This is a genomic window from Bradyrhizobium sp. CCBAU 11361, from assembly GCF_028128935.1.
In the GTDB taxonomy this organism is placed as follows: Bacteria; Pseudomonadota; Alphaproteobacteria; order Rhizobiales; family Xanthobacteraceae; genus Bradyrhizobium; species Bradyrhizobium niftali.
This window is the reverse complement of record NZ_LBJZ01000198.1, coordinates 1-57,047: the sequence shown is the minus strand read 5'-3', so window position 1 is coordinate 57,047 and position 57,047 is coordinate 1. Positions and strand designations below refer to the sequence as shown.

Sequence of the window (57,047 nt, the reverse complement as noted above, 5' to 3'; positions counted from 1 at the left end):
GACCATTGCACCAGCGCCGGAAATTCGATCGACCCGGCTCGGCCGAGGAAGCGATAACTGCTCTCGCCGCTGAACGGGAATTCGGGGGCCTCGCCGAGCCCCTGCTCGGACGTCCAGGGCGAGACGGCGCTGTCGCTGATGAAAAAGGTGCCGAGTGCGCCGCTGTCGAATTCGATCAGCGCCGCGGCGGTGTCCTCGACCGCAAAGCTGCGCTGGCGGTTCGACGCAATCGCTTCCACGGCGACGATCTCGCCCACGGTGAAGCGCAGGAAATCGATCTCGTGGATGAGGTTGATCAGGATCGGTCCGCCGCCAGCCTGCGAGCGCCATGGCGCGATCTCGAAATAGGCGGCCGGCTTGTGAGTGGCCCAGATCGCCGACACCCCGACAACATCGCCGATCCGCCGTTCCCCCAATGCTGCTTTCAGCGTCCTGACCTGCTGATGGTGGCGACGGTGATGCCCGACCAGCGACTGGATGCCGGCCTTGCGCACCTCGGCGATCAGGCTTGCCGCGGTCTCCACCGTATCCGTGACCGGCTTCTCGATCAGGATGTGAATGCCGCGCCTGGCGCATTCGATGCCCTGCTCGGCATGAAGCTGGTTGGGCGAGGCGATGATCACGGCCTCCGGCCGCGCCTCGTCGAGCAGTTTCCGGTAGTCGGCGAAGACAGGGGTCCCGGGATAATCGGCTGCGACCCGATCGGCGTTCACGTCGGCGATGCCGACGAGGTCATAGTCGTCTCGCTCGGCAAGCTTCGTGAGATGCTTCCGCCCGATCAGTCCCGCGCCGATGACACCTATCGTGATATTCTTCATCTCACGTCGTCCATATCTAGATTGGGCCGCCGGCTTCGCGGCGATGGTCTGGCCGCAACGCTCCGCGCGACTGACGTTCGAGCAGGCGCCTCGTGGCGTTGAACGCCGTGGCGAGCCGGGCCCGCACCGCCAAGGCCGGCAGCGGCATCTCGACGCTGAGGCTGGCGTCCGCGGGAAGCGCTTCGAGGAGCTCGCCGAGCGGCAAGGCGCCCTCGCCCGGCGGCAACCGGCCTTCGCGCGCTTCAGCGATGATGGCGGCATCGCCCACAGGCATAACCGCGACGGCGTCGCAGATCTGCACGGCCCGCAAATGGTGCGCGGGTATCGAGATCAAATCGCCCGGCTTGCCGCCGGAGCGATGGAGATGCAGCGCATCGACGAGAATGGTGCCGTTGGCCTTGCCGGCGCCACGCACGATCGCCTCGGCCTGCGGCAGCGAGCCAATCGCACGCCAGCGCATGAACTCCAGATCGACACGCAGGCCGAATTGCTGCGCGAGGTCGCAGAGATCAGCAAAATGCGCAGTGAGGCGGACCGGATCGTCGTCATCCCCCGATGCAATGACCGCCACCGCGCCAAGGTCGGCTGCGGCTTCGAACAGGCCCGCGAGCGCCGGAATGTCGACGCGAGGTGTGAGCTGAACGAACTCGATCTCGTTCAGGCGCACCCCCTCGCCGGCGAGAGACCGTTTGAGCTCACGGTGCGCGTCCGTTCCCACCCGCGTCGGATAGGCAGGTCCGCCGGCAGTCACGGGGATCACGCGCAGGCCGATGAAGCCGAAGCCGGCACGCGCGGCCTCGGCCACAAGCGCGACAGGCGCAAGGTCCAGTGCCGTCAGATGAGCAAGGCCGATATCCGTCATGGCTAATTAATCCGTAGGTTAATTACAATTAACCCACGGGATAATTGCTGTCAAGGACCGCCGATTGCGCTATGGATGGAGGGGCAAGCAGGCCTGGCCGGATGCAAAGGACCGAACCGCCGGATGAGACCCAAGGAAAAGCCCGTCGCGGACGACGCGAAGCAGCCGCCGGTGCGGCGGCGCGACCGGGAGCGCACCAAGCGCGAGATCCTGGAGATCGCATTCGCGGAATTCGCCGAGAACGGCCTCGCCGGCGGCAATACCGATGCCATCGCCGCGCGCGCCAACATCACCAAGCGGCTGATCTTCTACTACTTCAACTCCAAGGAGGAGCTGTTCACGGCCGTGCTCGAGATGGCCTACGCCAAGATGCGCACTGCCGAGCAGGACCTTCACCTCGAAGCGCTCGAGCCGGAGGCCGCGATTCGCAGGCTGGCCGAGTTCACCTTCGATTTCGACCAGGCCAACCCGGAATATGTCCGGCTGGTCACGATCGAGAACATCCATCGCGGCCGGCATATCCGCGGCAGCAAGAAGCTCAAGGAGATGACGCGGCCGATCGTCAGCCAGATCGCCGCGGTGCTGGACCGGGGCATTCGCGCCGGCGCGATCCGGCCCGGCATCGATCCGATCGAACTGCACATGTCGCTGAACGCGCTCTGCTTCTTCTCGGTTGCGAACCGGCATACGTTCGAGGCGCAATTCGCCACCGACATGTCCTCGCAGAAGGCGAAGGCACAGCGGCGGCTCGAAATCGCCGACCTGCTCTGGCGCTACGTGCGGAGCGACTAGCGAAGGCGAATTGACGATGCCCCGCCGGGCTGGGCTCGATGCATCGTCGCTGCGGCACGACCGCGCCATACGCACCTTCGTCATTTCGTCGCAGGCGTTCCCCGCCTTGTCGGCATTGCCGCCTTGTCCATGATGAAACATGATGGGTTGCCGGGGACGACTTTTCTTTGCGAAGGTGGAGCTCATCCGATGAACGAGAACGAAATCCGCAGGGCCATCGCGGAGGTGAAGGACGGCACGCTGTCGCGGCGCTCGTTCATCCGCACACTGGCCGCGGTCGGGATCGCGGCGCCCGTTGCGAGCCAGATCCTGCTCTGGAACGACGTGGCGATGGCGGACGCCACCTTGCCATACAAGCCGACCAAGGCCGGCGGCGGCGGCCCGCTCAAGATCCTGATCTGGCAAGCCCCCACCCTGCTCAATCCGCATTTCGCGCTCGGCACCAAGGATCAGGTCGCCTCGCGCATCTTCTTCGAGCCGCTTGCCGGCTGGGACAAGGAGGGCAACCTCATCCCCTGCCTCGCCGCCGAGGTTCCGACCAAGGCGAACGGCGGCCTCTCTCCGGATGGCACGAGCGTGACCTGGAAGCTGAAGCAGGGCGTGAGGTGGCATGATGGCAAGCCCTTCACCGCCGACGACGTCGTCTTTACCTGGCAATATGCCGCGGATCTGGCGACCGCGGCCTACACCACGGGGTCCTACCAGAACATCAAGGTCGAGAAGATCGACGACCACACCGTCAAGGTAATCTTCAAGGCTCCGACCCCGTTCTGGGCCGACCCCTTCGTCGGCTCGGTCGGCCAGATCCTGCCAAAGCATCATTTCGGCGACTATGCCGGCGCCAAGTCGCGCGATGCGCCGGGCAATCTGAAGCCGGTCGGCACCGGCCCGTACAAATTCGTCGAGTTCAAGCCGGGCGATCTGATCCTGGCCGAACGCAATCCCGATTATCACGTCAAGAACCAGCCGCATTTCGACACGCTCGAGGTCAAGGGCGGCGGCGATGCGGTCTCCGCGGCGCGCGCCGTGCTGCAGACCGGCGAATACGACTACGCCTGGAACCTGCTGGTGGAGGACGAAGTCCTCAAGCGCATGGAGGCCAGCGGGAAAGGCAAGGTGGAGTTCACGCTCTCCGGCGGCGTCGAGTTCGTCATCCTCAACACGACGGACCCGTGGACCGAGGTCGACGGCGAGCGTTCGAACGCCAAGACCAAGCATCCGACGCTGTCCGATCCGGCCGTTCGCCGGGCGTTCAACCTGCTGGTCGATCGCGAGGCCGTCCAGAAATTCATCTACGGCCGCGCCGCCGTCGCGACGGCAAGCTTCGTCAACCAGCCCAGCCAGTTCAAGTCGAGCAAGCTGAAATACGAATTCAGCATCGACAAGGCGAACAAGATCCTCGACGAGGCCGGCTGGAAGATGGGCGCTGACGGCATTCGCGAGAAGGACGGCAAGAAGCTCAAATACGTCTTCCAGACCTCGATCAACGCCCCGCGGCAAAAGACGCAGGCCATCATCAAGCAGGCCTGCCAGAAGGCCGGGATCGACATCGAGATCAAGTCGGTCACCGGATCGGTGTTCTTCTCGTCCGACGTCGGCAACCCCGACACCTACTCGAAACTGTATTGCGACATGGAGATGTACAACACGACGCAGCCGCAGCCCGATCCCGAGCGCTTCCTGAACCAGTGCGTCTCCTGGGAGATTTCGTCCAAGGAGAACAAGTGGCTGGGCCGCAACGTCTCGCGCTGGTCCGATCCCGAGGCCGACAAGGCCTACAAGGCCGCGCAAAGCGAGCTCGATCCGGTCAAGCGCGCCGCGCTGCTGATCAAGGTCAACGAGATCTTCTGCGAAGCCAACGTGCTCGTGCCGCTGCTCTCGCGCAACATCGTCGGCGGCTCCGTCAACAGCCTCATGAGCGACATCTCGGGCTGGGACGTCACGACGTGGAATTTGGCGAGCTGGTATCGGAGTTGAGGGGGGACGCTTCTCGCCGTCGTCTTTGCGACACTTTCAGCTCCGTCATCCCAGCGACAACGGCTTCGTCGTTGCGCGGGGGTGACGGTGATGGAGTTGCGCGAGCAGCCTCCTCATCACCGCCGGGGTCTGAGCACGGCGGTCATCAACGGCTCTCCAGCAATTCAAGGCCGGCAGATCGTGGCGCCTTCCATCTACTGCCTGGGATTGAGAGCATCATTCAGGCCGTCACCCATCAGGTTGAAGCCGATGACGAGCGCAATGATCGCGAGCCCGGGCCAGAATGCCATCCACGGCGCCTCGCCGAGAAATTGCCTGGCAACGTCGAGCATGGCGCCCCATGACGGGGCCGGAGGAAGCTGGCCAAGCCCCAGAAAGGCCAGGCTCGCCTCGGCGAGAACCGCAATCGCCATGGTCAGTGTCGCCTGCACGATCGTCGGCGCAAGCACGTTCGGCAGCACCTGTCCGGTCAGGATGGCGAGATGGCCGAGGCCCTGGGACCGGGCCGCCGCGATGTAATCCTCGGTGCAGACAACCAGCGTCTCGGCACGCGCAACACGAACGAAGACCGGCACGGCGGAAATGCCGATGGCAATCATCGCGTTTTGCAGGCTGGGGCCCAGGAACGCGGCGAGCGCAATCGCCAGCACCAGAAAGGGGCACGCGAGCAGCGCATCGGCGAGGCGCGAGATCACCATGTCGGTGAGGCCGCCGAAATAGCCGGCGATGAGACCAAACGGGAGGCCGATCAGCACCGCGACCGTCACGGATATCATGCCGGCGGCAAGCGAGGCCTGCGTGCCGAAGATCACGCGCGACAGCACGTCCCGGCCGAGATCGTCGGTGCCGAACCAGTGTGCCGCGCCGGGTGCCGCGCGAATCGCCATCCAGTCCGGCGCGTTTGGATCGTACGGCGCAATCCACGAGGCAAACATCGCCAGCACGACGAAGAACAGAACGATCGTGGCCCCGATGACGGCGGATGGTTCGCGCAACAGGCGACGAACTTCCGAAGGAGCGGCGGCGCGCGCCTGACTTGCGACCGGTGCCGTCTCAATCGAGCTCATGGCCTGAGCCTCGGATTGAGCAGCACATAGGCGACGTCGGCAATCAGGCTCATCAGGAGGAACAAGGCGGCCGTACAGAGCACCACCGCCTGAACCACGGCATAATCGCGGCTGAACACGCCGTCGACGACCATCTTGCCGAAACCCGGGATGGAGAACACCTGCTCCGTCAACACCGCGCCGGCCAGCAATTCGCCAAATTGCAGCGTGCCCAACGTGACCACCGGGGTCAGTGCGTTCGGCAACGCATGACGCAGCACGATGGTGCTTTCGCGGACGCCCTTCGCGCGGGCAGTGCGCACGTAGTCCTGCTTCATCGCCTCGATCATCGCGCTGCGGACATGGCGCATCATGATCGCAGCGGTGCCCGTGCCGAGCACGAGAGCGGGCATCAGCATCGAAAGCAGGTTGCCTCCCACGCTTTCAGACGGCGGAACAAAACCTCCGGCCGGAAGCCAGCCGAGATTCACCGAGAACAGAAGGATCAGCATGATCCCCAGCCAGAAATGCGGGATCGACAGTCCGGCAAGCCCGAACAGACTGGCGCCGTAGTCGAAGGGCGTCCCGCGCCCCAGCGCCGCGAAGATCCCGATCGGCAACCCGACGAGCAGCGCGACCAGCATCGAGAGTATCGCGAGCTCAATGGTCACCGGCAATTTTTCCACCAGCATGGTGCCGATCGGCAATCGGGTGCGTACCGACGTGCCGAAGTCGCCGTGCACCAGGGCCTTCAGCCAGACGGCATACTGCACCGGGATCGGATCGTTGAAGCGATACTTGTGCCGAAGATACTCAACCACTTCGGGATTACGCTCTTCTCCGGCGAGCGCCAGCGCGGGATCGCCGGGCAGCAGTTTCTGCAGACCGAACACCATCATCGACACCAGCAACAGGGTCGGCAGCAGAACGGCAAGCCGGCGCAGAAGCAGGGTCTTCATCGGGGCAGACTGGTCCTCATCAGGGCAAGCGCGCCGGCGGGCGCGAGGCGTTGCGCATCAATTCACCGGCCTGACACCGACCAGACGCAAGAGACCGTCCGGCACCATGACGATACCGCCGACCGATTTGCGGGCCGCAAAGAACCAGTTCGGGTGATGAAGGGGAATCGACGAGAGCGCCGTCAGGTAAATGTCCGTCGCTTTGGCGTAGAGCGCCTTGCGCTTGGCTTCGTCGGCCTCGCCCCGGGCCTGGTTCAGGATCGCATCGAGTTCCTTGTTGCAATACTTGTTGACGTTCTGGGAGCCCGTGCAGCTGAAAAAGGCGACCAGCGTCGGGTCCGGGTCAGCGCGGCCGCTCCAGTTGCCGATATAGGCTTCGAAATTGCCGTTCAGGTAGCGCTCGATGGCCGTGGTCGTTTCCATGGGCAGCAGCTTGACGTCGAAACCGGCCTCGCCCGCCATCGACTGTATGATCTGTGCGACCCGGGAATCGCCGGCCGTATTCTCGTACTGGAGCTCGACCGGCACGCGAGTCATTCCGGCGGCGGCAATCATTGCCTTGGCCTTGGCAACGTCGCGAGCCGGCGCCTTGTGCGCGCCATCGTAGAACGGAGATGACGGCGGGATCATCTGGTTATCCGCCAGGAACTCGCCGTTGAAGGCAACGCGATTGATGACATTGCGATCGATCGCCAGCTCGAAGGCCTGACGCAGCGTCGCGTTCTTGCCGAGTGGCGTATCGGCCTTCGCGCCGGCGCCGACATTGAACATCAGATGCGAGACGGCAAGTCCCTGGCCGGAATGCAGGGCGAGGTTGGGATCGTCGCGCACGGTCTTGAGATCGGTCGGCGCGATACGCTCCGCGAGATCGAGATCGCCCGCCCGTACACGCGACAACCGCACGGTCGAGTCGGGAACGTAGTAGTAGACGACCTCGTCATAGCCGACCTTTGCGGCGTTCCAGTAGCCGGGATATTTCTTGACGCGAATGAGGTCGCGCGACTTGCGCTCGACAAATTGATACGGACCGGCACAGACCGGCGCGGCGGCAAATTCCCCGGCTTTCTCCGTGGCGGCCTTGGGCGAGACCATCATGCCGGCACGATCGCTGAGATTGGCCAGCAGCGGAACGAACGGCTCCGACAGGTTGAACTTCACCTTGTCCGCGGCAAGCGCTTCGACGCTCGCGATCGGCGCCAGCTCGGCCTTGCGCTTGGAATCCGGCATCGTCTTCATGCGCTCGATATTGAACTTGACTGCCGCCGCATCGAACGCGGTGCCATCGTGGAACGTGACGTTCTTGCGCAGCGTAAAGGTGATCGACTTGCCGTCCGCGGCCCATTCCCATGCCTCTGCCAGCTGCGGCACGATCTTGAGGTCGGCGGAGATATCGACGAGCTTGTCGCACAGCGCCGCAAACACGAAGCGGCCTGCGTAAGTGCCGCTGAGCGCCGGGTCGAGCGCATCGGGATCGTCCTGAACACCGACCCGCAATGTCACGGCACTCGCCGAGACAACACCCGATGCGATCATCAGAATGGCCGCCAACGCCGTGCCGATCCGCTTCATACGGAATTCCTTTCGTCCCAAGGCTTCGTCCAAAGCTTCGTCCAAAGCTTCGTCCAAGGCTCTGCTGTGGAAGGGCAAGACAAGCACGCCCAATCGAATTTGTAAATATCCCGAACAAATCACCCTACGATGTGGAATTAAGTTACGATATCTCGCCTCATTAACAGGCAAAATCCGCAAACCGCGCCCCTTGACTGCAAGCTCAGCGATGTATTAGTTCGACATATTGACTAATTGGATCGAGGCTCATGCAAGACGCCCCCTCATCGCCCGTTGCGCGACAGCAATCCGTTCGCCTCGTGGTTGAGCGCCTGCTGCGTGACCGCTCGGTATCGCGCGCCGAAATCGCCCGCAGCACGGGCCTGTCCAAGCAGACCATCTCTGAAGTGATGCGTGATCTCGAACGCGACGGTTGGGTCCATGAGGACGGCCAAATTCAGGGCAGCGTGGGGAGAAGCGCCGTCACCTATGCGCTCCGGCCGGACGCCGCCTTCGTGCTGGGCATCGACCTTGGCGGCACGAAACTGCACATCGCACTTGCCGATCTGCACGGAGAGATCGTCGCCGAGAGCATCGAGCCGACATCGAGCGACGGCGGCGCTGCCGTGGTCGCACAGATCGAGCGCATGAAGGATGCCCTGCTTCAGCAGGCGTCGGTCTCGGCGCAACGTTTGCGCGGCGGCGTGATGGGAAGTCCGGGGATGGTCGACCCGGCGTCGGGCAGCATCGTCATCGCGCCCAATATCCCCGGACTGGATAGCCTGGACGTGAGGGCCGCGCTGCGCGAACGGCTCGGCATCGACATCACCATCGAGAATGACGTCAATCTCGCGGCAATCGGGGAGCATTGGCGCGGCAACAGCCGCAGGGCGCGCAGTTTCGCCTTCATCGCAGTCGGCACCGGCATCGGCATGGGCATCTTTTCGGACGGCTATCTCGTGCGCGGTGCACGCGGGGCGGCCGGCGAGATCGCTTACCTGCCGCTTGGGGGCGATCCCTACGATGCGCGCGGCCTTCGCTTCGGTACCCTGGAAACCGCCATCGGCAGTGCCGGCATCATCGAACGCTATCTCGGGCTCGGCGGCAGCCCCGGCAGCACGGTGCGCGATGTCTTCGATCGGCTCGAAATCGAGGAGGCGGCACGGATCACGATCGACGAGGTCAGCCGAATTCTCACGACCGCGATCCTGGCCGTACACAGCATCCTCGATTCGGAGATCATCATCCTGGGGGGCAGCATCGGCGCACGGCCCGAATTGAAGCTCCGGATCGACGAACATCTGGGACGCTGCATGCGCGAGCCCGTTCGTATCGAGCTGAGCGCGCTCGGCAATCGTGCCACACTGATCGGCGCGATCGGCAGCGCGATCGACCTCGTGCATCGCTCGCAGTTCGGCATCGGCAGGGATGCCGGCCCATTGGCGCTTCCCGCCGCGGCAGCAGATGTCGCGGCATGACAGAGCACGCGCCGAGAATTGAGGTTGCAGGCAATGTGAGTGCCCTCGCCGAGCGCGCAGCCGCACATGTCATCGCCCGGCTGCACGATCGGCGGCCGATTACCCTCGGTCTTGCGACCGGAGCGACAATGACGCCGCTCTATGCCCGCCTTGTCGCCGCGATCCGCGCCGGCCTCATCTCGTTCCGAACGGTGTCGAGTTTCAACCTCGATGAATATGTGGGCCTCGCCCCCCAATCGCCCGGAAGCTTCCATGCCTATATGCAGCAACATCTGTTCAGGCATGTGGACATGGAAGCCGGTCGGGCACAGATCCCCGATGGCACGGCCGACGACGTCGCCGCCGAGGCCGCGCGCTATGAGGCGCAGATTGCGGCGGCCGGTGGCATCGACCTGCTGCTCCTCGGCATCGGCGCCAACGGCCATATCGGCTTCAATGAGCCAGGCTCGGACTTCGCCTCACGTACCCGCGAGGTCAGACTCGACGAGGCAACCCGCATCGCGAATGCCGTCAATTTTCCCGATCCGGCGTCGGTTCCCGAACGTGCGATCACAATGGGCATCGCGACAATCCTGGAGGCTCGGCGCATCCTCCTTGTCGCCAGGGGAGCGGAGAAAGCAGCCGCGATCGCAGCCGCGATCGAGGGTCCGATCACGGCAGCTTGTCCTGCCTCGGCACTCCGCCTGCACGGCAACGTCGATATCCTTTGCGATGAACCGGCCGCCGCAGCCCTCACCTCGCGGCCCCACAACAACAATCGGAGAAGGGCATGAACTGGGGACAGCGCGATTTCATGGTGCCGGGACGCTCGCTGGCGGTGGGCGACCGGGGCATGGCCGCGACCTCTCATCCGGCCGTCACGCTCGCCGCGGTCGAGATCCTGCGCGGTGGCGGCAATGCAGTCGATGCCGCCATTGCCGCGATCGCCCTCCAGGGTGTCATCGATCCGCATATGACCGGCATCGGCGGCGACTGTTTTGCGATCTATGCTCCGGCCTCCGGCAAACCTGTCGCCGTCAACGGCTCGGGCCGAGCACCGGCGAAGGCCGAACTCGGCTGGTTCAGGCAACGGGGGCTGGCGTCGATCCCTGACTACTCACCCCATGCAGTCACGGTTCCGGGAGCGGTCGATGCCTGGTGCCGCCTCTCTGCCGACCATGGTTCAAAAGGCCTCGACGAGGTTCTGGCGCCCGCGATCCGCGCGGCCGAGACCGGCTTTGTGGTCACGCCCCGCGCCGCACTGGATTGGGCCCGTTACGGCGATCGCATCGAACGACATCAGGTCGGCGTACCGGTCTATCTGCCCGGTGGCACTGCGCCCGCCGTCGGCAGCAGGCTCGGTCATCCCGCACTCGGCGCAACGCTGCGCCGGATTGCACGCGAGGGACGCGCCGCTTTCTACGAAGGTGCCGTCGCCGAGGAAATCGTCGCAACACTCAAGACGCTGGGCGGGGTGATGCAGCTTGAAGATCTGGCAACTGCCCGATCGGAGTACGTCGAGCCGATCAGCGCCGACTACCGCGATCATCAAATCCTGCAATGCCCGCCCAACGGACAGGGCGTCGCGGCGCTGCTGATCGCCCGCATCCTTGCCGGCTTCGACATGGCCAATCCGGCGCTCGGCGAGGCCGATCGCGTACACCTCCTTGCCGAGGCAACCAAGACGGCCTACCGGCAGCGTGACGCGCTGGTCGCCGATCCGGCATTCCGTCCGCTCGATGTCAACGCGCTGCTCTCGGAGGCGTCGGTCGCGGCAATGCGCGCCGCCATCGACCGGAAGCGCGCCAGCGCAGCAGCCGAGTTCGACATGCCTGTTCATCGTGACACGGCTTATGTTGCCGTCGCCGACCGCGACGGCAACATGGTGTCTTTCATCAATTCGCTGTTCTCCGCCTTCGGCAGCGGCATCTACGCCCCTCGCTCGGGCGTGCTGCTGCACAACCGAGGTTCGGGATTCTCCCTCCTCGAAGGACATCCCAATGCCATTGCGCCGCGAAAGCGTCCCTTTCACACCATCATTCCGGGTCTGCTGGCGCAGCGTGGCAAGCCGATCATGGCCTTTGGCGTGATGGGTGGACAATACCAGGCGGCGGGACATATGCAGATCCTGGGCGGCGTGCTCGATCGTGGGCTCGACATTCAGCAGTCCTCGGACGTGCCGCGCAGCTTTGCGTTCGATGGTACCCTGACGCTCGAACCCACGATCCCCGGGGCTGTCGCCGACGACTTGATTGCGCGCGGTCATCGCGTGGTCCGGGCGGACGAACCGCTTGGAGGTTGTCAAGCCGTGCACGTCGATCCTTCCCGGGGCGTCATCTTCGGCGCGTCGGACCATCGCAAGGACGGCATTGCACTGGCGGCGTGACCGGGATGAGAGAGACGTGATGTCGGATCGGACAGCATGAGCGAGATGGCAGAGGCGATCCTGACGATCGAGCGGCTGACGCTGGCGCTGCCCGCCGGCGCGGATCGCGCCTCTGCCGTCGAGGACGTTTCACTTGCCCTGTATCCGCGGCAGATCCTCTGCGTCGTCGGTGAATCCGGCTCCGGCAAATCGGTCTGCGCCTCCGCCGTGATGGGCCTGCTGCCCCAGGCCATTCGCCCGGTTGCAGGGGCCATTCACTTTGAGGGACGCGATCTGCTGAACCTCGCGGCAGCAGAATGGCGGGCGCTGCGCGGGCGACGTATCGCGATGATCTTTCAGGAACCGATGACGGCGCTCAATCCCGTGATCAGGATCGGCGACCAGATCATGGAAGCGTTCGAGGCGCACGGCCAGCTCACGCCAACCGAGCGGCACGCCCACTTGCGCGCCCTCCTCGAAGAGGTCGGCATGCGCGATCTGGAGCGGATCATCCGCAGCTACCCGCATCAATTGTCGGGTGGCCAGCGTCAGCGCGCCATGATCGCGATGGCACTCGCGCTCGAACCATCGATCCTGGTCGCGGACGAACCGACCACGGCACTCGACGTCACGACACAGGCGCAGATCCTTCGGTTGATCCGGGACATTCAGCGGCGGCGCGGCATGGCAGTGCTGTTCATCACGCATGATTTCGGCGTCGTCGCCGACATCGCCGACCGCGTCGCGGTCATGGAGAAGGGCCGCGTCGTCGAACAGGGGCCAATGGAGGACGTGCTCGAACGCCCACAGCATCCCTATACGCGTCGGCTGCTCGCCGCGGTGCCCGGCGGGACCCCGCCGGTCCGGGCCGGGATCGCGGACGAACCGATCGCCTGCGCGGCGAGCGGACTTGCGAAGACCTATCGTGGCAACGACTGGTTCAGCTCGCAGACCGAGGTCGCGGCCGTGAGGAACGTGCACTTCGAAATCAGGCGCGGCGAGACGCTTGGCCTGGTTGGGGAGTCCGGCTCGGGCAAGAGCACGATCGGCCGGCTGGTGATGCGTCTGACCGACGCTGACGCGGGCGTGGTCCGCATCGGCGATCTGGATTTCTCCGAGGCCCGCGGGGCCCGCCTGCGGGCCGCTCGCAAGCACGTCCAGATGGTGTTCCAGGATCCCTTCGCCTCGCTCAATCCGCGTCGCCGCGTCGGGCGGATCATCGCCGACGGACCCATCGCGCATGGCGTCCCGAAGGCGCAGGCCTACGCGCGGGCCGAGGAACTGCTCGTGCTCGTGGGTCTCGACCCAAGTGCCGCGCGTCGCTTTCCGCATGAATTCTCGGGAGGGCAACGCCAGCGGATCGGAATTGCGCGCGCGCTGGCGCTCGACCCGGAAGTGCTGGTGGCCGACGAACCGGTGTCGGCGCTCGACGTCTCGGTCCAGGCGCAGGTGCTCGCCTTGCTCGAGTCATTGAAAGCGCGGCTGCGGCTGGCGGTGCTGTTCATCACCCACGATCTCAACGTCGCCGCCCAGGTCTGCGATCGGATCGCAGTGATGCGCCTCGGCGAGATCGTCGAGATCAAGCCAACCGCGGATCTGCTGAAACGACCGGAGCATCCCTATACCCAGGCCCTGCTGGCCGCGATCCCGGGCAGGCAACGCAGAACGCCCACGCCCCTCTGAACCGCCGCATCTTCATTGAAAGAGGTCTCTGACATGCAGAAGCTCACGGAACTTCCACAGCTGCGCATCGGCCTTGTCGGCAGCGGCTTCATCGCCGCGTTCCATCTGCAATCCATGCTCGGCGTGCGCAACGTCAGCGTCGGCGGCGTCTACAGCCGTTCTGCCGAGCGGCGCACGCGCATCGCCGACAAGGCGCGCAGCCTCGGCCTCGGGCCGGCGCGCGTATTCGACAGTATCGAAGCGATGGCGATGTCCGGCGAGGTCGATGCGCTTTGGCTGCTGACGCCGAACGACAGCCGTCTCGACATCATGCGCGAGATCCACCGCGTGACCAAGGCCGGGGCTCCCCTGCGCGCCATCGCCTGCGAAAAGCCACTCGCCCGCACGCTGGCCGAAGCACGGGAAATGCGTAGGCTCGTCGAAGACGCGGGCTTGCTTCACGGTTATCTGGAGAACCAGCTGTTCTCGACCGCGGTGATGCGCGGCAAGGACATCATCTGGCGGCGAGCCGTACCCGGAAGCGGGCGCCCCTATCTCGCGCGTGCCGCCGAGGAGCATTCAGGACCGCACGAGCCATGGTTCTGGCAGGGCGACAAACAGGGAGGGGGCGTACTCTCCGACATGATGTGCCATTCGGTCGAGGTCGCACGCTTCATGCTGACCGCGCCCGGCGCAAAGCGCGACTCCTTGCGGCTGCTCAGCGCCAGCGCCACGACGGCCAATCTCAAATGGACGCGCCCCCGCTACGCTGCCGATCTCAAGACGCGAATGGGGGTCGATTTCACCAAACGTCCGGTCGAAGATTTCGCGCGCGGGATGCTCACGCTGGAGGATGCCGACGGCCATCAATTGATGATCGAGGCGACGACCTCATGGGCGTATGTCGGCGCCGGCTTGCGCATCCAGCTTGAATTGCTTGGTCCCGAATATTCGATGGAGTTCTCCTCGCTCTCGACCGGCCTCAAGGTCTTTCTCTCCCGCGCAATCCGCGGATCGGAGGGCGAGGACCTCGTCGAGAAGCAGAATTCCGAGCAAGGTCTGATGCCGGTCGTCGAGGACGAGGCCGGCATCTACGGCTACACCGACGAGAACCGCCATATGGTGGAGGCATTCAGGCGGGGCCTGAGCCCGGCGGAAACCTTCGATGACGGGGTCGGCGTCATGGAAATGCTCATGGGACTGTATCGCTCGGCAGAACTCGGCCGGACCATCCATTTCCCGGATCCCGAACTCGAACATTATGTGCCTCTTGTCGCGCGCTGACGGCGTGAAGCCCTGTCCGCGCCTTTTCCGTCCATCAGATGCCACTCTGCGGACGGATTTCGCACGACGGATGGCTTCCGAAACTGGATCACTCGCTTCCTGTTACGACGGTCCGCAAGCGGCGCGGAGCATCGACCCGTCAAACCGCGGACACGCCCTTCCGCTCTCGCGGCGCATTTCGTCCGAGCTTTGCTTCGTCGCTCCACCCTCTCAAAGCCAAGAGGGCGCCGAAGCCGACCTCCAGCTTCAGCGCCCGATGACCACGCTTGAGCACGGCTCCCGCTGTCTGCACAAAAGGCCTAGCGCTCCAAGATTGACCGTAGTGTCGATGAGGGGTCAGCGGGCTAGACCTCGCCCGCTGCCCTCGCAGCATCGGTTACTTCGCAATGCAGGTATCGACGTTCTTGGTTGTGCAAACGTCAAGGCCCGTATAGGTCGGATCTTTAGGCGGAGCTTTGCCTTCCTTGACGTCCTTCAATGCGAACATGGTCTTGTAGCCCATTTCGAACGGACGCTGGCCCACTTGACCGAGCGAAAATCCTTCCTTCATCTGGTCGATCTGAACCGGCAGCGTGTCGGCAACCACCAGCGCAAGATCCTTCTTGGCGATCTTGTCCTTGTAAGGCGCGACCGCAGCACGGTTAGCGTCCGGCACGAATTGCGGGAAACCGCCCGTCGGCGTGAACGCGTCCAGGCTCGGGTTCTTTGCCATGGTGTCCTGGAATTGCTGCACTGACAGCGGGAAATCGTCGTTCGTGTAGAGCGGGCAGCCGTCGATTTCCTTCCAGCCATTCTGTCCAGTCAACCGTTCGCCCGGCGATTGGGCAGACTCCTTGCCCGCCAACGTGTCACGGATACCCTTCATGCGCTCGTTATGATTGGCTGCTGCTGCGCCGCCGGACTGAATGCAGATCGCGCCGCCCTTCGGCTTGATGGTCTGCACAATCTTGGCAATGTTGACGCCAATCTCGTAGTTATGCGTGCCGATATAGGCGAGACGCAGGTCCTTGTTCTCGGGCAGCAAGTCCGAGTCCCAGGTCAGAACGGGAATGCCAGCACTTTTGGCGGCCTGCAACGCAACCGCCATCGCAGCCGCATTAGACGGTGACACGGCAATGCCGTCCACCTTCTTTGCGACGAGGTCCTGCACGATCTGGACCTGCTCCTCGCCACCACCGTGTTCGCCGGGGCCGATATACATACATTGGAATGCCCCCTTGGACTCAGCTTCCGCCTTCTTGCAGCCGTCGCGCGCCTGGTCGAAGAACGGGTTATTCATGTTCTTGGGAACGAGCGCAAAAGTGAACTTCTGCTGCGCGTAGGCCTGTCCTCCCATCAGCGCCGAAAACGCGACGGCGGCCATCAGTAGATGCTTGTTCACGTGTCTCCTCCATGTTTGTTGACGCCAACCTCCGACCCTGTTGTGATCGGATTTCTAGCCCCGCTTCCAGGCAACCCACTCGCGGACCGTAGCAACAAGCGACGTTCCGCTCGTCTGCATGCCGAGAAGCACGGCAATAACAATGAACATGCCGACGAATGCGCCCTGCCAGTTCGAGTCGATGCCGGCCATCAGAAGCGCGTTGCGGATCACTTCGAGAAAGGCAGAGCCTATTACGGCCCCGAATGCGGTTCCGTAACCGCCCATCAGGTTGGCACCGCCAATGACGGTGCCGGCGATAACGCGAAGCTCGTAGCCGGTGCCCATCGCGTTGATGGCTGAGCCGCTGTAGCCGAGGAGCAGCAGCGAAGCGACGGAGGCGGTGAAAGACGAAAACACATACGCTTGGAACTTGATCCAGTCGACCGACACGCCGGTCAGGCGCGCAGCGTTCTCGTTGGAGCCAATCGCATAGAGGTGACGCGCCCACGCTGTAAAGATGAAGATGGCACCGACGATGAGGGCGAGGATCACCATGACCCAAAAATGGGAGGAGAACTCCGGTATCCAGCGCGGTGCCCAGCCGGCCGGCGCATGCAGCGGCCATTTCGCCTGGCCGATTGCCCTGACGATCGGCGCGTCTGGGCCAAACTGGTAGAGCATCTGATTCCCGGAGATCACGACGGCGAGCGAGCGCGCGATCGACAGCATACCAAGCGTTACGACGAAGGACGGCATACCAATATAGGCAACGAAGAAGCCATTGAAGGCTCCACATGCCAATCCCGCCAAGAGCCCGGCCGCGAAGGCGACGTACCAGGAATAGTGCCAGGTCAGCAGCAACCCGGTGACGATGGCCACGAGCCCCATCACCGAGCCGACGGACAGATCGATACCTCCCGTGATGATGACCACAGTCATGCCGAGGCTCATGATCGCAAGCGGTGCGAAGTTGCGCGTGACGTTCGTCGCGTTGTCGGCCGTGCCGAAGGTCGGTTCCAACCAGGTCATGAAGACCACCAGAGCCGAAAGTGCGACCGCCACCCAGAATGCCTGACTTGTCATCAGGCGCTGGAGGGTGGTCTGCTCACGAACTCCGACGACGTCACTGATTGCGGCGTGCGTTTCTTCTATTGCTTTGGCGACACTAGGCTTCACGGATCGCTCCCGTAATCAGGCCGGTGATCTGCTCTGGTGAGGTCGCCGCGGTCTCCTTGTCGGCAACCTTCGAGCCGCGCCGAAGGACAATGATGCGGTCGCAGACCGTAAACACATCGGGCATGCGGTGGCTGATCAGCATCACCGATACTCCCCGAGATTTCAGCCGGCGGATGAGTTCGAGCACTTCGGCGACCTGTCGTACAGAAATGGCCGCGGTTGGCTCGTCCATCAGGACAAGCTTGGCATTGGACAGCCGGGCCCGGGCGATCGCAACGGCCTGACGCTGTCCCCCTGACATCTTCTTTACGAGGTCGCGGGGGCGCGTTTCCGATTTGAGTTCCGCGAAGAGTTCGCCGGCGCGCCTGATCATCGCCTGTTTGTCGAGGATGCGGAACGGCCAGACCCCCTTCTTGATCTCGCGTCCGAGAAAGACGTTCTCCGCTGCGGTCAGATTGTCGGCAAGCGCAAGCTCTTGATAGACAACTTCGATCCCCTCGGCCCGGGCCTCTATCGGCCTGTGGAAATGGCATGCCTTGCCATCAACAACAACGGCCCCTTCGGTGGGCGGAAAGTTTCCGGCAATCAGTTTTACCATGGTCGATTTGCCGGCGCCGTTGTCGCCCATCAACCCGACCACCTCCCCCGCATCGATCGAGAAGCTGACGTCATGGAGTGCCCGAATGGCACCAAAGCTCTTCGAGATGCTCCGCACATCAAGCAACGCCACGCGTTCCCTCCATCGTACGGTGGCAGCTCTGTCCGGCCGCCTTACCTCATCGATCCGCGCAATTAATATTGCACAACTCACAATCTCGCAACGTCTATTTCATGCACCTTGCATGAACGCTCGTTGCGGCTTGGGCGGAACGTATGGAAATCAGAAGTGCTGGAGACCACATAGCGCTTGCCTGGCGCGATGCCACGACCGCGCCCGCACGTTATAGAAAAAGCCTCTGGCTCCCGAATTTATCAGAGCGGCATTTCAGGCTGCGGCGACGTATCGTACGCGCCCCAGATACTTTGGTCGAAGTTAATAGTGGCTCCCGTCATCATGCCTGACTCATCACACGACAAGAACGCGACGGCGCGCGCCACCTCGATGGGATCGAGCAAACGACCAAAGGGTTGTCGCGCGGCGGCTTCCTCGAGCCAGTTCGCAGTCCGGCCGTGAAAGACCTGCTGCGTGTTGAATTCGCCTTCCGAGGCCATCCATCCAATATTGAGACCATTCACGCGGATACGATTGCGTAGCAGCGCGTGGGCCGCATTTCTCGTCAGAGTGTCAAGGGCCCCTTTCGATGCACAATATGCAGCTATGAAGGATTGGCCCCCCATCGCCGACATCGAGGAGATGTTGACGATCGTGCCCTCCACCCTGTCGCGGCGCATGAGTTTGATCGCGTCCTGCATGAGGAAGAAGGGCGCGCGCGTGTTGATAGCGAAAATCTTGTCGAACAATTCGGGGGGCGTATCGATAATCGTGCCGCGGCTCGTGTCACCCGCGGCGTTTACCAGGGCGTCGACGCGCCCGAAGGCCCTGTCCGCCGCGGCCACGACTCTGGCGCAATCCTCGATCTTTGCGAGGTCCGCGCGCACAAATTCGACTGCTGCACCTGTTGCCGCGGCGATCGCGTCGGCCTTCGCCCGGCCCTTCGCCTCGTCGCGACCACACGTTACGATGCCTTTGGCACCACGCTCGGCGAACAGTTTTGCGATAGCGGCGCCGAGCCCCTGCGTACCGCCCGTCACGATCGCGACCTTTCCGCGCATCGACGTCATTCAAGTTCCCCAACGGTTGGCAGGAGCTCCCTACTGCTCGGCACCCGCAGGCAAGCAGGTCTCATTCAAAGTCATCCGATATCGCGGACCTCAACCTTCTTGCCGGTCCTGGCAGATTCGACGGCAGCCTCGGCGAGCACAAGCGCGCGGTAACCGTCGTCGAAAGTCGCTTGGGTCGGCCGACCATCGCGAACAGCCGCAATAAATGCCGCGATCTCTGCTCGATAAGCCTCTGCGTAGCGCTCGATAAAGAAGTTGAGGTAGGGCTCGGCCGCATCAGTCATGGTCGATCCGTAAAACTTCAGCTCGTGCGCCTTCTTGTTGTCAGAGATGATCATCCCCTCGCTGCCAAACAGCTCGATCCGCTGATCGTAGCCGAAGGTTGCACGTCGAGAGTTGTTGATATGGCACAGCTTTCCATCGGCACTGCGCATAATCACCATGATCGAATCGAAGTCGCCGAAATCGGATCCGATGGTGGGATCAACGAGCGCGCTGCCGGTCGCAAAGACCTCGGTCGGCTCATCGTTCAACATAAAACGCGCCACATCAAAATCGTGAATCGTCATGTCACGGAAGATACCGCCCGAGACTGCAGTGTAACCTCGCGGTGGCATCCCTGGATCGCGTGACGTGATGACGACTTGCTCAAGTTTCCCGATCTTGCCGGCTGCACAGGCGTCGCGCGCGGCGCGGTGCCCGGGGTCGAAGCGGCGATTGAAGCCAATCTGAATTGGCACCTTGCAACCTTCAATGGCCTTGCGACATGCTCGTACCCGATCGAGACTGAGATCAATCGGCTTCTCGCACAAAATCGCCTTGCCGGCCTTTGCAGCGAGCTCTATCAGATCGGCATGCGTGGCAGTCGACGTCGCGATCAGAACCGCGTCGGCCTTGCCAATCGCATCTTCCGCACTTGTCGCTACCGTGCAGCCATTTGCTCTGGCAACCTCCTCGGCAGCAGCGCCGTTTGGGTCGAATACCGTCTCCAGGCGCGCGCCGTCCGCCTGCGCTAGATTCCGAGCATGCATGACGCCGATGCGCCCGCATCCGAGCAACGCAAATTTGATCGCCACCGTTCCTCCCGCCAACAAACGTTCGATTTTGTTGCAAGAGTTATTGCAAATATGCAAATATGTCAATAATTGTTCTTTGGCGCCGCCAATGATTCTGCGCCACCAGAATGTTGATGCGAGGGCGCGTGAATTCCTTGGGTCTCAGCGATCAGGCCGTCCTGCTGGATACCTGACTTACGCAGATGCCCCGGCACTGCTGACCTGGGGAGGATGCCCTCCGAACGAGAACGAAGTTGTTGGCATTCACGATGAAACCAATAGTGAGAGCATATTAGATGCAGGGCGTGAAGACACCGGAAGACTATGAGGAATTGATCCGTGTCATCCACGATCGCCATGATGACATGAGCAAGTCTTATCAAAAGATTGCCGTCTATCTGACCCAGAACCCGAATGATGTCGCGGTCCTATCGGTAAACGCTATCGCCGATCGCTGCGGCATCCATGCCTCAAGCTTCGTGCGCTTTGCCCAGTCGCTTGGCTATGAAGGTTTCAAGGAGCTCCAGGCCTTATTTCAACGGCGCTTGTCAACCGCCGCCCCGGGTTTCGAGGCACGCATCAAAGCTCTGGACATCGAGTTGGGTGCTCGCGCCGATCGCAGCGAAGTTGGTTTCCTGCGCGACCTCGTGGTCCGTGACATTGCCTCCCTTCAGGACATGCTCGCGGACATTTCGGCTAAGGCTCTCTCGGAGGCGGTGACCCTCCTTGAGAAGGCCGATTCCGTTTTTCTGATTGGGCAATTGCGTTCGGCGCCCGTCGTCGAATTCCTTCGTTACATATTGACCATGCTGGGCAAACGTTGCGTTTTGCTCGACGCAGGCGGCGGACTTGCGACACACATCGCGCGCACGATCCGCAAGAAAGACGTGCTCCTGGCGGTATCGTTCCGGTTCTACGCAAACGAGGTTGTCAATGTCGTGGACGAAGCCGGACGCAATGGGATTCCCATCATCGCGATATCCGACAGCACCTTGTCTCCGCTGGCAAAGAGCGCCCGCGTTCTGTTCGCCGTCCCGGAGCACGAGTACACATTCTCGCGTTCCCTTGCCGCTCCGATGTGCCTTGCTCAGGCCTTGACGGTGGCGCTGGCAGCAAGACTACAGAAGAACGACATCAATCCGCGGATTCCAACAGTTACTAGTCAATAGAACAACTCGATCTGGCTTGCGGTGGCTCGTCACGTTCTCGACTTTCGTCATCCGGCAAGCCACGCAGCGCCTCATAAAACAAGTCGTCGATTGGTTGCAGAGATCATTCGCACCATGTCGGGCGTTGGATGGCGGCCACGTGGAGGAGATGCAATGGATTGTGGCTGTCCAGTCAGAGCGGCCTTTTCAATTGCGACCAGTGCGCGCAAGTCCGCCAAGCCCTCCTCGCCATCAGCCTCGGGCGGCGTTCCAGTCGCGATGCAGTCTGAAAAGTATTCTACCTGCGCACCGAAGTGGTCGATCTGCGGAAAGTTTGTTTCTCGGACATCGCCGTCGCGACGCAGGGTTAGTTTTGTTGCAGTCTCGAACCTGAAGCCGGGGTCGAGTTCGAGATCACCCGACGTTCCGACGACCCGATAAGTGTCGACGGCAGCGGCTCCGAAGCTGGCGACGAATTGCGCTAAACCGCCTGAAGGAAAACGCAGCAAGGCTGCGACAGACGCTTCCACTTCGCGAAAGCGCGGGTCATCGCTCGGTCGGTTCACCATCGCCATTGCCTCGATCGGCTCTTCAGCAAAGATGTGACGAGCCGCATTGACGCAATAGACGCCGACATCCTGGAGCGGCCCACCCCAACTGGCAGCTTTCAGTCTGTGGTTGCCCGCCGCTGCCTGGAAGCTGAACACCGATTGAAAGAACAGCGGTTGGCCGATCGCACCGCTGCGAATGTGCTCGAGGACCGCGACGGTTCCGGGTTCGTTGTGGAGCCTGTACGCCGTCATCAGAAACACACCGGCCTCACGCGCAGCGGTGATCATGGCGAGAGCATCCTGTTCGCTTGTCGCAAGCGGCTTCTCGACCAGGACGTGCTTGCCGGCTCGAGCCGCGCGTATTGCATAGTCTGCGTGCAAGTTGTTGGGCAGAGCAATATACACCGCATCGACGTCAGAGCTACCTAGAAGGGCATCATATCCGTCATAGTCGACGATTCGGCCAACACCATAGAAATCCGCCAACCGGGCGGCCTTATCCCGATCGCCCGTCACGATCGCGCTGACCTTTGAGTTTGCGGATTGCGTCACCCCTGGAAGAAAGGCTTGTTGCGAGATCCAGCCCGCTCCGACGACTGCATACTTGATCATTATATCCTCTCCCGGGTCTCGCGTGCAGCGGCGTTCGCTTGCTATTGGTCAGTCATATAACGGAGGACGCGGTCCATATTTCAGGGTTGCCACCCCACTTCCGGCGAGTGCCTCCGCGACTTGCTCCGCGATGGCGGAGGCCACATAGCCATCCCATGCGCTCGCTCCGACCGAGGTACCGGCTTTCACGGCGCGGACCCAATCAGCCATCTGCCCGCGGTATGCCTCTTCGAACCTCGGCACCCAATTGTCCGGATACGAAAGACCACCAGCTCGGTCCCTGTTCAACAGCGTTAGCGATGGCTGAGCCAGCGATATCGTGCCCTGCCGCCCCACCAGCTCGACATGGACGTGATAGCCGTAGCTGGCGTTCACGAAAACCTCACTCGAAACAATCTCGTCCTTGTCGGTTTTCATCGTGATCATGAGGGGTTCGCCGCCCGGCCCCGCCTCCACGTGCGCAGAAACCATCTCCGATCCCAGGAGCCAACGGCTAGCGTCGATCTCGTGAACGAACGAATTCGTGATGGCCATCGGACCGTTGAACCAATCCGGCGCGCGAACGTTGCGGTGCACGTTGTGCAATAGCACGGACCCACCCAAATGACCGGCGTCTTTGACGCGCTTGATCTCCCGATAGCCGGGGTCAAAGCGGCGCATGTATCCGACCTGAATGAGCTTACGACCCAAACCGACTTCCGCCTTGACCACGTCCAGAGCATCAGCTGCTGAAGACGCCAAGGGCTTTTCGCAGAGAACCGGCTTGCCCGCCGCGATGCAGGCCCGTGTCAGCGCCGCATGTGTTGAATCAGGAGATGCAATCACGATCGCGTCGATCTGATCCGACGCAATTAACGATTGAGGATCGGAAAAGACGATTGCGCCAGAGGCAACTGCCTGCGCCCGAGCCGCGTCCGCATCGAAAATCCCCGCAAGATGAGCCCCAGGTGTCTCGTGCCGGAGTATCCGAGCATGCTCGGCGCCCATCACACCTGTTCCGATGACTCCAATCCCGATGCTCATTTCACCTCCACCCCCAACCTCGTGCCAATACTGACCCGCCAATCCAGCGTAAGACCTGAGCGGTTCCTGGAATGCGGCGACACCCGATCCGTGCGGTTCATGGCACGACCTCATAACCGGCCGACGCCATCAGGCGGATCAGTTCCGCGTGCCCTTTCCTGGCCATTTCCAACGGCGGACTGATCTTCGGATCCTGCTCCGCTTCGACGACGAACCACCCCTCATAGCCATAGGACGCGAGCCGGGCGATGATCGCGACAAAGTCGAGCGAGCCGTCGCCTGGTACGGTAAACGCCCCTTTCACCACCGCGTCGAGGAAACTCTCTCGGTTCCGGTCGAGCTTTTCGATGACGCTGCTGCGGACGTCCTTGGTATGCACATGGCTGATGCGGGAGTGATGTTTGTCGATAACACGCAAGACGTTGCCGCCGGCAAAAGCCATGTGGCCGGCATCGAACAACAGCGGTAACGCCTCTCCCGAATTCGCCATAAGCAGGTCGAGTTCAGCCTCGGTCTCGATTGCCGCAGCCATATGGTGATGGTAGGCGATCGGCATTCCCTGCCCCGCACACCACTCTGCGAAAACCGTCATCTTGCGTCCATATGCCCTGACTTCTTCCTCAGAAAGCTTGGGTTTGGTATCGAGCGGCGCGGAGCGAACCCCCTGGATCGAACGAGCAGTTTCGCCGTAGACGATGCAGGGCGCCTTCGCCGCAATGAAGAAGTCCATCTGGGCACGAATGCGGTCTTTTTCCCGTTCGATGTCGCCGTCGAGCAGAAGGCCGGAGAACCAGCCGCCGCACACGGAAATGCCAAATCGGGCGAGTATCGGCCCGAGTTCGTCCATGTTCATGGGGAAGCGCCGACCGGTTTCCATTCCCGTAAAACCTGCGACACTCGCTTGGCGTAAGCACTCCTCCAGACTCACGTCATCAGACAGCTCGGCAAGATCGTCGTTCCACCAGGCAATGGGGGCAATTCCAAGTTTCGCTTTCATGGCTCATCACACTCCGATGCGCTGCTTTGCGCGGATGGCTTCTTGCTGCTTGCGCGCATCTCGAACCGTCTCGCGCGACGATATTTCGGGCACGCCGACGTCCCAATCGGCGTCGCCAGGAACCCACGAATAGGCGTCCGAGGCGATCGAAAGCACCGTGGTGCGATCGTTGCCTTTGGCCCATTCGAGCGCTGCAACAAGGTCGGCGAGGCTCTCGCAGCGCCGTGCGGCCGCCCCCATGGACTCGGCGTGCTTGGCAAAATCAACGTGAGGAGGATTGTCGCGATTCTGAACCCGACAATCGGTCAACAGATTGTTGAAGCCTGGCACGCCCTTGAATTGTTGTAACCGGTTGATCACCGCAAATCCGCCGTTGTCACAGACCACAACGATCATCTTGTGACCGCTCAGAACCGTCGAGTAGATGTCGGAGTTCATCATCAAATAGGTGCCGTCGCCGACCATCACGATGGGCGTGCCGCCAAGCCCGCCGGGCCCGGAATTGGCCATCGCATGGCCCCAACCGGCGGCGATCTCGTAGCCCATGCAAGAGAAGCCGAACTCGAGATCAAAAGTATTCGGCGCCTTGACGCGCCAGCCCTTTGCCACTTCGCCCGGGAGACCGCCGGCGGCTGAAATCAAGGTATCTTTCTCGCCGGCGGACGCATTCACTGCCTGGACTATCTGGGCGTAGGTCGGTGCCGGAGCATTGCTGGCGGTCTGCAATGACTCGAGCAGCGCGTCCCATTCCCTAAAGAGCATCTGGGCACGCGTCATGTGGGCGGGGTCGACGCGCCACGCGCCGAGCTCCGCGTCCAGCTCTGCAACCGTCTCCCGCGCGTCGCCGACCACCGCCAGCGCACGATGCTTCACCGCATCGAACCTTGCCGCGTTGATCGAGATGAAGCGCGCGTCCGGGCCGAAGGCGGTCCATGAGCCCGTCGTGAAATCCTGAAGACGCGTTCCGATCGCAAGGATCACGTCGGCTTCGGCTGCGAGCGTGTTCGCTGAGGTTGAGCCGATAATGCCGATCGGGCCCGCATGGGCCGGGTGAAAGTGGGTCACGGCGCCCTTGCCGGCGACGGTTTCCACAATAGGAATTCCACGCCTAACCGCGAAATCCGCGACGACATCTCCCGCCAGCGAGTAGCGCACGCCGCCGCCGGAGATGATGATCGGCTTCTTCGCGGTCTTGAGCAGCGCGGCTGCTTCCGCGAGTTTCTGACGGTCGGGACGCGCACGCGGAATGGTCCAGGTTCGAGACTCGAAGAAGGCCTCGGGGTAGTCGAATGCCACTTCCTGGGTGTCCTGAGGCAGAGCGAGAAAGGCCGGGCCACAATCAGCCGGATCGAGCATCGCGGCCACGGCCTGCGGAAGCGAAGAAATGATCTGCGCGGGATGGGTGATCCGATCCCAGTAGCGCGTAACCGCCTTGAAAGCGTCGTTCACCGTAACGGTCGGGTCGCCAAAATGCTCGACCTGCTGAAGAACCGGATCCGGCAGTCGGTTGGTGAACGTATCGCCAGCTATGAGAAGAAGCGGCAAGCGATTTGCGTGAGCTGTTCCCGCCGCCGTGACCATGTTCAGAGCGCCGGGGCCAATGGACGACGTCGCGACCATGATTTGCCGCCGAAGCTTGGCCTTGGCAAAACCAACGGCAGCCAACGCCATCGACTGCTCGTTCTGCCCGCGCCATGTGGGCAGACGATCCTGCACCGCCTCCAGGGCCTCGGACAGGCAGGTCACGTTCCCATGACCAAAAATACCGAACACGCCGGCGAACAGGGGCGAGCGAACGCCTTCGATTTCGGTGAACTGCTGAGTCAGCCATCGCACCACGGCCTGGGCCATGGTGAGTCGGATTGTGGCGCCGGTCATGTAGTCTCCTCCCTCGACGATTTGTGAGGAACATAACCTCGTGCATTGAATATTGACAACCACATTTTTTCGCAACAATTATTGCTATCGACGGCAACGTCAACGACATCCGCGACTCTCTCGATCTGAAACTGGCGCAGGTGGTGTTCTGAGATGATACCGAACAAACTCAAGCTGCTAGGGTCACAAGCACGGCCGACGATCAACGGCTGGTGTTCGATAGGAAACCCCTTCTCCGCCGAGATCATGGCCGCGCAGGGGTACGACTCAATCACCATCGATGTGCAACACGGAGCGCTCGATTATTCGAGTGCTTTGCCGATGTTGCAGGCAATGCGCGCTTCCGGCGTCGTTCCCATGGCGCGCGTCCCCTGGATGGAACCGGGGATCATCGAAGCAGCGCTGTCCACAGCGTTAACCGAGGGGCGGGTTATCGCTACCGGTCTCGACGTCTTCGACGAAGAGCCGCCGGCACCACACCATCCGCTACTCGACTCCGACCAGGTGGTGCTGACGCCCCACATCGCCGGTTTGACACAGCAGGCGGCGGAGAGGATGGCGGTCTCTTCCATTCAAAGCGCGCTCGACTTTTTCGCTGGTCGCCTCAACTCCGACCTCATCGTGAACAGGGATTTCCGACATGACCAAACCGAAGCTTCGCATCGGTCTCATCGGTAGCGGATTCATGGGTAAGGCGCACGCCTTCGCTTACTCCATCGCCGCGCGCGTCTTCGACCTACCTTTCGAGTTGGAACTGCATACGATCGCGGACATCAGCGACGAGGCCGCCGCGAAAGCAGCCTCGGCCCTGGGCTTCGCGCACGCCACCTCGGACTGGCGCTCACTCGTGGTGGACCCAGCCATCGAGGTCGTGAACATCACCGCGCCCAACGCGCTCCACAAGGACATGGCCCTGGCTGCGATTGCCGGCGGCAAACATGTCTATTGCGAAAAGCCACTGGCTCCGCTTGCGACAGATGCCCGCGAAATGGCCGAAGCCGCTGAAGCGGCCGGTGTAAAGACACAAGTCGGTTTCAACTACCTTTGTAACCCGATGCTGCAGCTCGCGCGCGACATGATCGCTGCCGGTGAACTCGGCGAGTTACGCGGCTACCGCGGAGTCCACGCCGAAGATTACATGGCGGACAGCGCTGGGCCGTTCACCTTTCGGCATGATCCGGCTGGTGGCGGCGCGCTGACCGACATCGGCAGCCACGCATTGGCAACGGCCGAGTTCTTAATGGGTCCGGCCGCTGGACCGATCACCCGGGTCATGGGAGATTGCGTCACGATGATCAAGGAACGACCCGACGGCAAAGGCGGCCGGAGGCGCGTCGAAGTCGACGATGTGGGGCGAGCCTTCCTCCGTTTCGCGAACGGTGCCTCCGGTTCGATCGAGGGGAATTGGATTGCAACCGGGCGGAAGATGCAACACGACTTCGAGGTCTATGGAACCAAAGGCGCCCTCGCCTTCAGCCAGGAACGATTCAACGAGTTGCATTTCTTCTCGACCGATGACCGCCGTGGCCGTCAAGGATTCCGCCGGATCGAAGCGAGCCCGGACCATCGGCCATACGGCTTATTCTGCGTCGCGCCCGGCCACCAGCTTGGCTTCAATGACCTGAAAGCGATCGAAGCTGCTGGCTACCTTGACGCTATCGCTGGACGTCAGCCTGAGCCGTTCAACTTCCGTGCCGGCTTGCGCATCCAAACGCTCGTCGAGACCATTCAGTCCTCGAATCGAGTGGGAACATGGAAGGACGTCCCCTGACAACCCAAGAAACCTCAATTGGGATCGCGAGCCTGACGATTGCCGAGGGCTATTCAACATGCTGGCCCGCGCGCCAGCCCATCTCCCAGAAGTCTACCTCGAGTCGGGTGGCTTCCTTGAAGATCGCAATCAGCTCTGCCTCGCGGGCCGGCGTGGCGTAGAGATCGGCGAGATGCTCCATGTGCGCCCGCGCCTTGGCAGCGACCTCCTGGTACGGCGCGCCGGCGTACTCGGCGATCCAGACGCGATAGGCGTTCGTCGCGGCGTCCGCATCGGGTCGCGAGGCGAGCCGTGTGGCGATCTCCGCGTACCCGATCACGCAGGGGGCAAGCGCCACCTTGAGTGCCAGCAGATCGCCGCGCATTCCCGCGTCGAGCACGTAGCGTGTATAGGCCAGCATCTCGGCCGCCGGAGGGGTCTGTTCAAGGTCTGTCGGGGACAGACCCCAATCGGCGCAGAGCTTCACATGCAGGTTCATCTCGACCTCAAGGATGGCCGAAAGGCCGGCCGCTGCTTCACGCATGTCGGCAAGTCTGGGCGACTTGTAGACCGCGAGCGCGTAGGCGCGCGCAAACTCGATGAGGAACAGGTAGTCTTGAACGAGGTAGTGACGAAACGCCGCTTCGGGGAGCGAGCCGTCTGCCAATCCGTTCGTGAAGGGATGCTCGGTGTAGGCCCGCCACTCAACGGATGCTTCTGTCTTGAGACGCTCGAAGAAACTCACGATCCATTTCGCCTGACTTGCTTTTCCATGACTTTTGCTCGCTACCGATAGTGCGCGAACCGGGACGCTGACCTTGGACAGGCCGCGGCGATCAGCCGGCCCGATGGCGTACGAAATTCGCTCACCGTTGGTCGCCGGGACCGACTTGGATTCTCACGCTATCACCAACAGAACGCAATGCCCAAGTCCAAGTTTCGGTTGCAAACGAAGTGCAGCGAACGTGGTCGAATTCACGCGCGTCATGCTGCTCGATCGGGCCGGCTGCGACCTGTTGACGATCTGCGACATCATCGAGAAGCCTGCTGGCCGCTTAGGTACGCCGCGGCCTCGCGTGGGGAGCCGCGAGCGATCTTCCCTCCGCGTTCGCAGCCATGCGGCAGGGAGGCGGCTCCAAGGCAGTTGCGGACGGCAAAACTTCTGTACCGACCATCGTTTTCCATGGTGATCGCTCGGTGGGTAGTCTGGCTTGTTCTCAGGCTGACGCCGTTGAGCATGGGTCAGGAAGATCGCCAGTTAGACGTTTGTTGGCTGGAGTTGCTACCTAAAATCATCATCGACATCGCAGAACGTGCGATTGATCTCAGTTCATGCGGGATCAACAATGCACCGGCTTGGAACGCCACGTCACAAAGCCTGTTGTCCTTCAGAAATGACCGTTGTGGTCGCACCCCCATTTTCTTGGAGCGTCAGATGAGCAAACGCAAACCGGCGACAGGGCCAAAGCGCGCCCGCAATCCGAAAATGGCCGCGCGGGCCCAACGGAACAAGCAGGCCATTGTTAGAAGCCCGAAAGAGAATTTACTTCGCTCTGTTGCGGCAGTCTCGATTGAACCGCCTCCTGAGCTTCATGATGATCCTAAACACGAGGTTCCTATCATTGAGCCTCGGGTGGATGCCTTACCAGATGACCCCAGTCAGAGAATGACGGATAGCGATCCAACGAAAGGCTTTGCTTTAGCGACGGCAAACATGCAGGCGTATCAAGCGAAGCTTCTTGAGATAGCCGGGGCCAACGCGCAATTTGCCTTTGAATTCGGCCTGAGACTTGCGACGATCAGGTCACCAACTGAATTTTTCGGCGTCATTACGGAGTTTACAAGCAGACGGGTCGATATGTTCGGGCAGCAATCGAAAGAACTGGCGGCATATCCGTTCTGGCGCATCAAGCCGCCCCGAGAGCTCACGGCTCTGCCGGAACGATAACTGCAAACCTGCTACGGCAAAGGATGGACGCAAATACGGATCACGCACGCGCCGATCACGGTTGCTTGCTTTCGGCTGGGGAGCGCCGCTCACAACGAGGGAGCGTCAAGTCTCCTGAAGAACGCCTTGCATGGCGAAACATCGATCGGCCAAGTCATCAATCGGCCAAGTCTGGGAAATCAAGGGGTTACGCTGGATTTGGTAGCGGGAGAGGGACTCGAACCCCCGACCCCAGGATTATGATTCCCGTGCTCTAACGGTTTGAGTCCTTGATGAGTCCTCGCAGCGGGCATTTTGCGTCGATTTCGCCCGAAATACCAGGGAAGAGCCCACCCCGTCAGGCACTTGCAAGGGCGATTTTCCCACCCTCCCCGCCGCTCTGTGCTACGATATTGCTACGGCAGGGGTCACGGAGGTGGCCATGTCACGCGCAGGAAGACGGGTTGAGAAGTCGACACGGGTTCTGATCAGCGAGGAGATCGTCGCCGACGCGCTGGCACGTGCAGCGCGCGCCAAGGACTCGAATGAGTTCTACGACTACTGCGACACGGAGCAACGCTACCTGATCCTGCGCCAACGCGGGCCCCGCGTCGGCTGGTTCGTCCGGGCCAACGGACAGATGAAGCGGATCGGCAACGCCAAACGCGAGCCCGGCGACGACGGCTATCTTGCTGTGAAAAAGGCGCGGCACGCCGCCGGCGAGCGCTACTATGCGATGCGATCGGGCCGACGCCCGCACACAAAGGGTTGGACCTGGGCCGACCTCGACCGCGAATTCCAGGCCTCGCGACGCGTCAAGCGCAAGAAGGGCAAGCGCGTCAAACCGCCGGCGCCTAGCACCTTGAGCGACATCGCGGGGTGCTTCGACAAGCCCCAGTTCGCCGCCTGGCAGGCCAAGAGGCTGACCAATCTGACCGACGTTGACCTGATCGAACTGCTCGATGCCGTCCACCTCGAGCGAGGGCACGGCGCCTGCTGCAAGACACTCGCCTGGGTTCGGGCCGCGCTGACCTGGGCCCGTTCCGAACGAACCATCGAGAGCGGACTCGTCGGCGTCGTGCCTTGGTGGGAGCAGATCAAGCCGCCGCAGCCGACGGCCGATGAAATCGAGGAGATGGAGGACCGCGATCGCGAATTCAACGCCGCAAGGGCGGCGTTCAAGATCGAGGCGCTGGGTCAGCTGCTCGTTATCCACGAACGCTATTGCGCCGGTCGCAGCGGAAACCGGAAAGTCTCGCCTGCGGTCCGAGCCAGCCTGTGGTGGCTGGTGTTCACGCTCAACCGGAAATACACCTGCACCCAGCTCAGGCGGAGCAAGCTGCAATATGTCGATCCGCTGAACCCGTATTCCACGACGGCCCAACCCTGGGGCACGGCCGAATGGCCGGCGGAGGGAGTTAAGAACAAGCGTCGCTTCATGCTCCCGATCCCGCCATTCCTGCTCCACATCGTGCGCTGTTGCGAGCGAGATTTTGAAGCGCTCATCGGCAAAAAACGCGGCCTGCGCAGCAGAAGCGATTGGATGTTCGCCTCCTCCCGAAGAAGGAGCCGCCGCAATCACCCCCAAAACCCGGATCCGGGGCTCTATCCGAGCAGCCTAAATGCGCATTTGCGCGCCATGGGCGGCAGGAAGAAGAACAGCAAGGGTGAATACACGGAAGACTATTTGCGAGATCTACCGCGCTTCTGGCCGCAGCTCGTGCGGACGATAGGAACGGATTTCCTGAAGGAGCATCCCGACAAGGTGTCCGGGGCGGCGGTCTCGGCGCTGCTCGGCCACGTTTTGCCGCACGACCGAAATGATCCGGACGACGAGATGTCCGAGGTCACCCGGGAGTTCTACCTCACGAGCCAAGAAATGCCATTGAAGACCGAAGCGATGAAATTGTGGAGCGACGCGGTACTGCTGGCCTACGTCAAGGCCGGAGGCACGTTGCCCATGCCGCACGAACTCGACCCGGACCATCCGGAGAAGCTGGACTGGCCGCTGCCGAAGCTGCCGCCCGTCGCGGGACCGCAGCAGCACCGTGGCGGTGCGCAGCCTCGCGGCGCGCGCGGTTCACGACCGGCGACAAACCGCGGCAAACGGCACCAACGCCAGCGGCGATACTTCGCAGGGCGTGAGTTGGTGCCGTGTCGGGCCGCCACTCTCGGAAGCACCGGTCGGCCCCGGCCCGAGGCGGCCGTCGGCCCCTCGCTGAAGCCATGGACGTTTCCGATGCCAGGCAACGCTTCGGTGAGGGCCGCGTGCTCGCAAGCGATGTCGTCGTCTCTGCTCGTCGCCACGCCCTACCGAACCGTAGCGACTGCATTTGTTCGCTGTGGAACGGAAAAGGACTAGGACACGTACAAACCGTGACGGCCGATCAAGACGCACTCACGTCTCGATCTGCCCCCGCGGCCGCATCGTAGATCTTGACTTGCAGCATGGGAAATCGCCGCTTCAGATCCCGCGTCCCGATTTCCACTCCATCTCTCGTCGCGAAATCGGTCTTCACAAGGCCGTCGATGATGATTGCGTAACCGCTGGTAGGCAGATTTCGGCTCGACTTTGACATCTTCGGTTCAGGTACCAAATTTGGGGTATCCGGATTATCGTGTGGAATGACCTTACGCCGTGGCCTTGACGGTCGTGGGAGCTTCTAATCCTGTCCGGATCTGTTGTGGCACCGCGGGAATTGGCTCACGCTTGCCGATATAGCATGATCGGAACTCCCGGAACAAGTTGGCTCAGGAAGTCGAAGTCGCCGACATTCCCTGTTAATACGCTGGCACCGATACCCCGTGCCTGAAGATAGATGAGCGCATCGTTGAGGTATTTCCGCTCGTGACCCGCACCCTTCGGCGCGCCGCTGAGACGAAAGAGCTCGCCCGCAAGCATTCCCGCTTCGCCCCATATCGCTGTATCCGGAGCTTGCAAGCGATGCTGCGGAATGTCTTCAATCACATCCCGTACCGTTTGCAGAACCCCACTCGTTGAGGGGTGAGCCGGATCGAGCCGCCCAAACACATGCGTTAGTTCGGCAAGGCAGACGGCCGAGTGGTGGCAGACGCGATATGTCAGCAATTCATCGACAGCGTCCGGCGTGCGTGCCTGCAAGACGTCGAGGTAAACGCTGGTATCGAGAATTACCGGGCCGCCGATGAGCGGCTCGTCGGATGCCCAGGCAAGCTCGGAATCTGCTCGTCGCGTCAACCGCTCCAAGCGCTTGTGCCGCAACGTTCCGTCGAGATCAAATGGCAAGATCGATATCTGCCGGGATGCTTCCCTTGCGCCTGACAAGACGCGCGCCGAAATCGTCTTCGAGTGCCAAACGCGACAACGCGAGCTCTAGAAGTTCGGTATCGGAAGATACGTGAGCCCGCTTCTTTGCCGCTTCGATCAGGCCTGCCGGCACGCGCCCGGACAAGCGCGTGTTCTTGGCCTTACCGAGCAGCCCGACGGCGCGCGCCTGCTCGAGCACGAGCCGGTTGCGCGTAAGCGCAATGCGCTTCTCGGTCTCTGTCGACGTGCGGGTCCGCGCAACCATGACAACCTCCAACCGTTGAACAAATGATAGCAGCTGTTCAACACTTTTGCAAGGCCGGAAACAAGGGCCCAGCGATCGGTGCGCGACCACCGCGCCGCGCTCGCGATCCTCTGCTGCTACATCGTCAGAGTTCGCCGCGGCTCGATCTCGGCGCAGCCTGAGGATGTTCGCCACCGGCAATTGGGCCACTTGCAGTGCTGGTATTGCAGCGATGCCTCCAGCTTCCAGATATTAAGCGCGTACCTGACTGAGGCCGGAAAGCCACCGGCGGCTTGGCCCCGACCCGGCGATGTATCAACACGAAATTCTTCCGAATGGCCAAAATTTGCTGACTGGCTTCTTGCTTAGAGTGAGTCTCCCGGTGCAGGCAAGCACGGCAGCATCGATCTTCCGCAGCTTTTCGATGTCCGCTTCAACGTCCAACCGAATTGGCTTGCCGCAAGGATCCGCAGGTCGATCTGACCATCGAGGGACGCTATATTCCCAAAAGATTTTGCCTCTCATGATTCGACCTATGCCAAAGCGATTGTTGCGCCTTCGTGGAAGCCTTCCACGGCGCCCAGGTAGCTGACACGGTCTTTAAGCCTGGCCGCGACGTCTCCGGCTTCCGTACCGGCCCACAAGGCATGGGCCACACCCTTCTGACATTCCCCGACATCGATGCCGCCCTGGCCTTCTACAAGGACCTGCTGGGGTTTCGCATCAGCGACTTCATGGTTGCCCCGCTGAAGGCCTACTTCATGCATGTCAACGCACGCCACCACAGCGTGGCTCTCGTGGCAGCGCCAGTGCGCAGCATGCATCACCTGCTCGTCGAGTACTATCAGCTCGACGATGTCGGCCAGGGCTACGATCTGCTGCAGAGCACCCCGGAGCAAATCGTCGCCACACTCGGCCGCCACCCCAACGACCTTATGACGTCGTATTACATGCGCACCCCGTCGGATATCTACGTGGAATGCGGCTGGGGCGGCAGGGAGGTCGACGACGTAACGCCGCCCGTGGAGATGACCAACCTCGGCAGCTTCTGGGGCCACAAGGGCCTGTTCGAGGACATCGGCGCGCCCACCCCACATGCTGAGACGCGCCGCGCCCCTGTTCAGGTGATGGAAGGCAACTACGAACGCATGGCTGGCACCTGTCCGTGGTGGGATGCGATGCGCGGCAAGACCCGCTAACGCCGTGTTCGGCGCTGAAAGCATTGCCGGACCTCGATGTCTCAGTCGGGTCAAAATGCGAAAAACTCAACCTGAGCAAATTCAGTCCGCTATGCCCTGTTGAACGGACCTCAAGGAGGCGTGCCGCCACTTCGCTGATGGGCCAGGAACAGACCTCGCTCGGGCAAAGAAACCGAACATCTCCGGCGCCAAGCAACTCTTGATCGAGCCGAGACTGCGTCATCGCCGTACTACCGATCGCAACGCCTTCGCGAGCGGATGGCGTCCCGCATGATGTGCCACCCGAAATCAAGGAAGCGATGCTCGCGGCGGCTTATGGCCGCAAACTTGTCGATCGTCTTGCTGCGCTTCAGAACGAGGCAATGCTACTCATCGTCGCGCGGTTTTTCACCGCGCGGCAAGGTGACTTATGCGGCACCGACACGCAGGTCGCGCGGGTGTTTGGCGCCCGGATATCGGGTGACGCTCCGGATCGAGTGAGCGTGCCGGATGATGTCCATCAGCGTGATGGTTTCTTCTAAAAGAGAGCTCTCAGCTGCTCCCACTTGGCCTCGATCCACCTCAATGCTATGAGAAGAGGCTTCTGTAGAACAGGGATGTCCTGTGCGATAAGAAGAAGGCCTAGAGGCAGCATCCAGAGTCCGAAGATAGGCAGAAAGCTGAAGACGCCTCCTAGGATGAGCAAACAGGCGACAACGACACGGACCAAAAACGAGGATGGTTCTTGTAGCCACAGAATGAAGGTCGACACCTTCGTGGGCACCCGTCGCCGGAACAATTCAAAGTATCTATCCAATTCCGCTTTGACGGAAGCCATCAATTCGACCTTCTCTGATACCAGGACGCGGCAACTCGCTCGAAATCCGCGACTAAATCAAAATATCTGTACGGAAAGCGTTCCAAACCCTTCGGCTTCTCAATGGAGATGACGGACGATCCGTCTGCGGACAGTCAGGGCCGAGACCTTGCCGGCACTGGACCAGTTTCTCCATGGTGGCTTCGAAAGACCGCCTGCCAAATTTCCTCAGGCTTGCGCAGGGCAGATGATAGCCGGCAAGCGCGGGTATGACGGGTAGCCCTCGCCTAAAGCGTATCCGGTGTGCGTCGAGGTGAGCTTTGATCCTCGTTGAGCAATTCCTGCTCGGCCAAACGCCAAAAGTCTTCGTCTCGGCCCTCTGGCTTACCTGCCTGCTCCCACAACTCGTAGGCCCGGGCCGCAATGCTCTCGTCAATCCGATGGTTCATTTGTAGCCCCTTCTTGTTCGTGCTCAATTGAGTCGCTTGGGATCGGTGTCAATTTCTACAATGACCGCCTCGATGTCGGGTACGCCATCCACGTCGCTGTTGCAGACACACGGCATACCGGCGCCACACTGGCAGCCTCCCGCACCTTCGGTCCACGCCTTGTCCGGATGATTTTCGCAGACCCAACCGAGACCATGGCAAACTGGGCAATGGGAATTGGTCATGCTGCGATCACCCGTCGATGGCGTTGGTAGGCTTCGATGGCGCGGTTCGCGAGCATCAGCTTTCTATGTTCTCCCTTGAGGACCATCGCATCGACAGTCCTCAGGAGAAAGCGGCTGGCTTCTGAAGCATTCCCAATCTCGCCCGTACGCTCCAGATAATTCCAGGCGATCTTTATGGAAGACTCAATCAGCCAAGGGATAGGTTCACTCATTAAAGCAGAACCCGCAGCACCGCCCGCCGTTCCTAGTGGACTGTCGACCGGTACTTCGCCTCGACGACCTCCACGTTGGCTCGCAGTCCTGCTTTGTGAAGTCTTAGGAGGCCTTGCGCCAACTGCCGCAGATCGTTTCGAGCGGGGCCGACCGGCGTCTTGCGAGCCCGCCCAAGCAGTAGAGCCGCGTGAACTATCAACGGAGATTTTTTCATTTTGGCGGCTGCAAGCCAGGGGACCTGAGCCAGTCATTCATGTGCGAAGCTGTTTCTGCCTGCTTCGCTTTGCGAAGAAGATGTTCGCGTTCGAGACCCGGCGGCATTGCCTGGACCTCCGCCCTCAACCTCTCGGCTTCCCTTGCAAGACGTTCATCCAAAGTTTCGGTTTGTTTGAAACGACGCCGTTTCTGCATGGCGCGCTCCTTTCGTTCGAGAAAGCTGGGAGCGCAATTGGCGTTCTCATCACCGATATAAGCACGATCCGCGCGGTGATAGAGTCATCGTACACCTCAAGTCGGAAACTAGACCTAACAAACGTCAAGACCTGGAGAATCCTTTTAGGGCACTGGCACGCAGCAGTCCTTCTGACGTGATATCGCGATACTCAATTTCTGCTGTAAAAACAGGCTCAACCCAGGTAGCTTTCGGCTTCTTGAGTTGCTTACTCAGTTTACTCTTTGGACTAATCACGGTGTCGAGAGCCCGACGCATCTTGCCGGACGTAGTCGGGTCCCAGCCCGTTCCGACCTTGCCCATATAGACAAGCTTCTTACCTTCCTTTTTTCCTAAATATAGTGCGGCGACGCCGGATGGATCTTTGATGCATCCGACCACGGGAAATTGCCCTTCAGCCGTCTCCCTACCCGTCGCCGTTGACCGTGACAGACAAAGCGCGCCCAGCCCTGATTTGTTCCTCGCTCCACTTCGGCTATGCTGCTGAAATGAAGGACAGTTATGCGGGACGAACAAATCGATTTCCGCTTGCGGACTACGGGCAAGACCGGGTCTTATCTCGCGGTTCCGAGCGCATGCGATGACCATTTACACCGTCCACCACAGCACTGTTTATCGCTATCCCACGCCCGTAAAGCTTGGGCAGCATCAAATGCTCTTTCGTCCGCGAGATAGCTTTGATCAGCGGCTGCTCGACTGCCAACTTGTGGTAAAACCGGATCCCGTCGAAATTCGCTGGATACATGACGTCTTCGGCAATTGCCTCACGCTGGTTGACTTCAATACTTTGGCAGAGGTGCTGGAGTTTGAAACGACAATTCGTCTTGAGCATACTCCAGAGAACGCTCCAGACTTTCGGATCGAGGAATACGCCCGGGAGCATCCGTTCGCTTATGACGGCAACGAGCTGCCGGATTTAGACCCATACATCCGTCGCCATTATCCAAGCGATACAGCCGTCGACGAATGGCTTTCCAAGTTCATGGGGCCTGGCGTTAACCGACCCACCGGGCGGTTACTCATGACGCTCAACGAGGCGATCGCAGAGGGATTTTCCTACCGGCGCCGCACGATGCGAGGTACACAAACACCCGCGGAAACCATAGGCCTTCAACAGGGGACCTGCCGAGATTTCGCATTTCTAATGATGGAAGCCGCGCGCTCGCTCGGCTTCGCCGCCCGCTTCATCACCGGGTACGTCTATGTGCCCGATCGCGATGGACCGGTCCGGCTCGGAGGTGGCTCGACACACGCTTGGTGTTCAATCTACGTCCCGGGCTCGGGCTGGGTAGAGTTCGACCCAACCAACGGAATAGTCGGGAATTCGATGTTGTACTGCGGCACGTTCGGGTTCTTTACGGGGCGCTCCAGGAGATAGGCGGCCACGTTCGGATCGAACCAAGCCATGTGAATGATCTCGTCCGCATTCTGCTTGTTGGAAGGGAGCGTCTCGAGGAGCAGCTTGAACCGCTTATCCGCAGCACCTTATCGCACACTGCCGCGCTGGCTGAAGCCTGAGAACCGCTGTCTCGTGCCGTTCACGGCATCGCTGAAGTAATTGCCTAACACGCCCAATTCGGCGATGGTCTGGGCTTGCGCCAGCTCGTTCCAAATCCGGAACGCGGTGAAGCAAAAGTCGCGGGCGTTGCACATTTACAACCCGCACAGTTATTTGAGATACTAAGCTCGTCGATTGAGACGACCAAAACATACTTCATTCATATTTAGCGGGGGGCAAAAAGGTGTTTGATGTCTATCGCAATGACAAGCGCGACTTGCTCGTTCTAAGTACAGGCTCTGCCGTACCCGTGCTTTACCCTGCACATAAGTGGCGCAAGAGCAGAAAAAGAGTTTTCAAAGTCAGCGACGAGATCAGGTCAGCCGTTCAGAGACAAGGCTATTACGTCCGCCGCTTGCGCGTTACCGATAAGGGATTGATGTAGGTCGAGTGCGTCAGCATCACCCCCGACCAAGCGCCATCCTCGCGCCCTACCGCGTGGTCAACTGCTATGCCCCGTGCCTGCGTGGTGCCGGACGATCCGGTAAATCGATGCTTGCCGAAATTCGATCACTTATTTTCTGCAACTTGGATACCCGAATACCGACCGCGCGCAACCTGATAGACTTTCGTTAACCACTTAGGCGTGAAACTAAAACACAGATTTCTACTGCGTATCGGGCAGCCGTGATTATAACGGCAACTCTAGTCTGAGTTGGTCTGTTCGACCGTTGTCTCGCGTGAAGCTATATTTTTTTTCATCGTTTTTTTGATCGCTTTCGACAAAGCAACGTCATTGCGGCAGTAATTGCCGACCGCAAAAGAGATTTGCGACAATGTCTTCAGTGCTTAGATTTCAGCGGCCTCGCAAATTGAAATCTGGGACAAGTCCCTCAGACCAGAGACTGCCCGACGTTTTAGCGAACGTCGCCGCTCTGTTGTCGCAGGTTGAAGCTCTAAAAATTAAGACAGCAGATGACGCCCGCCAGGCCATTTTTCTTCTTGAACTCGCGAATACTTGCATCCGGCTGATCGTCGGGCAGACCAATTTGGATGAAGAGGTCAGAAAGGCGCTACTTGCTCATTCCGCGATGATCGATATGCGCCTTGGAGCCGCGCGCAGGGACGCATCTATTTTGAAAAGTTGATTGAAGCATTGGAATTTCAGATGATTGGAAATAATCGAAAGACAAATCGCGTTCGGTTTGACCACAAACATATCGTTAGGATTATGGGAGCCGATGGGACATGGCAGCGAAGGTGTCATCTTCTCGACGCGTCTGAAAGCGGTGCCAAACTTGAGGTTGAAGGCTCAACCCGATCCTCTAAAGGCACAAGAATTTTTCCTCGTTCTATCCGCCACAGGTCTGGCATTTCGGCGATGCGAACTGATTTGGGTCGATGGATCTCAGGTCGGAGTTCATTTCGTCACCGCGAGGACAAAGGGCAAAGCGAACGCAGAGAAACAACGTGTTTGTTCATAGGAAGATCTTTAAGTGCAGCTTATTTCCTCTCGAATTATTCCGTTCATCGATACTCAATCCCTCTCAGAGAGCCACGCCAGAGAAGCGTTACTGCATGACAATCGCAGAGGCTTCGTCCTCTATCTTTCTAGCGGTGATTTAGAATCGGCCAGGGAAGAACGCGTCTTGTTTCTAGAACCGCGACAAGCTCTGTTATGGCTAAATGAGTCCTCAGAGGAGCCGGGATCATTTTGGGTATGAGGCATTACGTCCTGACTTAGACACGCAGCCAATCCCCGGACCACACCTTGTCTATGGTTCCTGTCGACCAGGCCGAATGTTTTCGTGATTGGAGCCGGTCTCATTCAAAGACAATGCCGTGATCCTGACGGCGCAGACGAGCAGCGTGATGTCTGGATGCGCGCGCCGTGGGATGAGCGAAGGCGTTACAACGGCCGTTGCCGGATGGCGCGCTCAAGATTGTGATGCGTGGAGCGGAGAAGGAAGTCAAGGCGGCGGGCTGAACGGGAACAACTGGTTGGCTATCTCGTCGCTGCGCCATCCAACCGCGCCAGCCCAGCCTCAATCACGACTATGTCGTCCTCGATCTGTCGGATCGTACTCGTGCAGTCGATCCCGGTACACGAATTGAGGTCTGCGATAAGTTTCCGGCGCTGCATCCGAAGCTCATCGAGAGCCGCTTGGTTCTTGAGGGAGACATAGCCCTCTACGATCAACTCAATAGCACCTGACACTTCATACTCCCCGAGCCTCATGCACATCCTCAAGCACTTCCCAAGCCAGGTTCGGGAGCGCGCCAATAAGGTTACGTGTCTCAGTCCCGCGCTCTGAGTTCGTCTAAAACAACGCGCCTCCGCAACTCGTGCGCAGCCACTGTCAAATGGGGGCCTACCATGAGCCCGAGCCGCTTCAATTTCAGGAGAATGACCGAACGGCGCTGGTTAAGTAAATTATCCGGATGGCGTCAACGCCGACATCGATCTAACAGCAGACGGGTCAAGTAGGTTTCTTGACGCGACCACCGTGGACTTTCTCGATACTTGGAACGTAATGGGACTGCAGGGGAGAATAAAACTGCGAACTCGTATGTAATTGAAATTACTTTGTAAATCAGCCATGCATTGCTTGGCCTGCCGCTTAAGCGTTGAGCCTATCTTCAATAGGACAAGCGCGCCGGCTGGAAGGACATTGGGCCAAGAGAAAGCGAGTGGCCTCAAGTGCCGTCATGCAGCCGAGACCGGCGTGACAGCCTGCCGATAGACCCCGTCCCCCACGTCGCCAGCCGCAAAGAGGCCCGGCTTGAGCGTCGCAAAGCCACCTAAGCCTCGATCAGGGCGCGCTCATAACAGGCTTTATCGTAAGGAAAAACGACCGCCGGATCGGGCCTGTGGAGACGACGGTGCTTTCCGGGATAGTGCAGCCGCCACAGAACATCGCGAATGATATTAAGTCGCGCATGTGCCTTGTCGCCGGCCCGGACCACGGACACGCTCAACTCCAGCACGGTTGTACCAACTGCGATTGAACAGCACGATCTCTCCTGCCGCGGGCAAGTGCGAAACGTGACGCTGGAAGTACCATGAACACCGCTCCCGATTGCTCGGCGGCCCCAGCGCTACGACGCGGGTATCACGCGGGCTTAGATGTTCGACAATCGACTTGATCGTGCCATCCTTGCCGGCGGCGTCGCGACCTTCGACGATGACAAGGATTCGCTGGCCGCGCTCAATCACGCTGCGCTGCTGCTTGACCAGCTCGATTTGCAGCCGGACCAGCAGCGCGTGATACCTATGGCGACTCAAATGTTGCGGAAGCGGTGGCCGGTTCTTCATGGTTCGATCCCTCCTAGTCGCCTCACTATCCAAGGGTTGTCACGCCGACACGACGCTATCCATCATTTGCGGCCCTCCGACCAGCGGTCACGTCACACCTGTCGGATCCTGTCGCACCGCGAAACTGATGTTGTGCTTGCACTTCGACACCCGTCAACATGGCCGTATGAATGAATCGCAGCGTTCTTGCTCGGTGCCTCGTCCGCAAATCCGCCCGGGTTTCGGTCGTCTGGATCGACATTTGCATGGGCACGTTCAACTCGGCCATACTTCCCGAGCGGACCACCGGATAAGGGCCTGTCAGACGCTGTCGCGGATTGGAGCTTGCGTTGATTACGCTGAAGGTTCTTCACACGACGACCTATCGATTCAACGAACACGTGCACCTGTTGCCGCACCGCTTGATGCTTCGTCCGCGCGAAAGCCGCGAGCTTCGTTTGATTTCGAGCAACGTCACGGTGACGCCGCGTGCGACCTTGACCTGGGCGCACGATGTGTTTGGCAATGCAATCGCGACGGCTACGTTTCAGATGACAGCCTCCAACCTGGTGATCGCCAGCGTCGCGGAGCTTCAGCTCGACGCGGTTGCATGGCCGGTGTTCGATATCGCTGTCTCGGCCATGTCTTACCCATTCCGCTATTCTGATGACGATTGGACCGATCTCGGCGCCCTGGCTCTCCCCCAGTTCTCGGACACGGCGGGGGTCCTACGAAGTTGGGCACAAATGTTCGTTCGAGGAAGTCGGACTGATACGCTGTCGCTGCTAAAGGACCTGAGCGTCGGCGTTTCGGAAGCTGTCCGGTACCAGAGCCGTGAGGATGAGGGTACCCAAACGCCGGTAGAAACATTAAAGCGTGGCTGGGGGTCATGCCGGGATTTCGCGGTGCTGTTTACCGAAGCAGCACGCATGCTCGGGTTCGGAGCCAGGATCGTCTCCGGCTATCTTTACAATCCAGAGCAACAGAGCGTCGGATCGAGCGATGCGGGATCAACCCATGCCTGGGCCGAGGTCTTCGTACCGGGCGCCGGCTGGATCACTTTCGACACGACGAATCGCAGCCTCGGCGGCTTCAATCTGATCCCAGTCGCGGTCGCGCGCGACATCCGGCAGACGATTCCAGTGTCCGGCAGCTTCGTCGGCAGCATCGGCGCCTTCGCCGGGATGTCCGTAGAAGTTCTTGTCACATCATAGATCGACGCATTGGACCTTCGGCAGCCTTTCTGATCAGTCGGTTCAGCTTCAAGGCCCTCACGTTTTCTAGAAGGGCCTCAGGCTCCTGCTCATGATGAGCCATCGCCTACTGCGCCTACTCGTCAGTGGGGCTTGGGCAAAGAGTGATATTGCGATAAGTGATGCCGTCCTAATCTGATGGCAAATTCCCTTTCGTTAAATTTTCTAGAATGAGCAATTTTGACCATGAGCTCGCGCCGCGTTGCGGCACAATACTTCTCGCCGCCCTGCTCTCGACATCCATCGATGATTGAGAGAATGTTTGCGAGGAGCGCAGCTATAGCCAAATGATTCCCGCTAACGGCAACACCTGCTGAAGGATCGCCGCTAGGCAGAATGGAATTGGGCGATTGGCATAACCTGTCGACAGACTTTCAGGGCTGTCGCTGATCCACGTCAATCCACACGAAACAAACAAATCGGCGATAGCTGGAACTCTTGTCGGCTTGCCCTGTTCATTCTTTGTCCGATTCCGGACGCATAAGAATTGGTGGATACTATGAAAAGAATTCTATTAGCGACAGTCTCTGTTCTCGCATTCGCTTCTCCGTCATTCGCGGCGGAGACTGGCAAAACCGTTGGCCAATCGCCCTCCTCGTTCTACCTGGCTCAGGATACTGCGACCATGAAGTGTCAGATCGTCGAGAGCCAGCCTGCTGCCGGCGGCAGCATGAAGGTTGTCGGCGCCGCTCACACGACAAAGGCCTCGGCAGAAGCGGCTTTGAAGGCGGACAAAACTTGCGCCAAATAATAGGTTAAGTCGCGGCGCGAGTACAAAGGCGGCTCTGCGAGTTCGCTAGAACCACGAATCCTCGGATCCGCCTCCACCAGCGCCTCGAGCGCCCTGGGTCGAGGTTCTTTATCGGCCAGTTGCACGCAATCGACTTGCCGCTTGAGATGCTCCAAGTTCGAGAGGATACGACCATGAACCAGCAGACAATGAAATACGCGATTGCGGTCGCACTCTTCGGTGCGGCGACGCTCGCCTCGGTGCTGCCTTCGGGGGCAGCTCCGATCTCGCCGAGCACGACTCTTCTGACACAAGCAGCTTCGTCGTCCGCAGTGACAGAAGTCTACTACCGACGCCACTACCGCGGTCGCGGCTACTACGGCGCTCCGGGGGCCGCATTGGTCTTGGCATCCTGGGTGCCGCGGCTGGAGCCGCCGCCTACGGAGCCTATGGGCCAGGCTATTACGGGCCAGGCTACGCGCCGGGCTACTATGCGCCAGATTACTACGGCGGCCCGTATCCCTATCGCCGCCAATACTATGCCCCGTATTGAGGGCACGAGCGACGCTGTTTGGGCGTGGCAACCTCTGTCACAGACCATTCCCACTCAACACGCGCTCGAGCGCGCACTGGATCGCGATGGCGCGGCTGCGCCCTTGTGATCCGGTCAACTGCATCGGCCCCTCCCATCCGGGGTCGCCTGCGGGCTCTTGCAGGAGGTCGACGAATCGCAAGACAGACAAAACTTGAGACCCAATATCCACAAGGTCCCACCAAAGGAGTCGGGCAATGTCGATCGGACTTATCCTCATCATCCTCCTCATCATCTTCCTGCTTGGTGGCTTCAGCGGCCGCTTCGGCGGCTACGGTTACGGCTATGGCCACGGTGGGATGGGGGTCATCGGTACCATCCTGGTCGTCCTCGTCGTATTGCTACTTCTGGGTCGGCTCTGACCCTCGCAGCGTCGGCTGCCTCGACCGGGCGTTTCCCAAAATATCCCGTCCTCGGCGTACCGGGTCCCAACGAGCCCCGACCAGCTGAAGCCGACAATGCCCACCGATGAAGGGGTGTTTGTGCCTGCCTCGGTCCTGCTGCAGCGGCTGCACGACGAGGCACCGGCAGATCACTTTACCCTAGGCTGACTGATGGGTCGCCTACACAAGCGCTCCTCCGGCCTTATCATGCTGCTGCTCGCCGTGGTCGCTATTGCACCGGGTGTCTCGATCGTAGCCGGCCTGCTACTCATGATCCCCGCGTCCCAGATGATCGCGGTCTTCGGTCTCTGGTCATCACAGGGGCGACCAACCGGGGCGGAGCTATGCACTTCCCAAAATCCAGTAACGATGAGGTGCGTCCTGACTGGTTTGGCAACAGTTCTCACCCGCCACCCGGCTGCAAAGTAGAGTGCTGATTTTGAGATATTGCACAAGGCGGCCGCGCGGGTCGCATGCATCGCGTCATCAACGCGATCCTTGCGCTCCTTGACCTCGACCTCGGTCGCGCCGCCGACGCGGATCACCGCGACGCCGCCCGCGAGCTTGGCGAGACACTCCTGCAGCTTTTCACGGTCATAGTCCTAGGAGGTCTCCTCGATCTGCGCCTTGATCTGCGTCACCCGCGCCTCTATGTCGGCCTTCTTGCCGGCGCCGCTGACGATGGTGGTGCTCTTCTTGTCGATCATCACCTTCTTGGCGCGACCGGGGGCGTACAAGACCGTCCCGAAACGACATTCTGCTCGAAGCATCACGAAATAACTGCCAAGGCCGCGGCGGCTAAGGATCCGGTCAAGGCCCTGTGGAGCGAAAGTCGTTGGACGCGGCGGCGGTTGGCTGCAACCGTCAAGGCGCGTCAGCGAAAAGCAACGGCGTGAACAAACTAGCCAACGTAGTGTTAGCGCACACGCGAAGCGTCCTTATGATCGTGCAGGAAACGGGCGATCCGCGTCTTCAACAGGGTGGCGTCGTGCGATTTGCCCGAGGCCGCCTGCTCGAAGAGCCTGCGCTGGACGTCAGTAGGTAGATCATTCCATTCGCTGACAAGGGCGGCACCCAGACATTCCAGGACTCTGCGCTCCACGTCCCGCAAATCGCTGGCCTCATAGGGTAAAGGCCACGCCAGCTCCTGCGCTCCGCCTTCCTCGTCCCAACGGTCGAGAGCGGTTGCCATGCTTCTCCCGACGTTGGCCTTCGACCTTTCTTTTTGACCATTCTATATAGTCGCACATATCGGCATTAAGCGCCATTAGCTCGATCGCGGGTCGATCCGACGCGGCAATCCTTCCAGTACCGAGAATGCCGCGGCCGCGGAACTCGGTAGTTCGCCCATCGGTTATTGCAACGGTTTGTTCGCGCGGCGTACAGGCTCAAGGTTCACCATGGATGTGATCGTTACACCGGCAGAGGGAGGCACGGTTTGGCGGCTGGCGGACCTGCTCGGCCGCTCGATGGGGCGCATCACGGCAAGCGCTCCCCGTCAGTTCATGATCCATCCGGAGGGCCGCGCATCGGAAACTATGGCCGGCATCCAGCAAGGGCCGCACGCCTCGCTCGACGCCGCACTGGCTGAGATCGAGAGGCACATCCGGGGCGTCGGCCGTCGAAATCCTGGCGAAGATCAGTTTTAGACGGCGCCCAACAACCCAGCTCGTCGGCAGAGTATCCTGTATTTACTCTGAGAAGATCTATATGTTTTACAGGTAACGCCTTGATCTTGCCGCTCAATATCCATGCGTCGCGCCCGACCTCAAGCGCCCGGATTGCGTGATGACGGGACCATCGGTTCCGGTAGAAGGACTTGTGGATTTTCGCGGGAGGACCGAGGCGAATGTGGGCTCCGGCGGATGTCACCGCTCGATCATTTGCATTGCCATCTTCGCCGAGATCTTTTCGCGGCTCGGCTTGACGCAACCCTGACAGCGCGGAGGGGACCCGCTTGAGCCGCCTGGTCATCGTCTCCAACCGTGTCGCCTTGCCGGGAGAAGCTGCGCAGCGCAGCGGCGGGCTTGTGACCGGCCTCGTCGACGCTCTGCATCAGGCTGGGGGCCTATGGTTTGGGTGGAGTGGCAAGCTAGGAGAAACAACACCAGAGCCGAACGTTTTCGAAACCGAGGGAGTGACGTACGCCACCGTCGATCTTACCCGCGCGGACCACGACGGCTACTACAGCGGCTTCTCCAACGCGGCACTGTGGCCCTTATTTCACTATCGTCTCGATCTCATGAACTTTACCCGCCGGCACTTGGCCGCGTATCGACGGGTGAACGCCCTACTCGCCGACGCCCTCGCGCCCCTGCTCAGGCCGGGCGATCTCGTCTGGGTGCATGACTACCACCTGATCCCCATGGCCGAGGAACTTCGCCGCGCCGGGGCCACACAACGGATCGGGTTCTTCTTGCATACGCCGTTTCCGTCTTTGGGGGTGCTGGCGACCCTTCCTCACTACGGCGACCTGCTGAAATCACTGTGCGCTTACGATCTCGTCGGCTTCCAGACGGTGGAGGATTTGACCGCCTTCCATGACGCCATCCTTCGCCGCGCAGGCGGCAAGATTTCGTCCGATGGCCACGTTCACGCTTTCGATCGGGTTCTGCGCGCCGGCACCTTCCCGATTGGCATCGATACTGAAGCGATCGCCGAAATGGCCAGTCGCGCTGTAAAATCCCGAACGGCACGCCGGCTGCAGGAGAGTCTCCGGGGGCGCCAGCTCATCATTGGGGTGGACCGGCTGGATTACAGTAAGGGTCTCGAGCACCGGTTCAAAGCGTTCGCCGGCTTTCTCGAGGGCTATCCCGCATACCGCAACCATGTCCGCTTGCTGCAGATCGCCACCGCGACGCGCAGCGACGTTCCTGAATACCGTGCGCTGCGGCAGAGGCTCGGTGCGCTGGCGGGCGACGTGGCCGGTCGCTTCGCGGAACTCGATTGGGCGCCGATCCAGTATTTGAACAGGAGCTTTTCCCAGCGATCGCTCGCTGGCTTCTTTCGGCTCAGTCGCGTCGCTCTTGTCACTCCGTTGCGCGACGGAATGAACCTGGTTGCCAAGGAGTATGTCGGTGCACAGAACCCCAATGACCCCGGCGTGCTCATTCTCTCGCCCTTTGCCTCTCGCCCTTTGCGGGCGCGGCCTATGAACTCGACGCCGCCGTGATCGCCAACCCGTATGACCCCGACGCCGTCGCCGAAGCATTGCGGACAGCGCTGGGGATGCCACTTGAGGAGCGATGCGAGCGTTGGGGGGCCATGATGGCGGTGCTGCGCCGCAATAGCATTACGGCGTGGCGCGAGAGTTTCCTCGGGGCACTCAGCAGCTAACTGGGGATATCGTTCGGAGGGTAGCATCACTGCAGCAGGTCGTGATCCGCTCGTCAACCAAGTCGCCCCAGTCCGCCGATAAAATGGTACTTGGAAATCCTCTCCCTGGCGTAAATGATCCTCGAGTGACGGGACCACTTGCATCCGCCTTGTCGCCGCGCTGACCAGATAGACCACAGGCAAGTCGCCCGCCGCCTTCTCCGCCTCCGCGTCAACGTAGTAAACTTCTTCTGCTGGCTCAGCGCGAGGCACCCCAATCAGCCCCTTCTCATCTCAAAACGCCCTGTACCCGATTGTCATGGCCCTCCTAACTGACTGTGGATTTAACGAATGACCAACGAGCAAAGCCACAAAGTGCACCTAAGTCCCGAAGACCAGGAGCGGTTGCGAGAACTTCGGGCGCAAAAGCCAGCCCGCAACTTACCCAAGCTCGCACTGACGCCGGGCGCGATGCTTGCCGACCGGGTTGCTGAAACAGTTGGTTCTTGGCGCTTCATCATCATCCAAAGCGTGCTACTCGGCATTTGGATCATTCTGAACATGATCGCATTCATCAACCATTGGGACCCTTATCCCTTCATCTTGCTGAACTTGGTTCTTTCTTTCCAAGCAGCCTACGCGGCGCCCATCATCATGATGAGCCAGAACCGTCAATCCGAGATTGACCGCAGGCACGCAGAACACGACTATCGAATAAATGTGAAGGCTGAACTCGAGATCGAATTGTTGCACAACAAGATTGACGCCTTGCGCGAGCAAGAAATCTTGCAGCTACTCAACATCATTCAGCGTTTGTCCGCGCACCTTGCGCCCGAGCTTGTCGCCGCTATCGAGGCCGAAGCGGTGCCGGGCAAGACCTAGGTGACCCCCTTGCTAGTCGCTGAACCGTCAACTGAACTAAGCCGGTTGCTTACTGTCCAGCGAATCGCTGCCTCTAATGCGAATTGTCATAAAGAAAAAGCCGCCAGACTGGCGGCTTCTTCTAGAACAATCACCACTAGGCAGTCGTGTTTCACCAACGGTGATGATGGCCCCACCCATAATGATGGCCTCGACCCCATCCGTAGTGATGACCTCGGCCCCCGTGATGGCCCCAACCGTGTACCTGGACGATTGAAGTGTCGGTGCCGACAAGTGCATTCGGATTTGCGCTCGGCATTGCCGACGCAGACAGAATTGGAACCAGCGCAAACGTGCAAGCTGCAACTCCGATCAATAGAATGCGTTTCATGATGTTATTCCTCAAATCGCGCTTATCGCGATGATTGACAATGCGTCGGCACGCGCATTGTTCCCTCGGAAGGAACCAATATCGTTCAAGGCAACGCTCAAGCGGCGGAAGGTTTTCCAGCCGAGGATTCTTGCACTCCGGAATGAGCTACGTCGCCTCTAGCCGCGATCGCTTTCGGCAAGCGCTTTGTCTCGGGTTGAGTATTGCGGACTGCCTCGGCCAGCATCTCGCGCAGCTGGATTTTCGTCTTTGGCGGTTCGCGCGTGAATGTTTTTGTCCATGTTGTCATAGACAACATATGGGGATGCCACAGGGAGAATTAAACCTCCGTTTGAGGCGCCACCCGCATTCTCGGGAGTGTAGGGCGACTGATCGCGATGCCATTCCAGTCACGGCACTCTCGTGGTGCTCTCAGGCCAGCCTATGAAATGCTGGCGGCAACGCCTCTCGCACGAGTTCGCTTAGATCTAAAGCCTCGCCGCTTTCCGTAATGTCAGAGAATAGAACCTCGACAAAGGGATGTTGGCGATTGAGCGCGGCGCCTCGCTGGTATTTCGTGCTCACGATCCGCTGAAGTGCGGCAAGGTTCAGCTTGCCGAGCGCGTTGTATTGTTCGCGGAACAGACTTTGTAGTCCTCCACGGTGCTCGACAGACTCCGCCCAAACGTCCATCACCTTCCGGCCCATGAACGCCTCGACCCGTTCATTTCCATCCTGAGCAAAAAGCCGTAGCCCGTCCATGGTGTGTGGTCCGTCATCGACTCGAAGCTGTGTAAGTGACATGGGAGTCCTCCTGTTATCGGCGTTTATTTACATCGGCAGGCCGTCGCGGACTGCACCTCCCTCGTTGTCCCACCGTGACAGAGCCAGAGTGACCGATTTCGCATCGCTGGGCGTGTCTTCTGTTAAGGGCAGTTTGCCGCGACCGGCATCATCCTTGTGCTTGTGCAGAAATCGGGCGATTTGTCCGCGGACCGCCGCCGTCTCCAATAATTGCCGACCGACCCGGCGGTGCCGAAGATCTCCCGCCGCAGCGTCGTCGGCAGGGCGCTCCATTGCATGATGATGGCCGCGCCTAGACACCGCAAAACGAGCTCTTCTTCGGCCGCAAGGGCTGCGCCGCTCGATCCGTCCTGCTCCGCAACGTTCACTGCATTGTCATAGTCGTCCGCCAGTCCCTGCTTATTCTCCGCGAGCGAGGCAAGTCGGTCCTGCAGTTCTTGAAATCTACGGATCTCAGCCGGACCGATCGAACGCTTAATCAGTTCGCCGTACCCGGCTGCTTTTGCACGATATTGCTGAGATTTGAACATGCCGGGCCCCTTTCGTTGAAAGTCTCGGCCCATTCCGACCAATCTCGTTGGTATGATCAGACATACATAGATATGGGGATCAAAGGTTCGAATAACGAGCCCAGGGTACAAATAAACTAGCACGAGAAGACCGCGCTAGTTGGCATCGTTTGGCTTCTAACAGTCGCGTCTCTCAAAGAGGCTTGCCACTACAGCTGATTTGCAACGATCCCGTCAATTTCCCAATATTGACCGGCGGGCCGCGCTGCCGAATCCGCATATTGTCCAATCATCGCCCGACTGTCGGCTCCGTCGGTGATAGAGAGTTCGATAGTGCCCCCACCTTATCCCACAGGGGGCTTTGCCCCATTCAAGACCATAGGACGCATCCTCAACTCGGACTCGTAAATTGCCTTCCCACGCCGACCTCTGGGTTGAGCAGACGCGCACAGGTGGACGGTTAATCCTCGTCCCGCAACTCACTCCACGTCAGCCAGCAACAATATTATCAAATGTAACGCGAGGATGCAGTTGGAACGTGTTGCGCTGGGGCCATCCGGCTTCGATATCCGCAAATTTGAATGCGCCAGGAGCGATCACGCTCACATCGTGACGGTTTAACTCATCTGGTGAGTGAGACCCACAGCATTGATGCGCGTGAGGAAGCGCAGGCGGTGTCGCCCGGCGCGAACGAACCGAGGCGCCCAAAAATGGGCGGGCCTTCTCGGTAGAACTGTCGACAAACAGGAGGTAATATCCGCGAAGCGGGGCAAGCCCCGCAAGTGATCGGCTGGCTGAAGTAGCAGTTCGCCGCTCGGTGCGAAACGCTTGGCAGCGAGCCGAAATCGGCAAGTTCGTTGAGTCAAAGGAGGCTCCATGGCGAAGCCGACCAAGGACATGTTCGACCCCAAAGAATTTCTCGCCAGGGTGGGGGCGGGAAAAGCGATTCTCGAATTTCACAAGAACCAGCACGTGTTTCGGCAAGGCGACGTTGCGGACTCGGTCTTTTACATTCAAAGCGGCAAAGTCAAGCTAACGGTCGTGTCGGAGCAGGGCAAGGAAGCAGTCGTTGCAATTCTCGAGCCCGGCCAGTTCTTTGGCGAAGGATGCATGAATGGTCATCCGTTACGCATCGCAACAACAACAGCGATGGACGATTGCGTCATCACGTCGATCACCAAAGAAGCGATGATGGCGGCTATTCGTGACGAGCCGAAATTTTCACAGCTATTCATGTCATACCTCTTGACCCGGAACAGTCGGATTGAGGAGGACCTGATCGACCAGCTATTCAATTCGAGCGAGCGGCGGCTTGCTCGGCTGCTGTTGCTGCTCGCGAATTTCGGCAAGGAAAGCAGCCCGCAGCCGATCAGCGCGAACATTAGTCAGGAAACATTGGCTGAGATGATCGGGACCACGCGATCCCGGGTCAGCTATTTCATGAACAAGTTTCGAAGGCTGGGCCTCATCAGCTATAATGGGCACATTGAGGTCCACAATTCGCTGTTGAGTGCGGTTTTGCACGAGAAGCCTGTGCTCAGAGAGCGCGACTAGTAGAACCGTCCCAAGGAACGGCCCCAGAGCGTGGGGGCGCACTGAGGCCGTCATTTCATCGGATGCTTTGGGGGCACATGCATCCGGTCGCCCATCACCAAGTTACTCCGCCGACATTCGTTCCGGCAGAGGCTCAACTCGCCCTTGTTCGGTTAAACGTTTTCCCAAATCTTGGACCATTTCTCTTGAAGGAGATTCAGCGTTCAGATTCACGCAACGCCGGCAGGGATCATTTCCGCCTGGCGGCGTTTATGCACCAGAGAGCGGGTGTCCGTACCGCCTCAGCGCGTCTTAATCTGGATCGTGTCGACCGAAGGCGATGCCGCGGAAGGTGTTGAGGAGATGTATGGTGCCACTGAACGGCGCCTCGTCTTCTCGATCATCAAGGGCGCAATCACTTCGCGCTCAACATCGCATCATGAGACAAGCCTTTTTGGGAACGATACGAAGCAGCGAACCTACTCAGAGCTGAAACGGTCCCATGAGTTATTCCAATGAACATTCTCCCGATTGATCGCGCGCTAAGCATATACGGCGTCCTTGCCGACCGCTGTGAGACGAAGAGCGTCCGTGAACAGCTCTCCAGGCATCTGATGGACCTATATATCGGCGGGGAAAAAGACCAGCACCGACTCACAGTGCACGGACTATCCTATCTTCGCGATCGGGACCGGGCGCTCGATTCCAGCAACTGAGAAAGGCAACCTGCCAGTCGGGTTAGCGCTTCTGCGCTTGACGCTGCGTCCGCAGCGAATTGCGCCGCATAATTCTCGCGCTCGCGCTTCGGAGTGCGTCCACCTTTGCTTGTTGTGCTTTCGGGAGGGGCGACCTTTGCCGCCCGCGGACCGTGGGCACCATAGCCAAAGTGGTTGCCGCTATCGCGCCGTGCTCGATAGGCTGTACGCTCATTGCGCCGGTAGATGGTGATTTGCGTTTGGGCATCAAGGATAACTCCTGGCTACCGAGTTCGTTCAACGGCTCCCCGACGGGACCCTGCGGACATAAAGCTCAAACGTTTCAATGACGCTACGCTAGGAAGTGATCTCATCGGTCCATACTTTAAAGCCGACCAAGGTATTGGGCCCAAACGTCTGCGTAATCGGGACGTCAGCGGCGTCACGTCCTTGAGCAATCAGTATACGTCCAATCCGTGGAACGTTGTTGAGCCAGCCGGAGCCGGGGACGTAAATCTGGCACCAGGCATGGGTGGCTCCCCACCCAGCCAGGTAGGTCCATCGCGATCCGGAACGTAGATATAGCCGGTGATAAAGCGCGCGGCGAAGCCCAAACTGCGCGCAGCTTCAATCATCAAAACGGCAAAGTCCCGACAGGTGCCTATCCTCAGTTCAAGTGTTGTGGAGAGAGTTTGAGTTCCTGGCGCCGTGCGGCGGTCATACGCGAATCCATCCGAGATTGCTTCATTGAGAGTCATCAAGACCCGGCCCGTCGGGTGTCTCGGTCCGCGCGTGAGAAACGTGTCCAGCCATCGGCCGACATCGTCTTCCGGGTCGGAGAACCATCTCTGAACATACGGTGCCAGGTCAGGCGCCTCTTCTTCATGATACGCAAATGGATGGTCTTTCGCGTTACCTTCAATTCTGAAGTCCGGGGCGTTCTCCGGAGTGTGATCGACCTTGATGACACACTCGAATCGCAAGTAATCGCTCGCACAATCAAAATCGACGTGCGCAACGCAATTTCCGAAGACATCATGAAGCCATCTCACCTCCGACGGCTTGGGCGTTACATCGAGCGAAAAATTGATCAGTCGTTGATCGAAACTGTCCCGCGGGCGCGCCATCAATTGATGCCGGCCGAGCCTTATCCTACGTCTGTACTGATATGTTGTAATATGCCGGACGATGAAGATCGCCATGCTGTCGTTACAGGTGCTCGTCGACGAAGGGTTAAGGGTCACGATCACGGAACAATCGCATTCCGACGGGAATAGCATCTGAGCAAGCTAAAAAATGGGGGGTGCGAAACCTCGGAGATCGTGGTGCATGCGACGCCAGGACCTCGCGCGCCGCGGCTTTAGTCGCGAGGTCGAGATCAGGTGAGGTGACACCGTCGGCCGATTCGTCACACACGCTGCCGTTGCTACGGGTCATGCAAACCAGCGGTAATGCCGCTATTCCCCTTCGAGGAAGTGCCCCAGGGCCTTGAGCGGGCGCAACCTGTCACAGATGATCTTCAGAATCGCCAGCATCGGGACGGCCAGGATCGCGCCAAGCACGCCCCACATCCAGAACCAGAACACCAGCGACAGGATGATCAATACCGGATTCAGCGTGAAGCGCCGCGCCAGCAGCATCGGCGTCAGTGTTTCGCCCTCAACGAGGTGAATGCCAAGGTAGAGAGCCGGCGGCAGCAATGCCCACCATAAGCTTTCGAAGCTCAGCATTCCGACCAGCACGAAGATGCAGACTCCGAAGAGCGGACCCAAAATCGGGATGTAGTTGAGCAGGAAGGCTGCGGTGCCCCACAACAAAGGGTCTCCCAGGCCGCAAAGATACATCGCGGCCGCCGTCGCGACACCCACCGCGGCATTCATAGCCGTGATTGTTAGCAGATAGGCCGATATGTCCTCCTGGATCTGCTGAGATATGTCGACAGCTTGTCGCTTGTTGCCAAACGTCGGCAGGATTTCAACGATGCGTCGAAGGAATATGTTGCCCGCCACCAAGAGAAAATAGAGCACCAAGACCGTCGTAAACAGGCCGTCGAGTACGGAGCGTGTGCCGGCGAAAAGTACGCCCGTTATGCCCAGATCGCGGCGAACCGAAACAATCGAACCCCGGCCAGGCGGGGCATCTGCAGCCTGCTCGGCCTGTTGGATTACCTTTTGCAACGCCTGGATCGGCGCGCTTATAACTCGCAGGTGTGCCTCCAGGCGCGGGATGCCCTCGGGTAGCCGCTCGGCCCAGGTCGTGGCCGGTACCGACAACGCCGCCACCGTACCGACAAGCACTCCAATGACCAGGAAGACGGTGAAGAGCGCTCCGACGGCGCGGGGTAGATGCAAACGCCCCAAGAGGCGGACTGCGGGTTGAAGCAGGAGATTCAGCACGAGGGCGAGCACGACAGGAAGGATGATCGAGCTTGCCACGTAGAGCGCCGCCAGGACACCCAGCCCGAACAAGCCACCGAGAAAGAACGTCCGCGGATCGGACGGCAGCGGCATCTCCGTCTCGTTGGCAGCCTCTGTCGCCGCATCGTCTGGCTCTGGCGGATCATCCAGCGGGACGGAAGGACGCGGCGATGGCGGTATAGCGGCAACCATGGCTTTCCCTCTGAATGTGAGCGTGTGATTGCTTCCGGTACCAATCATACCCCCTTTCAGCGACCAAGTTCGTACGGAAGAGCGCGAGCGTCCCCCAAGGAAGAATTATTCGAGAACTGAGCAATATTGACCAGTAGTCACCGCCGCCGGGACACCAACTGGCTCATCGCCGCCCTGTCCATGGCAGCTTTCGGTGACCGAGAGACCAGTAGCGCTCTCGCCGATGACGTCAGGGGAGCATTATGTCTTCTGTCCACCAGTTGCCAACCTTCGAGCAGCGTCACAGTATCAAGGAGTTCATCCAGATAAGGCGCGATATGTTGCGCTATGCCTGCTCATTCCCGCCGGGGGCCGAGCGCAATCAGCGGCGACAGATTGCCTTATCCCTTCGAGCCCTGCTCAAGAACAAGGAATGGCTGAACACCCATACATGGGAAGGAGCAAAGCTGCTCACTGATCGTCCTTCGCCTTCCCCAGTGAAATAGGGAAGCTCCAATCCCAACTCTCCGCAAGAGCTGCCGGCTGCGCTGGATGCGGTTTGCCAATAGCCCTTGCGATGATCGAGCTGGCTAAACGGGGTGTGTCCGCTTCGCGGCTGCGGCATCACAATCATGAATTCTAGCGATGAAGCTCTTGCTCTGCTCTGTAGGCGGCGCAATCAAGCGGACCGTGCAGCCCACCTAGATGGCAATGAGGAGGATTTCGTCTTGACCGCACTTTGCGCATTCAAAGGTGCGCAGATCAAAACCAGGCTTGTCCGGCTCGATAGAGACCAACCTCATCGGTGTGCGGCATGTCGAGCAGCGGCGAATTCTGAAGTCTGAAACACCAAAACTTGGATTGGATTGACTCGACAGCATGATACTCCCCTTAAGACTCAGGCGGGAGCGCGACACTCTCAGTCACCGATTGTTACCTATGATCGGGCGGTGATCTAATTAGTATAGTGTTTTGGCTCCATCCACGCTGGTCAACATTGCTCGCTTTCGAAAGAAAGGCTCGAAGAGAACAAAATAGGACTCCAGCGGCGGTTGGCTCAGAAAATAAGGGCGGCTCTTAAGCCGCCCTCTGGTTTCTCGTAACTGCCTGTCGTGCGCTTGGCGAGTTCGCTTAACCCTCGATGATGTACACGATCTCGTGGGTACGCGGGCGAAGGATGATGTACTTGCCGTGCACCAGGATGAAATCATATCCACGCCATTCTGGATAGATTTCCACGATATGTGATGGCATCGGATAATAGCGCACACCGGCCGGGACCGCCGTTCCGATTGAGAGATTGCTCGCGCATTTCGGAAAGGAAGGCGTACTTCAGCCTTTTCTGTTGGATATCAGCCAGGAAACATTGGCTGAGATGATTGGAACGACCCGATCCCGCGTGAGCTACTTTATGAACAAATTCCGCAAACTCGGGCTCATCAGCTACAATGGAAAGATTGAGGTTCACAATTCGCTGTTGAACGCCGTTTTGCGTGAAAGGCCCGAAATAGAGCGGGATGATTCAATAAGCTAACGTCTAAACCGATTTGTACTACGTGCCGTCTGGCTCTGAAGATGCCCGTTTGTCAGAGACCGGAAATCTGCGGTCCCAGGTCGGCAAGACGCGAACGACCCCAACCGAGCTCGCCTCTCTCGTGTTGGGGTGGACGGCCCCCTTCCGCCACACTGCGTGGCAAGATGAGGTCGTCGCTGACCTCACACGAAGG

52 protein-coding genes, 1 tRNA gene and 4 pseudogenes (1 of these 57 running past the window's edge) are annotated in these 57,047 nt (G+C 60.1%); 27 read left to right on the top strand and 30 right to left on the bottom strand.

Annotated elements, in window-relative coordinates:
* Positions 1-818, bottom strand: partial view of a Gfo/Idh/MocA family protein gene (locus XI08_RS40060; protein WP_271578664.1) — the 5' portion only. It extends 283 nt beyond the left edge of the window; only the first 818 of its 1,101 coding nucleotides appear in the window; its start codon is at positions 816-818; its stop codon lies beyond the left edge, outside the window.
* A 16-nt stretch (positions 819-834) separates the two neighbouring features.
* Positions 835-1,680 (bottom strand): sugar phosphate isomerase/epimerase family protein, encoded by an 846-nt coding sequence (locus XI08_RS40055; protein ID WP_271578663.1) that lies wholly within the window; start codon positions 1,678-1,680, stop codon positions 835-837.
* Positions 1,681-1,803: 123 nt separating this feature from the next.
* On the opposite strand from XI08_RS40055, the gene XI08_RS40050 reads away from it, so the two are divergent.
* Both XI08_RS40050 and XI08_RS40045 read left to right on the top strand, forming a co-directional pair.
* Positions 1,804-2,472 (top strand): TetR/AcrR family transcriptional regulator, encoded by a 669-nt coding sequence (locus tag XI08_RS40050; RefSeq protein ID WP_027546076.1) that lies wholly within the window; start codon positions 1,804-1,806, stop codon positions 2,470-2,472.
* Positions 2,473-2,661: 189 nt separating this feature from the next.
* On the top strand, positions 2,662-4,449 hold the full coding sequence (locus tag XI08_RS40045) for a peptide ABC transporter substrate-binding protein (protein ID WP_271578662.1): 1,788 nt from the start codon (positions 2,662-2,664) through the stop codon (positions 4,447-4,449).
* 194 nt (positions 4,450-4,643) lie between these two features.
* Here XI08_RS40045 and XI08_RS40040 read toward each other — a convergent pair whose 3' ends face one another.
* From XI08_RS40040 to XI08_RS40030, 3 genes are read right to left on the bottom strand one after another with little or no spacing between them, the layout of a single operon-like run.
* Positions 4,644-5,516 carry an ABC transporter permease gene (locus XI08_RS40040; RefSeq protein WP_271578661.1) on the bottom strand — a complete coding sequence of 291 codons (873 nt, stop codon included), beginning with the start codon at positions 5,514-5,516 and terminating at the stop codon, positions 4,644-4,646.
* Positions 5,513-6,454, bottom strand: coding sequence for an ABC transporter permease (locus XI08_RS40035; protein WP_027546073.1), 942 nt, complete (start codon positions 6,452-6,454; stop codon positions 5,513-5,515). Before XI08_RS40035 ends, XI08_RS40040 begins: the two co-directional genes overlap by 4 nt.
* Before the next feature lie 57 nt (positions 6,455-6,511).
* Complete coding sequence (locus XI08_RS40030) at positions 6,512-8,023, bottom strand: ABC transporter substrate-binding protein (protein WP_271578660.1); 1,512 nt, start codon at positions 8,021-8,023, stop codon at positions 6,512-6,514.
* Between the two features lie 248 nt (positions 8,024-8,271).
* Here XI08_RS40030 and XI08_RS40025 point away from each other — a divergent pair, with 248 nt between their 5' ends.
* Genes XI08_RS40025 through XI08_RS40005 form a run of 5 tightly spaced genes read left to right on the top strand, consistent with a single transcriptional unit; the run spans position 8,272 to position 14,770 of the window.
* On the top strand, positions 8,272-9,480 hold the full coding sequence (locus XI08_RS40025) for an ROK family transcriptional regulator (protein ID WP_271578659.1): 1,209 nt from the start codon (positions 8,272-8,274) through the stop codon (positions 9,478-9,480).
* Entirely contained in the window at positions 9,477-10,253 is a 777-nt protein-coding gene (gene nagB, locus XI08_RS40020; RefSeq protein WP_271578658.1) for a glucosamine-6-phosphate deaminase, read from the top strand. The genes XI08_RS40025 and nagB overlap by 4 nt, the downstream gene beginning before the upstream one ends.
* Positions 10,250-11,845 (top strand): gamma-glutamyltransferase family protein, encoded by a 1,596-nt coding sequence (locus XI08_RS40015; RefSeq protein ID WP_271578657.1) that lies wholly within the window; start codon positions 10,250-10,252, stop codon positions 11,843-11,845. The genes nagB and XI08_RS40015 overlap by 4 nt, the downstream gene beginning before the upstream one ends.
* Positions 11,846-11,890: 45 nt before the next feature.
* Positions 11,891-13,507 (top strand): dipeptide ABC transporter ATP-binding protein, encoded by a 1,617-nt coding sequence (locus tag XI08_RS40010; protein WP_271578871.1) that lies wholly within the window; start codon positions 11,891-11,893, stop codon positions 13,505-13,507.
* A 33-nt stretch (positions 13,508-13,540) separates the two neighbouring features.
* Complete coding sequence (locus XI08_RS40005; protein ID WP_271578656.1) at positions 13,541-14,770, top strand: Gfo/Idh/MocA family protein; 1,230 nt, start codon at positions 13,541-13,543, stop codon at positions 14,768-14,770.
* Between the two features lie 376 nt (positions 14,771-15,146).
* On the opposite strand, the gene XI08_RS40000 is transcribed toward XI08_RS40005, so the two are convergent.
* From XI08_RS40000 to iolG, 5 genes are all read right to left on the bottom strand, one after another.
* Positions 15,147-16,133 carry a substrate-binding domain-containing protein gene (locus tag XI08_RS40000; protein WP_271578655.1) on the bottom strand — a complete coding sequence of 329 codons (987 nt, stop codon included), beginning with the start codon at positions 16,131-16,133 and terminating at the stop codon, positions 15,147-15,149.
* Between the two features lie 72 nt (positions 16,134-16,205).
* On the bottom strand, positions 16,206-17,309 hold the full coding sequence (locus XI08_RS39995) for an ABC transporter permease (RefSeq protein ID WP_271578654.1): 1,104 nt from the start codon (positions 17,307-17,309) through the stop codon (positions 16,206-16,208).
* Positions 17,299-18,039 (bottom strand): ATP-binding cassette domain-containing protein, encoded by a 741-nt coding sequence (locus XI08_RS39990; protein ID WP_027545008.1) that lies wholly within the window; start codon positions 18,037-18,039, stop codon positions 17,299-17,301. The genes XI08_RS39995 and XI08_RS39990 overlap by 11 nt, the downstream gene beginning before the upstream one ends.
* A 242-nt stretch (positions 18,040-18,281) precedes the next feature.
* Positions 18,282-19,091 (bottom strand): SDR family oxidoreductase, encoded by an 810-nt coding sequence (locus XI08_RS39985; RefSeq protein WP_271578653.1) that lies wholly within the window; start codon positions 19,089-19,091, stop codon positions 18,282-18,284.
* Positions 19,092-19,162: 71 nt separating this feature from the next.
* Positions 19,163-20,167, bottom strand: a complete 1,005-nt coding sequence (gene iolG, locus XI08_RS39980; protein ID WP_271578652.1) for an inositol 2-dehydrogenase — start codon at positions 20,165-20,167, stop codon at positions 19,163-19,165.
* A 275-nt stretch (positions 20,168-20,442) separates the two neighbouring features.
* Between iolG and XI08_RS39975 the strand changes: the two genes are divergently transcribed.
* The gene (locus tag XI08_RS39975) at positions 20,443-21,315 is read left to right on the top strand and encodes a MurR/RpiR family transcriptional regulator (protein WP_271578651.1); all 873 of its coding nucleotides are present in this window, start codon (positions 20,443-20,445) and stop codon (positions 21,313-21,315) included.
* Positions 21,316-21,386: 71 nt separating this feature from the next.
* Here XI08_RS39975 and XI08_RS39970 read toward each other — a convergent pair whose 3' ends face one another.
* The 4 genes from XI08_RS39970 to iolD all read right to left on the bottom strand — a co-directional run bounded on the left by XI08_RS39970 (position 21,387) and on the right by iolD (position 26,355).
* The gene (locus tag XI08_RS39970) at positions 21,387-22,457 is read right to left on the bottom strand and encodes a Gfo/Idh/MocA family protein (protein ID WP_271578650.1); all 1,071 of its coding nucleotides are present in this window, start codon (positions 22,455-22,457) and stop codon (positions 21,387-21,389) included.
* A 48-nt stretch (positions 22,458-22,505) separates the two neighbouring features.
* Positions 22,506-23,480 carry a Gfo/Idh/MocA family oxidoreductase gene (locus XI08_RS39965; RefSeq protein WP_271578649.1) on the bottom strand — a complete coding sequence of 325 codons (975 nt, stop codon included), beginning with the start codon at positions 23,478-23,480 and terminating at the stop codon, positions 22,506-22,508.
* A gap of 97 nt (positions 23,481-23,577) precedes the next feature.
* The gene (gene iolE / locus XI08_RS39960; RefSeq protein ID WP_027545003.1) at positions 23,578-24,477 is read right to left on the bottom strand and encodes a myo-inosose-2 dehydratase; all 900 of its coding nucleotides are present in this window, start codon (positions 24,475-24,477) and stop codon (positions 23,578-23,580) included.
* 6 nt (positions 24,478-24,483) lie between these two features.
* Positions 24,484-26,355, bottom strand: a complete 1,872-nt coding sequence (gene iolD, locus XI08_RS39955; RefSeq protein WP_271578648.1) for a 3D-(3,5/4)-trihydroxycyclohexane-1,2-dione acylhydrolase (decyclizing) — start codon at positions 26,353-26,355, stop codon at positions 24,484-24,486.
* 153 nt (positions 26,356-26,508) lie between these two features.
* Here iolD and XI08_RS39950 point away from each other — a divergent pair, with 153 nt between their 5' ends.
* Together XI08_RS39950 and XI08_RS39945 are read left to right on the top strand one after the other, a co-directional pair.
* The gene (locus tag XI08_RS39950) at positions 26,509-27,033 is read left to right on the top strand and encodes an NAD(P)-dependent oxidoreductase (RefSeq protein WP_271578647.1); all 525 of its coding nucleotides are present in this window, start codon (positions 26,509-26,511) and stop codon (positions 27,031-27,033) included.
* Positions 26,996-28,126 carry a Gfo/Idh/MocA family protein gene (locus tag XI08_RS39945; RefSeq protein WP_271578646.1) on the top strand — a complete coding sequence of 377 codons (1,131 nt, stop codon included), beginning with the start codon at positions 26,996-26,998 and terminating at the stop codon, positions 28,124-28,126. Before XI08_RS39950 ends, XI08_RS39945 begins: the two co-directional genes overlap by 38 nt.
* A gap of 49 nt (positions 28,127-28,175) precedes the next feature.
* Here the strand turns inward: XI08_RS39945 and tenA are convergent, their stop codons facing one another.
* Positions 28,176-28,850, bottom strand: coding sequence for a thiaminase II (tenA, locus tag XI08_RS39940; protein ID WP_271578645.1), 675 nt, complete (start codon positions 28,848-28,850; stop codon positions 28,176-28,178).
* A 314-nt stretch (positions 28,851-29,164) separates the two neighbouring features.
* Between tenA and XI08_RS46490 the strand changes: the two are divergent.
* A pseudogene (locus XI08_RS46490) lies at positions 29,165-29,299 on the top strand (esterase); the annotation flags it as partial.
* Between the two features lie 37 nt (positions 29,300-29,336).
* Complete coding sequence (locus tag XI08_RS39930; RefSeq protein ID WP_271578644.1) at positions 29,337-30,053, top strand: phasin family protein; 717 nt, start codon at positions 29,337-29,339, stop codon at positions 30,051-30,053.
* Positions 30,054-30,252: 199 nt separating this feature from the next.
* Here XI08_RS39930 and XI08_RS39925 read toward each other — a convergent pair.
* Positions 30,253-30,392 (bottom strand) — tRNA-Met (locus XI08_RS39925).
* 82 nt (positions 30,393-30,474) lie between these two features.
* On the opposite strand from XI08_RS39925, the gene XI08_RS39920 reads away from it, so the two are divergent.
* Positions 30,475-32,394, top strand: a complete 1,920-nt coding sequence (locus XI08_RS39920) for a hypothetical protein (RefSeq protein WP_271578643.1) — start codon at positions 30,475-30,477, stop codon at positions 32,392-32,394.
* 342 nt (positions 32,395-32,736) lie between these two features.
* Here the strand turns inward: XI08_RS39920 and XI08_RS39915 are convergent, their stop codons facing one another.
* Both XI08_RS39915 and XI08_RS39910 read right to left on the bottom strand, forming a co-directional pair.
* Complete coding sequence (locus tag XI08_RS39915) at positions 32,737-33,297, bottom strand: type II toxin-antitoxin system VapC family toxin (protein ID WP_271578642.1); 561 nt, start codon at positions 33,295-33,297, stop codon at positions 32,737-32,739.
* On the bottom strand, positions 33,287-33,583 hold the full coding sequence (locus tag XI08_RS39910; protein WP_271578870.1) for a hypothetical protein: 297 nt from the start codon (positions 33,581-33,583) through the stop codon (positions 33,287-33,289). Before XI08_RS39910 ends, XI08_RS39915 begins: the two co-directional genes overlap by 11 nt.
* A gap of 539 nt (positions 33,584-34,122) precedes the next feature.
* Here XI08_RS39910 and XI08_RS39905 point away from each other — a divergent pair.
* Positions 34,123-34,761 (top strand): VOC family protein, encoded by a 639-nt coding sequence (locus XI08_RS39905; RefSeq protein WP_271578641.1) that lies wholly within the window; start codon positions 34,123-34,125, stop codon positions 34,759-34,761.
* 275 nt (positions 34,762-35,036) lie between these two features.
* Complete coding sequence (locus XI08_RS39900) at positions 35,037-35,282, top strand: hypothetical protein (RefSeq protein ID WP_271578640.1); 246 nt, start codon at positions 35,037-35,039, stop codon at positions 35,280-35,282.
* A 562-nt stretch (positions 35,283-35,844) separates the two neighbouring features.
* Here XI08_RS39900 and XI08_RS39890 read toward each other — a convergent pair.
* From XI08_RS39890 to XI08_RS39875, 4 genes are all read right to left on the bottom strand, one after another.
* Positions 35,845-36,006 (bottom strand): DUF2934 domain-containing protein, encoded by a 162-nt coding sequence (locus tag XI08_RS39890; RefSeq protein ID WP_074077757.1) that lies wholly within the window; start codon positions 36,004-36,006, stop codon positions 35,845-35,847.
* 220 nt (positions 36,007-36,226) lie between these two features.
* On the bottom strand, positions 36,227-36,442 hold the full coding sequence (locus XI08_RS39885; protein ID WP_074077371.1) for a hypothetical protein: 216 nt from the start codon (positions 36,440-36,442) through the stop codon (positions 36,227-36,229).
* Positions 36,443-36,653: 211 nt separating this feature from the next.
* Positions 36,654-36,854, bottom strand: a complete 201-nt coding sequence (locus tag XI08_RS39880) for a hypothetical protein (RefSeq protein ID WP_074077372.1) — start codon at positions 36,852-36,854, stop codon at positions 36,654-36,656.
* 124 nt (positions 36,855-36,978) lie between these two features.
* Entirely contained in the window at positions 36,979-37,275 is a 297-nt protein-coding gene (locus XI08_RS39875; RefSeq protein WP_271578638.1) for an ATP dependent DNA ligase, read from the bottom strand.
* Between the two features lie 199 nt (positions 37,276-37,474).
* Between XI08_RS39875 and XI08_RS39870 the strand changes: the two genes are divergently transcribed.
* The 3 genes from XI08_RS39870 (at position 37,475) to XI08_RS39860 (ending at position 39,540) form a co-directional block, all read left to right on the top strand.
* The gene (locus tag XI08_RS39870) at positions 37,475-38,272 is read left to right on the top strand and encodes a transglutaminase family protein (RefSeq protein WP_271578637.1); all 798 of its coding nucleotides are present in this window, start codon (positions 37,475-37,477) and stop codon (positions 38,270-38,272) included.
* 364 nt (positions 38,273-38,636) lie between these two features.
* Positions 38,637-38,837: a hypothetical protein gene (locus tag XI08_RS39865; protein WP_271578636.1), complete on the top strand. Its 201-nt coding sequence runs from the start codon at positions 38,637-38,639 to the stop codon at positions 38,835-38,837.
* Positions 38,838-39,330: 493 nt separating this feature from the next.
* Complete coding sequence (locus tag XI08_RS39860; protein WP_162185855.1) at positions 39,331-39,540, top strand: hypothetical protein; 210 nt, start codon at positions 39,331-39,333, stop codon at positions 39,538-39,540.
* A 1,781-nt stretch (positions 39,541-41,321) separates the two neighbouring features.
* On the opposite strand, the gene XI08_RS39845 is transcribed toward XI08_RS39860, so the two are convergent.
* Entirely contained in the window at positions 41,322-41,708 is a 387-nt protein-coding gene (locus tag XI08_RS39845) for a hypothetical protein (protein WP_442869909.1), read from the bottom strand.
* A 329-nt stretch (positions 41,709-42,037) separates the two neighbouring features.
* Here XI08_RS39845 and XI08_RS39840 point away from each other — a divergent pair, with 329 nt between their 5' ends.
* Positions 42,038-42,901 (top strand): transglutaminase family protein, encoded by an 864-nt coding sequence (locus XI08_RS39840; protein WP_271578634.1) that lies wholly within the window; start codon positions 42,038-42,040, stop codon positions 42,899-42,901.
* A 1,558-nt stretch (positions 42,902-44,459) separates the two neighbouring features.
* Positions 44,460-44,624, top strand: a complete 165-nt coding sequence (locus XI08_RS39835; protein WP_082755440.1) for a DUF3309 family protein — start codon at positions 44,460-44,462, stop codon at positions 44,622-44,624.
* Positions 44,625-45,103: 479 nt separating this feature from the next.
* Here XI08_RS39835 and groEL read toward each other — a convergent pair.
* A pseudogene (groEL, locus tag XI08_RS39830) lies at positions 45,104-45,370 on the bottom strand (chaperonin GroEL); the annotation flags it as partial.
* 191 nt (positions 45,371-45,561) lie between these two features.
* Positions 45,562-45,837, bottom strand: coding sequence for a hypothetical protein (locus XI08_RS39825; RefSeq protein ID WP_271578633.1), 276 nt, complete (start codon positions 45,835-45,837; stop codon positions 45,562-45,564).
* 208 nt (positions 45,838-46,045) lie between these two features.
* Here XI08_RS39825 and XI08_RS39820 point away from each other — a divergent pair, with 208 nt between their 5' ends.
* From XI08_RS39820 to XI08_RS39810, 4 genes are all read left to right on the top strand, one after another.
* On the top strand, positions 46,046-46,294 hold the full coding sequence (locus tag XI08_RS39820) for a hypothetical protein (RefSeq protein ID WP_271578632.1): 249 nt from the start codon (positions 46,046-46,048) through the stop codon (positions 46,292-46,294).
* A gap of 308 nt (positions 46,295-46,602) precedes the next feature.
* A complete protein-coding gene (locus tag XI08_RS39815; RefSeq protein ID WP_333929279.1) occupies positions 46,603-47,817 on the top strand; it encodes an alpha,alpha-trehalose-phosphate synthase (UDP-forming) in 1,215 nt (404 codons plus the stop codon).
* Complete coding sequence (locus XI08_RS46090; RefSeq protein WP_333929277.1) at positions 47,814-47,981, top strand: trehalose-6-phosphate synthase; 168 nt, start codon at positions 47,814-47,816, stop codon at positions 47,979-47,981. Before XI08_RS39815 ends, XI08_RS46090 begins: the two co-directional genes overlap by 4 nt.
* Positions 47,982-48,311: 330 nt before the next feature.
* Positions 48,312-48,842, top strand: a complete 531-nt coding sequence (locus tag XI08_RS39810; protein WP_018648616.1) for a DUF1003 domain-containing protein — start codon at positions 48,312-48,314, stop codon at positions 48,840-48,842.
* A 781-nt stretch (positions 48,843-49,623) separates the two neighbouring features.
* Here XI08_RS39810 and XI08_RS39805 read toward each other — a convergent pair.
* Together XI08_RS39805 and XI08_RS39800 are read right to left on the bottom strand one after the other, a co-directional pair.
* Positions 49,624-49,995, bottom strand: a complete 372-nt coding sequence (locus XI08_RS39805; RefSeq protein ID WP_271578631.1) for a signal transduction histidine kinase — start codon at positions 49,993-49,995, stop codon at positions 49,624-49,626.
* Between the two features lie 122 nt (positions 49,996-50,117).
* On the bottom strand, positions 50,118-50,525 hold the full coding sequence (locus XI08_RS39800) for a hypothetical protein (protein WP_271578630.1): 408 nt from the start codon (positions 50,523-50,525) through the stop codon (positions 50,118-50,120).
* Positions 50,526-51,380: 855 nt separating this feature from the next.
* Between XI08_RS39800 and XI08_RS39795 the strand changes: the two genes are divergently transcribed.
* A complete protein-coding gene (locus tag XI08_RS39795) occupies positions 51,381-52,058 on the top strand; it encodes a Crp/Fnr family transcriptional regulator (RefSeq protein ID WP_271578629.1) in 678 nt (225 codons plus the stop codon).
* Between the two features lie 1,132 nt (positions 52,059-53,190).
* Here the strand turns inward: XI08_RS39795 and XI08_RS39790 are convergent.
* Positions 53,191-53,982 (bottom strand): transglutaminase family protein, encoded by a 792-nt coding sequence (locus XI08_RS39790; RefSeq protein WP_442869907.1) that lies wholly within the window; start codon positions 53,980-53,982, stop codon positions 53,191-53,193.
* A gap of 207 nt (positions 53,983-54,189) precedes the next feature.
* Positions 54,190-55,341, bottom strand: coding sequence for an AI-2E family transporter (locus XI08_RS39785; RefSeq protein WP_442869906.1), 1,152 nt, complete (start codon positions 55,339-55,341; stop codon positions 54,190-54,192).
* Positions 55,342-55,583: 242 nt separating this feature from the next.
* Here XI08_RS39785 and XI08_RS39780 point away from each other — a divergent pair, with 242 nt between their 5' ends.
* Positions 55,584-55,826 carry a hypothetical protein gene (locus tag XI08_RS39780; protein ID WP_271578627.1) on the top strand — a complete coding sequence of 81 codons (243 nt, stop codon included), beginning with the start codon at positions 55,584-55,586 and terminating at the stop codon, positions 55,824-55,826.
* A 625-nt stretch (positions 55,827-56,451) separates the two neighbouring features.
* Here the strand turns inward: XI08_RS39780 and XI08_RS39775 are convergent.
* Positions 56,452-56,622 (bottom strand): annotated as a pseudogene (locus XI08_RS39775) (DUF1236 domain-containing protein); the annotation flags it as partial.
* On the opposite strand from XI08_RS39775, the pseudogene XI08_RS39770 reads away from it, so the two are divergent.
* Positions 56,621-56,854: pseudogene (locus XI08_RS39770) on the top strand (helix-turn-helix domain-containing protein); the annotation flags it as partial. The pseudogenes XI08_RS39775 and XI08_RS39770 sit on opposite strands and share 2 nt — an antisense overlap.
* Positions 56,855-57,047 lie beyond the last annotated feature (193 nt).

What these genes read in the sequence shown, in the direction of transcription:
- XI08_RS40055 (WP_271578663.1), bottom strand. Translation starts at nt 1,680, where the DNA reads ATGACGGATATCGGCCTTGCTCATCTGACGGCACTGGACCTTGCGCCT.
- XI08_RS40050 (WP_027546076.1), top strand. Translation starts at nt 1,804, where the DNA reads ATGAGACCCAAGGAAAAGCCCGTCGCGGACGACGCGAAGCAGCCGCCG.
- XI08_RS40045 (WP_271578662.1), top strand. Translation starts at nt 2,662, where the DNA reads ATGAACGAGAACGAAATCCGCAGGGCCATCGCGGAGGTGAAGGACGGC.
- XI08_RS40040 (WP_271578661.1), bottom strand. Translation starts at nt 5,516, where the DNA reads ATGAGCTCGATTGAGACGGCACCGGTCGCAAGTCAGGCGCGCGCCGCC.
- XI08_RS40035 (WP_027546073.1), bottom strand. Translation starts at nt 6,454, where the DNA reads ATGAAGACCCTGCTTCTGCGCCGGCTTGCCGTTCTGCTGCCGACCCTG.
- XI08_RS40030 (WP_271578660.1), bottom strand. Translation starts at nt 8,023, where the DNA reads ATGAAGCGGATCGGCACGGCGTTGGCGGCCATTCTGATGATCGCATCG.
- XI08_RS40025 (WP_271578659.1), top strand. Translation starts at nt 8,272, where the DNA reads ATGCAAGACGCCCCCTCATCGCCCGTTGCGCGACAGCAATCCGTTCGC.
- nagB (WP_271578658.1), top strand. Translation starts at nt 9,477, where the DNA reads ATGACAGAGCACGCGCCGAGAATTGAGGTTGCAGGCAATGTGAGTGCC.
- XI08_RS40015 (WP_271578657.1), top strand. Translation starts at nt 10,250, where the DNA reads ATGAACTGGGGACAGCGCGATTTCATGGTGCCGGGACGCTCGCTGGCG.
- XI08_RS40010 (WP_271578871.1), top strand. Translation starts at nt 11,891, where the DNA reads ATGGCAGAGGCGATCCTGACGATCGAGCGGCTGACGCTGGCGCTGCCC.
- XI08_RS40005 (WP_271578656.1), top strand. Translation starts at nt 13,541, where the DNA reads ATGCAGAAGCTCACGGAACTTCCACAGCTGCGCATCGGCCTTGTCGGC.
- XI08_RS40000 (WP_271578655.1), bottom strand. Translation starts at nt 16,133, where the DNA reads ATGGCCGCCGTCGCGTTTTCGGCGCTGATGGGAGGACAGGCCTACGCG.
- XI08_RS39985 (WP_271578653.1), bottom strand. Translation starts at nt 19,091, where the DNA reads ATGACGTCGATGCGCGGAAAGGTCGCGATCGTGACGGGCGGTACGCAG.
- XI08_RS39975 (WP_271578651.1), top strand. Translation starts at nt 20,443, where the DNA reads ATGCAGGGCGTGAAGACACCGGAAGACTATGAGGAATTGATCCGTGTC.
- XI08_RS39970 (WP_271578650.1), bottom strand. Translation starts at nt 22,457, where the DNA reads ATGATCAAGTATGCAGTCGTCGGAGCGGGCTGGATCTCGCAACAAGCC.
- XI08_RS39965 (WP_271578649.1), bottom strand. Translation starts at nt 23,480, where the DNA reads ATGAGCATCGGGATTGGAGTCATCGGAACAGGTGTGATGGGCGCCGAG.
- iolE (WP_027545003.1), bottom strand. Translation starts at nt 24,477, where the DNA reads ATGAAAGCGAAACTTGGAATTGCCCCCATTGCCTGGTGGAACGACGAT.
- iolD (WP_271578648.1), bottom strand. Translation starts at nt 26,355, where the DNA reads ATGACCGGCGCCACAATCCGACTCACCATGGCCCAGGCCGTGGTGCGA.
- XI08_RS39950 (WP_271578647.1), top strand. Translation starts at nt 26,509, where the DNA reads ATGATACCGAACAAACTCAAGCTGCTAGGGTCACAAGCACGGCCGACG.
- XI08_RS39945 (WP_271578646.1), top strand. Translation starts at nt 26,996, where the DNA reads ATGACCAAACCGAAGCTTCGCATCGGTCTCATCGGTAGCGGATTCATG.
- XI08_RS39920 (WP_271578643.1), top strand. Translation starts at nt 30,475, where the DNA reads ATGTCACGCGCAGGAAGACGGGTTGAGAAGTCGACACGGGTTCTGATC.
- XI08_RS39910 (WP_271578870.1), bottom strand. Translation starts at nt 33,583, where the DNA reads ATGGTTGCGCGGACCCGCACGTCGACAGAGACCGAGAAGCGCATTGCG.
- XI08_RS39890 (WP_074077757.1), bottom strand. Translation starts at nt 36,006, where the DNA reads ATGAACCATCGGATTGACGAGAGCATTGCGGCCCGGGCCTACGAGTTG.
- XI08_RS39885 (WP_074077371.1), bottom strand. Translation starts at nt 36,442, where the DNA reads ATGAGTGAACCTATCCCTTGGCTGATTGAGTCTTCCATAAAGATCGCC.
- XI08_RS39880 (WP_074077372.1), bottom strand. Translation starts at nt 36,854, where the DNA reads ATGCAGAAACGGCGTCGTTTCAAACAAACCGAAACTTTGGATGAACGT.
- XI08_RS39870 (WP_271578637.1), top strand. Translation starts at nt 37,475, where the DNA reads ATGACCATTTACACCGTCCACCACAGCACTGTTTATCGCTATCCCACG.
- XI08_RS39845 (WP_442869909.1), bottom strand. Translation starts at nt 41,708, where the DNA reads ATGAAGAACCGGCCACCGCTTCCGCAACATTTGAGTCGCCATAGGTAT.
- XI08_RS39835 (WP_082755440.1), top strand. Translation starts at nt 44,460, where the DNA reads ATGTCGATCGGACTTATCCTCATCATCCTCCTCATCATCTTCCTGCTT.
- XI08_RS39825 (WP_271578633.1), bottom strand. Translation starts at nt 45,837, where the DNA reads ATGGCAACCGCTCTCGACCGTTGGGACGAGGAAGGCGGAGCGCAGGAG.
- XI08_RS39820 (WP_271578632.1), top strand. Translation starts at nt 46,046, where the DNA reads ATGGATGTGATCGTTACACCGGCAGAGGGAGGCACGGTTTGGCGGCTG.
- XI08_RS39810 (WP_018648616.1), top strand. Translation starts at nt 48,312, where the DNA reads ATGACCAACGAGCAAAGCCACAAAGTGCACCTAAGTCCCGAAGACCAG.
- XI08_RS39805 (WP_271578631.1), bottom strand. Translation starts at nt 49,995, where the DNA reads ATGTCACTTACACAGCTTCGAGTCGATGACGGACCACACACCATGGAC.
- XI08_RS39800 (WP_271578630.1), bottom strand. Translation starts at nt 50,525, where the DNA reads ATGTTCAAATCTCAGCAATATCGTGCAAAAGCAGCCGGGTACGGCGAA.
- XI08_RS39795 (WP_271578629.1), top strand. Translation starts at nt 51,381, where the DNA reads ATGGCGAAGCCGACCAAGGACATGTTCGACCCCAAAGAATTTCTCGCC.
- XI08_RS39785 (WP_442869906.1), bottom strand. Translation starts at nt 55,341, where the DNA reads ATGGTTGCCGCTATACCGCCATCGCCGCGTCCTTCCGTCCCGCTGGAT.
- XI08_RS39780 (WP_271578627.1), top strand. Translation starts at nt 55,584, where the DNA reads ATGTCTTCTGTCCACCAGTTGCCAACCTTCGAGCAGCGTCACAGTATC.